This window comes from Thalassospira sp. SN3W, from assembly GCF_038070535.1.
GTDB classification, from domain to species: Bacteria; Pseudomonadota; Alphaproteobacteria; order Rhodospirillales; family Thalassospiraceae; genus Thalassospira; species Thalassospira xiamenensis.
The window spans coordinates 238,186-295,856 of record NZ_CP121124.1; the positions used below are offsets into that span (position 1 = coordinate 238,186).

Annotated in this window: 48 protein-coding genes (2 of these 48 only partly in view); 16 read left to right on the top strand and 32 right to left on the bottom strand. The window is 55.0% G+C overall.

The features are described from left to right. The 12 genes from P8T57_RS00950 to P8T57_RS01005 form a co-directional block, all read right to left on the bottom strand. Positions 1 to 1,383: the 5' portion of an ABC transporter ATP-binding protein gene (locus tag P8T57_RS00950; RefSeq protein ID WP_341364317.1), read on the bottom strand. The gene continues 399 nt to the left of window position 1, outside the view; only the first 1,383 of its 1,782 coding nucleotides appear in the window; it begins with the start codon at positions 1,381 to 1,383; its stop codon lies beyond the left edge, outside the window. An 8-nt stretch (positions 1,384 to 1,391) separates the two neighbouring features. After that, a complete protein-coding gene (locus tag P8T57_RS00955) occupies positions 1,392 to 2,408 on the bottom strand; it encodes an ATP-binding protein (protein ID WP_341364318.1) in 1,017 nt (338 codons plus the stop codon). Between the two features lie 43 nt (positions 2,409 to 2,451). Then, a complete protein-coding gene (locus P8T57_RS00960; RefSeq protein ID WP_223305178.1) occupies positions 2,452 to 3,153 on the bottom strand; it encodes a response regulator in 702 nt (233 codons plus the stop codon). A gap of 273 nt (positions 3,154 to 3,426) precedes the next feature. Further along, positions 3,427 to 4,821: a TolC family protein gene (locus tag P8T57_RS00965; protein ID WP_341364319.1), complete on the bottom strand. Its 1,395-nt coding sequence runs from the start codon at positions 4,819 to 4,821 to the stop codon at positions 3,427 to 3,429. A 2-nt stretch (positions 4,822 to 4,823) separates the two neighbouring features. Continuing rightward, a complete protein-coding gene (locus tag P8T57_RS00970; protein WP_341364320.1) occupies positions 4,824 to 6,770 on the bottom strand; it encodes a MacB family efflux pump subunit in 1,947 nt (648 codons plus the stop codon). After that, entirely contained in the window at positions 6,767 to 7,954 is a 1,188-nt protein-coding gene (locus P8T57_RS00975; protein ID WP_037992806.1) for an efflux RND transporter periplasmic adaptor subunit, read from the bottom strand. The genes P8T57_RS00970 and P8T57_RS00975 overlap by 4 nt, the downstream gene beginning before the upstream one ends. A gap of 432 nt (positions 7,955 to 8,386) precedes the next feature. Beyond that, positions 8,387 to 10,549 carry an HlyD family efflux transporter periplasmic adaptor subunit gene (locus P8T57_RS00980; protein WP_341364321.1) on the bottom strand — a complete coding sequence of 721 codons (2,163 nt, stop codon included), beginning with the start codon at positions 10,547 to 10,549 and terminating at the stop codon, positions 8,387 to 8,389. A gap of 6 nt (positions 10,550 to 10,555) precedes the next feature. After that, positions 10,556 to 11,884 (bottom strand): HlyD family efflux transporter periplasmic adaptor subunit, encoded by a 1,329-nt coding sequence (locus P8T57_RS00985; protein WP_341364322.1) that lies wholly within the window; start codon positions 11,882 to 11,884, stop codon positions 10,556 to 10,558. A gap of 50 nt (positions 11,885 to 11,934) precedes the next feature. Next, entirely contained in the window at positions 11,935 to 12,648 is a 714-nt protein-coding gene (locus P8T57_RS00990; protein WP_175484503.1) for an efflux RND transporter periplasmic adaptor subunit, read from the bottom strand. Between the two features lie 83 nt (positions 12,649 to 12,731). Continuing rightward, the gene (locus P8T57_RS00995; protein WP_341364323.1) at positions 12,732 to 14,315 is read right to left on the bottom strand and encodes a TolC family protein; all 1,584 of its coding nucleotides are present in this window, start codon (positions 14,313 to 14,315) and stop codon (positions 12,732 to 12,734) included. A gap of 228 nt (positions 14,316 to 14,543) precedes the next feature. Continuing rightward, positions 14,544 to 20,513 (bottom strand): DUF4347 domain-containing protein, encoded by a 5,970-nt coding sequence (locus P8T57_RS01000; RefSeq protein WP_341364324.1) that lies wholly within the window; start codon positions 20,511 to 20,513, stop codon positions 14,544 to 14,546. Between the two features lie 174 nt (positions 20,514 to 20,687). Further along, the gene (locus P8T57_RS01005; RefSeq protein WP_341364325.1) at positions 20,688 to 21,572 is read right to left on the bottom strand and encodes a sulfotransferase; all 885 of its coding nucleotides are present in this window, start codon (positions 21,570 to 21,572) and stop codon (positions 20,688 to 20,690) included. Between the two features lie 275 nt (positions 21,573 to 21,847). Here P8T57_RS01005 and P8T57_RS01010 point away from each other — a divergent pair, with 275 nt between their 5' ends. The 4 genes from P8T57_RS01010 (at position 21,848) to P8T57_RS01025 (ending at position 24,965) form a co-directional block, all read left to right on the top strand. After that, on the top strand, positions 21,848 to 22,528 hold the full coding sequence (locus P8T57_RS01010) for a phage tail protein (protein ID WP_341364326.1): 681 nt from the start codon (positions 21,848 to 21,850) through the stop codon (positions 22,526 to 22,528). A gap of 53 nt (positions 22,529 to 22,581) precedes the next feature. Then, on the top strand, positions 22,582 to 23,259 hold the full coding sequence (locus P8T57_RS01015) for a tail fiber protein (RefSeq protein ID WP_341364327.1): 678 nt from the start codon (positions 22,582 to 22,584) through the stop codon (positions 23,257 to 23,259). Positions 23,260 to 23,318: 59 nt separating this feature from the next. Then, positions 23,319 to 24,035 (top strand): tail fiber protein, encoded by a 717-nt coding sequence (locus P8T57_RS01020; RefSeq protein WP_341364328.1) that lies wholly within the window; start codon positions 23,319 to 23,321, stop codon positions 24,033 to 24,035. Positions 24,036 to 24,305: 270 nt separating this feature from the next. Continuing rightward, positions 24,306 to 24,965 carry a hypothetical protein gene (locus tag P8T57_RS01025; RefSeq protein ID WP_341364329.1) on the top strand — a complete coding sequence of 220 codons (660 nt, stop codon included), beginning with the start codon at positions 24,306 to 24,308 and terminating at the stop codon, positions 24,963 to 24,965. Between the two features lie 154 nt (positions 24,966 to 25,119). Here P8T57_RS01025 and P8T57_RS01030 read toward each other — a convergent pair whose 3' ends face one another. From P8T57_RS01030 to P8T57_RS01070, 9 genes are all read right to left on the bottom strand, one after another. Next, entirely contained in the window at positions 25,120 to 25,608 is a 489-nt protein-coding gene (locus tag P8T57_RS01030; protein ID WP_063093978.1) for a GAF domain-containing protein, read from the bottom strand. Then, positions 25,601 to 26,911: a TRAP transporter large permease subunit gene (locus tag P8T57_RS01035; RefSeq protein ID WP_037991768.1), complete on the bottom strand. Its 1,311-nt coding sequence runs from the start codon at positions 26,909 to 26,911 to the stop codon at positions 25,601 to 25,603. Before P8T57_RS01035 ends, P8T57_RS01030 begins: the two co-directional genes overlap by 8 nt. A 52-nt stretch (positions 26,912 to 26,963) precedes the next feature. Beyond that, positions 26,964 to 27,476 carry a TRAP transporter small permease gene (locus tag P8T57_RS01040; RefSeq protein WP_051682364.1) on the bottom strand — a complete coding sequence of 171 codons (513 nt, stop codon included), beginning with the start codon at positions 27,474 to 27,476 and terminating at the stop codon, positions 26,964 to 26,966. A 70-nt stretch (positions 27,477 to 27,546) separates the two neighbouring features. After that, positions 27,547 to 28,536, bottom strand: a complete 990-nt coding sequence (locus tag P8T57_RS01045) for a TRAP transporter substrate-binding protein (protein ID WP_341364330.1) — start codon at positions 28,534 to 28,536, stop codon at positions 27,547 to 27,549. 43 nt (positions 28,537 to 28,579) lie between these two features. Then, positions 28,580 to 29,815 (bottom strand): amidohydrolase family protein, encoded by a 1,236-nt coding sequence (locus P8T57_RS01050; protein WP_037991771.1) that lies wholly within the window; start codon positions 29,813 to 29,815, stop codon positions 28,580 to 28,582. Continuing rightward, on the bottom strand, positions 29,812 to 30,465 hold the full coding sequence (locus P8T57_RS01055) for a TetR/AcrR family transcriptional regulator (protein WP_051682365.1): 654 nt from the start codon (positions 30,463 to 30,465) through the stop codon (positions 29,812 to 29,814). Before P8T57_RS01055 ends, P8T57_RS01050 begins: the two co-directional genes overlap by 4 nt. A 142-nt stretch (positions 30,466 to 30,607) precedes the next feature. Next, positions 30,608 to 31,918, bottom strand: coding sequence for a TRAP transporter large permease subunit (locus P8T57_RS01060; RefSeq protein ID WP_341364331.1), 1,311 nt, complete (start codon positions 31,916 to 31,918; stop codon positions 30,608 to 30,610). A gap of 10 nt (positions 31,919 to 31,928) precedes the next feature. Then, complete coding sequence (locus P8T57_RS01065) at positions 31,929 to 32,471, bottom strand: TRAP transporter small permease (protein WP_082822673.1); 543 nt, start codon at positions 32,469 to 32,471, stop codon at positions 31,929 to 31,931. Between the two features lie 143 nt (positions 32,472 to 32,614). Beyond that, positions 32,615 to 33,751, bottom strand: a complete 1,137-nt coding sequence (locus P8T57_RS01070; protein ID WP_037991774.1) for a C4-dicarboxylate TRAP transporter substrate-binding protein — start codon at positions 33,749 to 33,751, stop codon at positions 32,615 to 32,617. A 208-nt stretch (positions 33,752 to 33,959) separates the two neighbouring features. Here P8T57_RS01070 and P8T57_RS01075 point away from each other — a divergent pair, with 208 nt between their 5' ends. Next, on the top strand, positions 33,960 to 34,637 hold the full coding sequence (locus tag P8T57_RS01075) for a TetR/AcrR family transcriptional regulator (RefSeq protein WP_051682366.1): 678 nt from the start codon (positions 33,960 to 33,962) through the stop codon (positions 34,635 to 34,637). A gap of 148 nt (positions 34,638 to 34,785) precedes the next feature. Here P8T57_RS01075 and P8T57_RS01080 read toward each other — a convergent pair whose 3' ends face one another. The 7 genes from P8T57_RS01080 to P8T57_RS01110 form a co-directional block, all read right to left on the bottom strand. Continuing rightward, entirely contained in the window at positions 34,786 to 36,300 is a 1,515-nt protein-coding gene (locus P8T57_RS01080; RefSeq protein ID WP_341364332.1) for an aldehyde dehydrogenase (NADP(+)), read from the bottom strand. 20 nt (positions 36,301 to 36,320) lie between these two features. After that, positions 36,321 to 37,307, bottom strand: coding sequence for an AraD1 family protein (araD1, locus tag P8T57_RS01085; protein WP_341364333.1), 987 nt, complete (start codon positions 37,305 to 37,307; stop codon positions 36,321 to 36,323). Between the two features lie 11 nt (positions 37,308 to 37,318). Beyond that, complete coding sequence (locus P8T57_RS01090) at positions 37,319 to 38,491, bottom strand: L-rhamnonate dehydratase (protein ID WP_071240696.1); 1,173 nt, start codon at positions 38,489 to 38,491, stop codon at positions 37,319 to 37,321. Positions 38,492 to 38,679: 188 nt separating this feature from the next. Further along, on the bottom strand, positions 38,680 to 39,702 hold the full coding sequence (locus tag P8T57_RS01095) for a 4-hydroxythreonine-4-phosphate dehydrogenase PdxA (protein WP_205618059.1): 1,023 nt from the start codon (positions 39,700 to 39,702) through the stop codon (positions 38,680 to 38,682). After that, positions 39,699 to 40,985 (bottom strand): TRAP transporter large permease, encoded by a 1,287-nt coding sequence (locus tag P8T57_RS01100; RefSeq protein ID WP_341364334.1) that lies wholly within the window; start codon positions 40,983 to 40,985, stop codon positions 39,699 to 39,701. Before P8T57_RS01100 ends, P8T57_RS01095 begins: the two co-directional genes overlap by 4 nt. Continuing rightward, positions 40,982 to 41,536, bottom strand: a complete 555-nt coding sequence (locus P8T57_RS01105; protein WP_341364335.1) for a TRAP transporter small permease subunit — start codon at positions 41,534 to 41,536, stop codon at positions 40,982 to 40,984. The genes P8T57_RS01100 and P8T57_RS01105 overlap by 4 nt, the downstream gene beginning before the upstream one ends. A 71-nt stretch (positions 41,537 to 41,607) precedes the next feature. After that, positions 41,608 to 42,606: a TRAP transporter substrate-binding protein gene (locus tag P8T57_RS01110; protein WP_341364336.1), complete on the bottom strand. Its 999-nt coding sequence runs from the start codon at positions 42,604 to 42,606 to the stop codon at positions 41,608 to 41,610. A gap of 315 nt (positions 42,607 to 42,921) precedes the next feature. Here P8T57_RS01110 and P8T57_RS01115 point away from each other — a divergent pair, with 315 nt between their 5' ends. Beyond that, a complete protein-coding gene (locus tag P8T57_RS01115; protein ID WP_205618060.1) occupies positions 42,922 to 43,680 on the top strand; it encodes a GntR family transcriptional regulator in 759 nt (252 codons plus the stop codon). Positions 43,681 to 44,004: 324 nt separating this feature from the next. Here the strand turns inward: P8T57_RS01115 and P8T57_RS01120 are convergent, their stop codons facing one another. The 3 genes from P8T57_RS01120 to P8T57_RS01130 form a co-directional block, all read right to left on the bottom strand. Next, positions 44,005 to 44,733 carry an SDR family oxidoreductase gene (locus P8T57_RS01120; RefSeq protein WP_341364337.1) on the bottom strand — a complete coding sequence of 243 codons (729 nt, stop codon included), beginning with the start codon at positions 44,731 to 44,733 and terminating at the stop codon, positions 44,005 to 44,007. Positions 44,734 to 44,761: 28 nt separating this feature from the next. Next, on the bottom strand, positions 44,762 to 45,493 hold the full coding sequence (locus P8T57_RS01125) for an SDR family oxidoreductase (protein ID WP_341364338.1): 732 nt from the start codon (positions 45,491 to 45,493) through the stop codon (positions 44,762 to 44,764). A 99-nt stretch (positions 45,494 to 45,592) separates the two neighbouring features. Further along, positions 45,593 to 46,549, bottom strand: a complete 957-nt coding sequence (locus P8T57_RS01130) for a sugar-binding domain-containing protein (RefSeq protein WP_341364339.1) — start codon at positions 46,547 to 46,549, stop codon at positions 45,593 to 45,595. Between the two features lie 210 nt (positions 46,550 to 46,759). Between P8T57_RS01130 and P8T57_RS01135 the strand changes: the two genes are divergently transcribed. The 8 genes from P8T57_RS01135 to xylB all read left to right on the top strand — a co-directional run bounded on the left by P8T57_RS01135 (position 46,760) and on the right by xylB (position 54,648). After that, complete coding sequence (locus P8T57_RS01135) at positions 46,760 to 48,193, top strand: extracellular solute-binding protein (protein WP_341364340.1); 1,434 nt, start codon at positions 46,760 to 46,762, stop codon at positions 48,191 to 48,193. A gap of 118 nt (positions 48,194 to 48,311) precedes the next feature. Then, entirely contained in the window at positions 48,312 to 49,190 is an 879-nt protein-coding gene (locus P8T57_RS01140) for a sugar ABC transporter permease (protein WP_037991661.1), read from the top strand. A gap of 4 nt (positions 49,191 to 49,194) precedes the next feature. Then, on the top strand, positions 49,195 to 50,031 hold the full coding sequence (locus P8T57_RS01145) for a carbohydrate ABC transporter permease (RefSeq protein WP_341364341.1): 837 nt from the start codon (positions 49,195 to 49,197) through the stop codon (positions 50,029 to 50,031). A gap of 4 nt (positions 50,032 to 50,035) precedes the next feature. Continuing rightward, on the top strand, positions 50,036 to 50,293 hold the full coding sequence (locus tag P8T57_RS01150; RefSeq protein WP_341364342.1) for a DUF2160 family membrane protein: 258 nt from the start codon (positions 50,036 to 50,038) through the stop codon (positions 50,291 to 50,293). Between the two features lie 4 nt (positions 50,294 to 50,297). Next, positions 50,298 to 51,350 (top strand): NAD(P)-dependent alcohol dehydrogenase, encoded by a 1,053-nt coding sequence (locus tag P8T57_RS01155; RefSeq protein ID WP_341364343.1) that lies wholly within the window; start codon positions 50,298 to 50,300, stop codon positions 51,348 to 51,350. Positions 51,351 to 51,361: 11 nt separating this feature from the next. Continuing rightward, the gene (ugpC, locus tag P8T57_RS01160; RefSeq protein ID WP_071240706.1) at positions 51,362 to 52,423 is read left to right on the top strand and encodes a sn-glycerol-3-phosphate ABC transporter ATP-binding protein UgpC; all 1,062 of its coding nucleotides are present in this window, start codon (positions 51,362 to 51,364) and stop codon (positions 52,421 to 52,423) included. A 9-nt stretch (positions 52,424 to 52,432) separates the two neighbouring features. Beyond that, the gene (locus P8T57_RS01165; protein ID WP_341364344.1) at positions 52,433 to 53,122 is read left to right on the top strand and encodes an HAD family phosphatase; all 690 of its coding nucleotides are present in this window, start codon (positions 52,433 to 52,435) and stop codon (positions 53,120 to 53,122) included. Positions 53,123 to 53,187: 65 nt separating this feature from the next. After that, the gene (xylB, locus tag P8T57_RS01170) at positions 53,188 to 54,648 is read left to right on the top strand and encodes a xylulokinase (protein WP_341364345.1); all 1,461 of its coding nucleotides are present in this window, start codon (positions 53,188 to 53,190) and stop codon (positions 54,646 to 54,648) included. A 107-nt stretch (positions 54,649 to 54,755) separates the two neighbouring features. On the opposite strand, the gene P8T57_RS01175 is transcribed toward xylB, so the two are convergent. Then, a complete protein-coding gene (locus P8T57_RS01175) occupies positions 54,756 to 55,523 on the bottom strand; it encodes an IclR family transcriptional regulator (RefSeq protein WP_341364346.1) in 768 nt (255 codons plus the stop codon). Between the two features lie 181 nt (positions 55,524 to 55,704). Here P8T57_RS01175 and P8T57_RS01180 point away from each other — a divergent pair, with 181 nt between their 5' ends. After that, positions 55,705 to 57,297, top strand: coding sequence for an ABC transporter substrate-binding protein (locus P8T57_RS01180; RefSeq protein WP_341364347.1), 1,593 nt, complete (start codon positions 55,705 to 55,707; stop codon positions 57,295 to 57,297). 66 nt (positions 57,298 to 57,363) lie between these two features. Beyond that, positions 57,364 to 57,671 carry the 5' portion of an alpha/beta hydrolase gene (locus P8T57_RS01185; RefSeq protein ID WP_341364348.1) on the top strand. The gene runs 544 nt beyond the window's last position, so 308 of the gene's 852 nt are visible here — the first part of the coding sequence; its start codon is at positions 57,364 to 57,366; its stop codon lies beyond the right edge, outside the window.

The window sequence follows — 57,671 nt, forward strand, 5'->3', positions numbered from 1 at the left end:
CTCGGTCGCGTCCGGTTTCGCGAAGCGCAGGTTCTCTGCCACAGAGGCATGGAACAGATAGGGCTCTTGCGGAACGACCCCCACCATTTCGGACAGCGATTGAAAACTGAGATCGCGCAGATCCACGCCATCAAACCGGATGGCACCACTATCCACATCGTAAAGCCGCGCCAGCAAGTATCCCAGTGTCGTCTTGCCCGAACCCGTCGGGCCGACTATCGCGACATTGCTGCCTGCGGGGATCATGAGGCTTATGTCATGCACAGCAGTCGGGCCATCCTCATGGTAGGCAAAACTGACATGCTCCAGCTCTACCTGACCGCGCATGTCCGAACGGCGAATTGTAACGGGTGCCGGTTTCTCGGTGATCTCAACCGGCATGTCCAGATACTCGAAAACCCGCGCAAACAAGGCACGTGTTTTTCGTGTATCGCGTCCGATTTCCAACAATTGCTCGAAAGGCCACAATAGCTGTTCCTGTAACGCGATCATCGCAACCAGCGTACCGATGGTGGCAGGATTGTCTGTCTGCATCAGCAGCCCCCCCGCCAGCAACGTCATCGCCGGCAGGACGGCCAGCGCAAAGCTGATCAGGGACCACTGCCATTCACCGGCGGTATGAGACTTCACCTCAAGTTTCGCCAGGTCTCCCGATATCCGGGTGAACCGTTGTACAAGATGTGGTCCCCTTCCCATCGTGCGGGCAAGGATGACCCCCGAGGCCGAAAGCGTTTCCTGCACCGCCACGGACATGTCGGCGGCGCGCGCCTGCTGCTGGTAGGTCAACGCTTCGCGCATACGGGCAACGCGGTTACTGATCAGGATCGTTCCCGGCACCACGAACAGAACAAAAAGTGCCAACCGCCAGTCAAGGATCACGATGGCAATGGCCGTCATGACAACCGCACTGAGCGAACGACCAAGTTCGTTGGCAGTTTCCGTTACCAACGATTGCAGTCCATCGATATCACTGGCGATGCGCGACTGAACCTCGCCCACACGCGTTCCGGTAAAAAACCGCAACGACAGGCTTTGGAGATGGGCATAAAGCCGCACCCGCAAGGCATGCAGAACCGCCTGTCCGATACGTGACATGAGGATCACCTGATAGGCACCGACCGCCGCCGAAAGCAGGGCGACGATGACCATACCTCCCACCAGCCCGACAAGCAGTCTGAGATCATTGGCGGGCAAAGCTTCGTCAATGATCGCCCGCAACAGGAACGGTCCCGCCAGACCGACCGCTGAGGACATGATCATAAGCAATATGACCGCTGCGATCCGTTTCCGGTAAGGAATGAACAGCGACAATATACGCCGCATGGAAACATGCCGCGCCGCAAGGTCGGTATAGTCGTCGGAATAAGGAAGATGTTTGGACATTGGTACAATCAGACGAAAGGTAACACTTGGCACGGCAGCCGGATTTCGACGGCAAGACCAGGATGATCAGAAGGGAATATCGACGCATCTCCTCCATGCGCCCGGGCAATCGCCCTGACAATTGGCAAGCCCAGGCCGGAACCACCACCGCTCCGCCCCCGTGAGTCGTCCGCACGCCAGAACCGCTCGAAGGCACGCGTGCGGCTTTCTTCAGGAAGGCCCGGTCCTGTATCCGTGCAACGGAAAAAGACATACTGTCCGGCTACACCGGTCTCGACATGCACCGTACTTTGCGGCGCGTAACGACAGCAATTTTCCAGAACCGCCACGAAAGCCTGCCTCAATCGCGCGCGGTCAGCACTGACGACGGCGCTGGACAACTGGCGCATTACCGTGATCCCGGCCTTGCTGAAATGATCCTCAAGCGAAAGGAGCGCCGCCTCGGCCTCCACCGCCAGATCAAGACGTGAATATTGCAGATCGAGCTGCCCTGCATTGCTCAGCGCCAGTGTCCGCAACTCCTCGACGATGGCCGACAGATCATCCACATGGTTAATCAGGCGACCATACAGTTCCGGACTGGGGGCGAAGGCACCATCCAGCAACCCCTGGAGCCGCCCACGCAGAATGGTCAAAGGCGTTCGCAATTCATGTGCAATGGCCGAGTTAGAATATTTCAACTCGGCCTCGGCACGTTGCAGTCGCCCTGCCATCTGATTGAAATCGTCAACCAGATCGCTCGCCTCGCCAAAATTGCCCCGGCTCAATGAGGCGCGCGCCGAAAAATCCCCATTCGCCACCTTGCGCGCAGCCGCGGCAACAGATTTCAAAGGATCCACAATCCGTCGTGCCAGAACCCACCCCAACAAAGAGGCGGTTAATATGCCGATCCCCAGAAGAAGGCCCAGCGTTACGATATCACCGGTGCGCAGGATGTCGTCGTCGGTGAAATCCGGATAAAGCCATTCATAAATGAAGAAGAAATACGCCGTTAACCCGAAATAAACGACGGTGAAAGCAAGCAATGTAAGCGAAATCATCGCACGAACGATGCGGGAATTCAGATTTCTAGCCATGCGTGTTGTCCAGTCGATAACCGACACCACGGACACCGACGAGCATGCCATCCGCCCCAGCCGCAGCCAGTTTACGCCGCAGATTGCTGACATGGCTGTCCACTGTCCGATCCAGCGCCTCACCCTCCGGCAGGCACGCATCGACCAGTTCCGAGCGCTCGAACACCCTGCCAATCCTCAAGGCCATATAAGCCAGAATGCGAAATTCGGTTCTGGTAAGGCCGAGCACAACCGGTCCCGCCGCGCTTTCGACCTCCACCCGATAGGCCTGTGGATCAATGGTCAATGGTCCGACGCGCAACATTTGCCCGTCATCACGGGCAATGGTTCGCCGCAAGACCGCCTTAACACGCGCCACAACCTCAAGCGGGTTGAACGGTTTAACGACATAATCGTCTGCACCAATACGTAGCGCCTGCAACTTGTCGAGATCCTCGGCAAGCGCCGTTACCATGATGACGGGCGTGTCACCACGTCGACGGATCGCCGCCAGCACTTCATAACCGTCCTGCCCCGGCAGCTTGATATCCAGCACCACAAGGTCGGGCCGCAAGCGCTGATGATGGGCAAGCCCGACCGTTCCATCACCAGCCGTAACAACCCGGAATCCTTCGCGTGACAGGTAAGTCCCGATGATTTCCGCAATCTCGGGCTCGTCCTCAATGATGAGAATCAAGGCATTGTTCATGGACATGTTTTCGATCTTTGGCTTTTCACCCAAAAGGATTCATTTGATTGAGGCGCATCTCACCCCAGGTTATTCACAACCGATTGAAAGTACCATCATGCATCTGCCAGCAATGCCGGCATCGGAGTTCCGGGATAACACTCAACGATTACTCCTCCCGCGTCGAGGGCAGGTTAAGATTTTGTCGAGGTTTTGTGGAGATGTTCGGCAACAGGAACTCCAGTGTAACGAGCTCAAGAGGCGGTCCGATAATTTATCTGTATCAAAGAGCGCACTTCATCATTGTGCTGCCGCAACCTCTTCATCAGCGATTGCAGTACTTCCGCCAAGCGCGCGGTAAAGCGTTGATTCATTGACAAACTGTGCGAGCCGCACATCGGCAAGAACCACTTCGGCAGAACGACGGCGTTCCTGCGCATCAAGCCAGATGCGCAGGGTGGTCGCACCAGCCCGATAACGTGTCTCGGTCAGTTTCTCGACTTCCAGCGCGGCCATATAGGCATTATCAAGTCGGCGTGACTGCTCGCCATAGCTGGCGCGCGCACCAAGCGCATTGGCCACATCGGCAAACGCGTTCAGCAAAGTTTTGCGAAATGCGCTGACGGCCTCTTCATAATGGGTCTCTGAAACCGCAATCGTCAAACTCATATCCTTCAGGTTAAGGAATGAGAGGACAGCACCTGCTCCCAGGGTTGCGACCGGGTTGGAGACGAAGGAAATCAGCTGATCGCTGCTGGTCCCTAACCCACCGGTAAGCGAGATCCCCGGATAGAAGCTGGTCCGCGTCGCGTCCACGCTCTTCAACGTCCCCCGCAACCGCGCTTCTGCTGCACGAAGATCAGGACGGCGGGCAAGCAGATCGGCGGGCAACCCTGCTGCAAGCTCCGGAAACTTCTTTCGCGGCAGGCTCTGCGGTTCTGGAACCGGGTTTGGCGCACCGTTCAAAAGGACCGTAAGCACATTGCGCAGAACAAGGCGGGCCTGCTGCAACTCCGCTACTCGCGCCGCCTGAGTCTCGACAGCTTGTTCGCTTTCTCTAAGTTCCAGATCGGAAACATCCCCGACTTCTGCCTGCTTCCGCACGAGATCCTGAATTTGCTCTACATAATCAAGGCTGTTTATAGCCGATGCAATCGACTCATTGGCATGGGCGATACGGAAATAGGTTTCGATCGTCATGCCGATGATTGCCAGGCGCGCCGCTTCGTAATCCTCGGCAGTTGCCTCCGCCTCGAAGCTTGTGCTGTCGCGCTGTGCCGCCAGTTTCCCCCACAAGTCGACTTCATAGGAAACACCGATTGCTGCAGACGAAGATGCTGCCGAAGTCGTACTTCCTTCAAGAGGCCGGCTCTTCGAAGTGTTAAGAGCCCCGCTCAACTTCGGGAACAGGGCATTCGTCGCAAGGTCGGCTTGCAGGCGCGCTCTGCGCGCACGAACGGTCGCAGCGAAAATGTCGTTGTTGCGACTGACCACTTCGCTGACCAGGGCGGTAAGTCCGGAATCTCCGAATGCAATCCACCACTGATCTGCACTCGCATTCGCCGTATCTGCGGTACCCGAAGCAGACCATGTCGGTCCCTCCGGCAGATCAGGGCGCAGATAGTCTGTCGACGGGCTGGTGCAACCGGCAAGGACAACAAACAGGCAAGGAACAATCAATCTGACAAAAACCATGACTACTCTCTGGAAAGCGCAACGACCGGATCAAGCCGCGAGGCATTGCGTGCAGGCAGAAAACCGAAAACGAGGCCGATGAGAAGTGCGACCAGACAGGCGGAAAGGATGGCGTCGATCGAAATGATCATCGGGAATGAACTGCCCTGCCCCCCAAACGCAGCAGCCGCGCCAAGCGCCACTCCGACGCCAAGCAGAGATCCGGCAATGCAAATCGTGACAGCTTCAATCAGGAACTGAAGCATGATGTCGATACGCCGTGCGCCGACCGCCATGCGCAGGCCGATCTCGCGGGTACGCTCGGTGACGGAAACCAGCATGATGTTCATAACGCCGATCCCACCAACGATCAGCGAAATGACCGCGACCGAAGAAATCAGCAGCGTCATCGTCCGCGACGTCTTCTCCATGATCCGGCGCAACTGGTCACTGTTGAAGACAAAAAAGTCCTGTATACCGTGACGGCGTGTCATCAGACCGACAATCGCGCGTTCGGCAACAATCGTGTCAACATTGTCAGATATGCGAACGGTCAGCCCGGCAAGGCTCGTTGCCGCCCCAAGCAACCTGCCGGCCACGGCAGTATAGGGAAGGTATATTTGCAGGGTTTTGCCCGACATGCCGGAACGCTGGGCCACCGTGCCGATGATGACCACCGGCACGCGGTCGATCATGATGATCTTGCCAAGCGGAGATTCACTACCCGGAAAAAGCGTAGTTGCGGCTCTGTCGTCTATCACGGCCTCCTGACGACGCTCGGCGATACTGTCGGCTGTGAAGCCGTTGCCCTGCACGATCTTGAGGCCGTTTACCCGAAAATAATCCTCACCGACACCGTCAACGTTGGCGGACATGGCAGTGCTGCCGAACCGAATGCGCGCACTCGTCGACACCAGTGGCGTAACGCTGTCGATATAGTTTTGCGCAGACAAAGCCTCGGCGTCAGATACAACCAGCGTCCTGATGCTGTCGGCGCGCTCGTCGTCCCAACCCTGCCCGGGATAAATGGAAAGTGTACTGGCACCAAGTTCGCTGATCTCGGCAAGGACCCGCTGGCGTGTCCCTTCGCCCAGACCGACGACGGAAACCACGGCAGCAATGCCAATGATGATCCCCAGCATGGTCAGGAATGTGCGGACCCGATGAGCCGCCATCGAGCGCAACGCCATGGGAAAAGCTTCTGCAAACCGTCGATGGAAACCTGCCAGCACGCCAACAGACCCGGAACGTGCAAAGGAAGGTAAGGGAGCACCAACCAGAGGTTCGCGGCATCGCTGGTCAGACAGAATCAGACCGTCACGGACTTCGATGATGCGATCAGCGTGGGCCGCGACCTCCATATCGTGGGTGACGATAATGACCGTATGGCCGTCCCGATGAAGCTCCTTGAGAATCTCAAGCACGGTTTCACCACTTCTGCTGTCAAGCGCTCCGGTCGGCTCGTCGGCAAGGATGATACGCCCACCATTCATAAGCGCGCGAGCAATCGACACCCGCTGCTGCTGACCGCCGGAAAGCTGACCTGGACGGTGATCGACGCGCTCGCCAAGGCCGAGACGCTCCAGAAGTGACCGGGCCCGCTCGCGCCGGGAGGCGGTATCAAGGCCTGCATAAACGGCTGGCATCGCGACATTATCAGTCGAGTTGAGCGTGCCGAGCAAGTGATAGCGTTGGAAGATGAAGCCGAAATGCTCCCTTCGCAACGCTGCCAGTTCGTCTGCGCTCAAACCGGCAACACTGCGACCGCCGACACGGTAATCGCCCGCAGTCGGCTGATCAAGGCAGCCAAGAATATTCATGAGCGTCGACTTGCCCGATCCGCTTGCGCCCACAATCGCGACAAGTTCACCGCTGTCGATATGAAGATTGATCCCCGCAAGCGCGGAAATCGTCTCTTCGCCCGTCTGAAACAGCCGTGTGACGTTCTCTATTTCCAGTAAAGCGCTCACATCATCTCCATAGCGTTAGAGTCCGATGCCTGACCATCTGCCGGAATGACAACCTCCTCACCGACCTGCAGGCCATCGATCACTTGCGCCTTGATCCGGTCAGTCAGTCCTATTGTGACAAGGCGCTCCGAAATTTCGCCAGAAGAGGAGCGGACACTAAGGCGATAGCGACCGTTCTGATCGCGCTCGGTCAACGCTGACCATGGCACGAGCGGCACGTCCTCTGCCTGCCCCACCACAATGGTCACCAGAGTAGTCATCATGGGCCGCAGTCGGCCATCAGGATTGGGCGTTGTGAATATTCCGTTGAAATAAACAGCCTGTGTTGCCTGCCCTGCGGTTGTGGAGGCCGTCGTTGATTCTGTCGCGATTGATGTCGGGGCGGGCGCAATCTGCTCCAATCTGCCGACCGTCGGAAGATGGGTTTCGCCCATGATCGTGAAACGCACGATCTGGCCGGGTTTTACGCGGGTAATATCGGCTTCTGATATTCTTACCTTAACCTGCATGACGTTGAGCTCGGCCAGCACAATGATCGTCGGCACGGCCAGATTGGAGTTCAGTGTTTGGCCAGCCTTGGTAACGACCGCAACCACAACCCCATCCATCGGCGCGGTAACCTTCGTGTAGCCAAGGTTGGCTTTCGCGTTCTCGACCTCCACTGTGGCTTGGGCAATCTGCGCGTCCAACGCCTCGATATCAGCCGTCAGGACTTTGAACGCCGCCTCCGCCGTCTCAAGCTCGGCGACCGAAGCCGCACGCTGACGGGCCATGCTCTTCTGTCTGTCATAGGCTTGCTCAGCCCGCCTGAGCTCAAAACCACGCGCCTTGCGCTGCGCCTTCACATTGGCAAGTGCCGCCTCTGCGATGCGAAGAGCATATGCCTGTGCCGTCGGGTCAATCTCGGCGATCAGATCCCCGGCCTTGATTTTCTGACCCAGTTCAACATGCAAGGTTTTCAACTGACCGGAAACCTGCGCACCGACACTGACGATCCGGGCAGGTTCGAGTTCACCATTGGCAAGAACCGTTTCCTCGATTGTGCCGAGCGAAACAAACTCGGTAAGCACGGATGCCTGCGGCTCTTCCTCAAGAACACCGCTGGCCGACGCCATTGCCACCAGCGCCACAGCAATTACGCCTGCGATGATCAGAGTTCGACCAATGCTATTTGACAGTTTCATTGTTGTTTTTACCAACCGACATTTATTGACCAGAAAAGAAGATCGTCGTTCAATCGGGTTCACTCTCGCCCCGAGACGACTGATCTCGATAACCCCGCCACATCAGCCAGATGGTTAGCCGTGGGCGGGTCGTTTGCGAGTTTTGAAAAAATCCCTGTGAACATGATTGCTTTCTTCAAGCACCATCTCACGCCGCAATGAAAGTTGGGTGCAGGTTATGTGGAGATCGCGTGGACGCGCGCGTCTCCTCGCCCAGCTGCCCCGTAATCCAGGACCCAAATGACAAAACCCCGCCAATCGGCAGGGTTTTGTCATTTGGATGCGACGGCAGGCATCCAGTCCGGCGCTCCATACCTGGAACGACAAACAAATATTTTGCAATATTAATTACTTAAATGAAATCTGCTCAAATGATCGATCCGGACAATCCCGCTAAAAACTGACTTCCCGGATAAAGCCTGCGACTATCGCTTCATAAAGGCGGCGCGCCCAGCTCATGGGCTCGGCATCAATCTGCAGCCTGCCGCGCTGCATCATCGAAAAACCCTCGCCGGCCGGGGGACTTTCCCTATCCGTCGCAACGATCCCCTCCAGCTTGAAAACCGGATCATGCGGGGTGTATCGGCCATCCCTGTCCGCAGTCGCGGCAATTGTGCCGCCATGGGTGGATACAAGTGCCGGTGTCTCGATATAGGTGCTGTTGAACCGCTCGACAGTCTCGACCTCGATGTCAAGAACGGGTTGGGTAAACTGTTCCGGATAGAACCTGGCCGATGGCCGGTTGCCGATACGTGCAATATCGCGCTGGGAGACATAGGCGACAACTTCCCATGACGCCCGTTCGTTGGCACCGACAATCCGCGCAAGCTGGGTGCGCGGTGCAATCCAGTCGCCAACCCGGATATCATCGGCCAGTTCGCGCACCATTCCGTCAATCGGCGCACGCAGGGTCAGAAGATCCTGCCGCGCTTCAAGGGCAACGATCCGCGCCGCCAGACGCCGCATTTCCTGAAGACGCGCGGCATAGTCGCCAAGATTATCCCGGCTCGCCTCGGTCTGCGCCAGCAATATCCGCGCCTCGGCAAGCTCCAGCTCCCGAATGCGGTGTTCGGCATCAAGTTCCGGCGCGCTCAGAATGGCAATCGTATCACCGGCCCGGACCCGGTCCCCTTTTTTCACCGCAAGTTCAGCAACCTGGCCTGCAACCGTGCTGATGATCTCCGCATCATTGCTGGCCTGAAGCACCGCATCTGCCGAAACACGCGATTGCCACGGCACGAAGGTCAGGACGGTCAGAACAGCCAACAGAAATCCCGTCGCGACAAGCGACGGTGTTACTTTTGCGCTATGGCGGTCTTTCCACCAGTGTTTCATTTCATTTAAAACCGGAATGACGATGAACCATGCGATTTCGACCACAAAAAGGATAATGCCAAGAACCTTGAAGAACAGGTGGTAAACCACCAGCGCAATGCCAAGAAACAGAAAGAAGCGATAAATCCAGACCGCAATCGCAAACGCCGTCAGCATCCGCCGCTTTTTGCGTGGCATCGGTTCGGGGGCGGGATGTCCGAACCGGAAAAGCGTCTCGCGGATCGTCCATTTCGCCATGGCAAAGGACCGGTTTTGCAGATTGGCAATACCCAGAGAATCCGACAGCAGATAATAGCCGTCAAACCGCATGAAAGGGCTTAGATTGATCAGAAGTGTTGTGATCCAGGTTGTCGTCGCCAGAAGGAACACCGCACTTTGCAACGGCCCGGGCGGCACAAGATGCCAGAAAAAAGTCGCCAGCAACGCAAGTGCGAGCTCAACCCGGATACCGGCCGCCGCAATACGCAGCCTTTTTTCCTTGCTGATGATCCGCCAGGCATCGGACGTATCGGTATAAAGCACCGGATACATCACCAGAAACGCAACCCCCATCGACGGCACCCGGCAGCCATAGCGCGCCGCACTATAGGCATGCCCGAATTCATGAAGGATTTTGGCAAGCGTAAGTGTCACCGCCATCCACACCACGCCCTGCCAGTTGGCAAAGCCCATGAATGTCGACACAAACAGGTCCCATTGACGCAAGGTCAGGAAAATGCCGGTCAACCCCAGGATCAGCACGCCCAACTGAACCGCGCGCGATGCGATAATATCGGCAATCGGCTGGGTCTTGCGCAGAAAACTGTCCGGATGGACCAGCGGTACACGCACAAAAAGATAATTGTGGATCGCCCATTTCCAGAATGGCGGTTTGCCCGCATTGGCAATGCGCGAAAACTCGGCCACGGTCTCGTTGCTGTCACGCTGCAAAAGTCCATTGCCATGCAGGAACTTTATCAGCCCCGTCAACGCGGCCTCGTCAACGCTCAGAACCGTATCGCGGCAAATGCGCTCGATGATTGCCTGCCCCTGGCGCAAAGGCCACCGGCGCAGCATTTCAAACGCGGCATACCCGATCCGGAAATACCGGTTGCGCACCGGATCATGGATCGTCCAGCACGGCGCGCCATATTCATCGGTCCCGGCGGGCAGAAGCCTAAGATCCTCGCGCAGCGGCGGCACAACCAGCTCTTTTGCATTCCCCTGCGGTGCGATTGCCATGGCAGATCAGAACCCGATCATCTGACGCAGGGCTGAAAGCGGACGGCGGAAAAGGAACAGCGCCAGCGGAACATGATCGCCCATGATTTTCGCCGATCCCTTCAACCCGATACGGGGAATGTCATCCGGGCTGTCAAACCGCGCCACCGCCTGATAGGCCAATATGCCTTCGAGCGTTTCCTTTGGCTGATAGGCGGCATATTCAAGCGTTGCGTCAATCGAACCAAGCGGATCAACATCCAGAAACAGCCGGACCTCCGCCCCCGATTGCAGGGCGATGGCATCGGAAACCGGAATGGAAATACCAAGCTCGGCGGCATCGGGTGCGGCAATGGCCATGACCTGCTCACCCGTCGAAACAGGCCGCCCGCGCCAGTCATTGGAATCACTGAAAATCGCAATACCCGATTGCGGTGCCCTGACCTCGATCTGCGAAAGCTGATAGCGGCTGAATTCGGCCTGTTCCTGACGCAATGCCAGACGCGTCTGCGAAAGCGCAACCTCGGCGCGGCCCTTGGCATCCCCGAATGCCTGCTGCGATGCACGGCGCAGTTCCGCCTCGGCGGTATCAACCGCGCGCAACGCTATCTCGTAATTTGCCTTGAATTCCGCACCTTCAAACGAAAACAGAAGATCGCCCTTTGTCACCGGTGCATTCGGACGAACACTGATTTCGCGAATAACCCCGGTGATCGGGGCGGCAATCATGACCGGATCGCGCGGCATGACCGTTGCCGGGGCAATAATGCTTTGCCGAACCGGGATGGCCAACACAAGAACAAGGCCGACGAAAACCCCAGCCAGAACGGCGCGGCGTTTTTTTCCGGCTTCAAACAATCCGCCGCGCCTTTTGCGCGGACGAAGCGCATTCCACGCATGGCCAAGCGCATCGGTCAGTTGTTCAACAAGAAGCAGCTCCCCGTCCTGCCATTCCGGGGCCCGGATCAGTAACAGAAGGCCAAGCGATGTGCCATCCGGGGCAAGAACAGGCTGAGACAGGATATTGTCCTGAAGAAACTCCCGCCAGTCCGCTTCGACATCAGCACCATCCGATGCACGCGAAAATATCTTCTTCTGATCGGGGGCAATCTGCCGGTTGGCAAGCTTTTCGACGAACCGGATATAGGGGGCATTGCGGTCCACCGTCGGAACGTTTGAAACAGCCACCACCCGCAATTTCCCGTCCAGCCCGTGCGAAAGCAACACCGCCTGCTGATAGGAAATCAGTCGGCGCGTTTCCGTAACGGCCACGAACTGAAGTGCGGTCATATCCCGGGCCTGGCGGATGGACTTTTCGATGCCCAGCAAAATTGCGGATGCTGTAATGGTGCTCATTTTACCCGTCGGTTCTGGTCGCGTGCCGCTTCGCCCTGTGCCGGAAACGCTCAGGTTTCCGGTTCAAAAACAGCAACACCGCTCATGCCCGGCAACAGCTTCCCGGCATCGCCATTTATGGCTGCAAAGACTTTAACCGTCTGGCTGACCGGGTCAATATCAGCACCGATCCTTTCGGTGGTTGCCGCAATGACCGATCCCGTTTCCTCGATCCGCGCCTGAAAGCTCTGCCCCGTCGAAAGCCACGACAGCCAGCTTGACGGCACGATCAGTTCAAGCTCAAGATTGCCCGAACCGATGATTTCCATCAGTTCATCGGCAGGATTGGCAATCTGATAGGGCTGGCTTAGCCACTGGACGACAGCCCCGTCATAGGGTGCCGTGATCTTGCAGCGATCAAGATACACATCATGAAGCTGCAACTGCGCCAGTGTCCGCTCCTTTGCTGCTTGCGCCATGACAACATCAAGCTCGCCAACACTGCGCAATTCAAAAAGCCGCTGCTGGGATTTCAGTTGCGCATCGGCCTGGCGATAGTCGGCCGCCGCGGTTGCGCGTTGTGCCTTATAGGCCGCACAATCAAAAGAAATCAGCAAATCACCCTGCTTGAACTTCTGGCCCGGACGAACCGTCATTTTATCAATTCTCGCGGCCAGTTCACCGGCAAGAACGGCCCGATCCTGTGTGGTTACCAGAACACGCGCTTGCAGTGGTTCCTGCGCATCTGCCAGAACCGGAAACAACAAAGCCGAAACCGCAAGCATGCAAAACATGCTTGCGGCAGACTTGAATGTGCGGCCCGGGGATTGAACCCGAAATCCGCGCAACGACGTCAGGCTAAAAAGCATCACTGAACAGCAGCCTGCTTCATTTCATTTTCTGATGCCGGACCGCCATCGTCTTCGGCAACGGTGACCGGTGCATCGTAATCCCCCTGATTCCAGCGCGACAGAACGTCGCCGACCGTCTGCGCAAGCGTATCGACCGAATCATCAGGAATATCGTTCGGGAACGGATCGGCCCCGATCGAGGCAAACAGGCGGCCATAGGATGCCTGCATGTCGGCATAGGCCATATCGCGTTGCAGATTGCTCAGCAACGCCCGGACATCGGCCCGGATCGCCTGCCCCTCGCCGACCGCATTGGCCGACTGGCTGGCATTGACGGTTTCCGATATCTGGTCCTGCACCGACGCGATCCGGTCGGTCAGTTCATAATCGCGCTTGGCAAAGGCAAACCGCAGCTGCGCGATATTGACCTGACTGATCACCGCCATGCTCAGCGCAAGACGCCGCACTTCCGAAAGTTCGATCTGGCTATCGGCAAGGCGCATGTTTGCCGGTGCCTTGAACAACTGCATCAGGTTCCACGAAAGATCAAGCGACCCTTCATACCAGTCGGAATTGACCTTGTAGCTGTCCGTGGTGTGATTGATCCCGGCACTGAAATTAAGCCCCGGCACCATCTGCAGGATGGCGATCTTTGCGTCCTGCTGATTGATCCGCAACTGATAGGCTTCCGAACGCAGTTCCGAACGGTTTTTCAACGCCTCCAGCTCAAGTTCCTCGGCACTCATCGAAAGAACCGGCATTGAACCGGTTTCCGGTTCAACCGCGGCCGCAACCGTGAAGTCGCTATCAGGATGAATGTTCATCAGAACGGCAAGTTCGGTGCGGGCTTCCACCAGTTGACGCTGACGGGTTTCAAGTTCACGCAGGGTCAACAGAAGATCTTCCTGATAGGTCAGCGCATCAAGCGGCGCACCAACCCGTTCACGCACCTGCGTTTCGGAACGCGAAAGTGCCGTACGAACCTTTTCCAGGACCGGTTTGAACTGCACCAGCGCCCGTTCGGCTGCGGCTGCGCGCCAATAGGCACTGCGCGTATCATTGATCACGTTATGGATCACCTGACGACGGCGTTCCTTGACGATAAGCGCCATGTCCGCCTGCTGATGAGCGCGCATATAGCCAATGGCAAAATCCAGAACATTCCAGCTTACCGTCAGGTCGCTATCGCGGACTTTCTTGTCCGAACTGGTGGATGTCGAGGTTTTGCTCTCGTTATAGGTCGAGTCTGACCGGCTGCGCTGTGTCCAGCCGGAACTGGCAACCACGTCGGGCAGAAGATTGACATTGGCAACGTCAAGCTGCCCCATCGCGACGGCTTCTTCCATCAGCTTGAGCCGATGATCAAGGTTGTATTTAAGCGCACGCGCTATCGCTTCCTCAAGCGTCAGCGGCCCGGTGATCTTTTCCTGCTTTTCAAACAGGCGCTTGAGATCATTTTCAACCCGCGCATTATTTTCCGAAACCGTCAACGGCTCCGGCGAAACCGCACAGGCCGATAATACTGCCGCCGCAGTCAGCGCGACCGCCACATTCCGCCATTTTCGGAAAGTTCCGGGAAACTTCAAAGCACGATAAACCAAGACGGTATTCCCCCAAGTAAATTCAAACTCCCGCATCTTTGCCCGACAGATACGCGGCTATCCGATGCGTCATCCGGGTCTGTTGCGATTCTGTCCAAAACCGCAACATCCCTCTATCCATCTCCATCCCGCCCGGGCTCTTCGAAACCGGTCGGGACATTCCCTCATTCCGGCAGTCAGACAGGGTCGACCGCCGGAAAATCATTACTCAAGTCATCAAGCAAATCATCACGCCGGAATACGATACGTGCCCAGAACCTGGTCAAGCAGCATCGTTTCCATTTCGGCAGCATCGCCAAAGGCTGCCAGTTGCGCGCTGAAATCGTCAAGTGCAGCGGCAAGCTCTGCCTCACCGTTACCATCGATCATGGCCTGATCACCGCCACCCTCGCCAGTCGGGGTTTCACCGTCGCCACCTTCGCCACCTTCGCCCCCCGGAGCCTCGCCCCCGGTTGAGGGCGCGCCCAGAATACCGTCATTGCCAACAGGTGTTCCGGTTCCCGCTTCGCCACCGACACCGCCGCCAAATCCGCCGCCGAAGCCGCCGCTGCCCAAACCACCACCAAGGCCACCACCTAGTCCGCCGCCACCAAGGCCACCGCCAGAGCCACCGCCCAAGCCGCCGCTGCCAAATCCGCCACCGGTCAAAGCAGCACCACCGCCGTTACCTCCCAGTCCGGTGGTAACACCCAGCCCGCTTCCGGCCTGATTGACGCTAAGCCCTGCCGAAACCGGCGTGCCGGTATTGTCGATCGGGCTGGTACTGCCCAACTGGCCCGTCACGGTTGTCCGGATCGGGCCGCCGGAGTTGAACTGCCCGCCAGAACCACTGGCATTCGATCCGCCGCTAAGCGCATTGCTGACCGGCGTTCCCGCATCTCCGCCCGATCCCGGCGTTTGCAGGATCGGCGGGATCGTTACAACCGGTGCCGGTGGCGGCGCAGGCGGCGGCGCAGGCGGTGGTGGCGTTTCGGCCACCGGCTCGGTCACCCGTACCGTCACGGTGCTCACCGTGCTGGTGTTTCCGCTGATATCAGTCAACGTCACGCTGATCGTCCGGTTCCCAGCAGTCGGATTGCCCGAACTGTTCTCATAGGAAAGGGCGCGCACCAGTTCCTGAATATTTGTCAGATTTGCGTCGATATTAAAATTGATCTGCAGGGTATTGCCCGCGGCAATAGCATTTTCCAGGGTGCCAATGACAGTCCCGTTAACCCGAACATCCGTCCCGTCAATGCTCACAAGCCCGGTGGTATCAAGCGTCAGAATATCCTGGGCTGCGTTACCACCGCCGGTGATGCTAACCGTAAGGTTGCCGGCATTGTCCGCCTGGAAATCCGCATCCGATACGGTCGCATTCTGGCCGACATCAAGCTTGACCGTCTGGCCGGTTGTATAGGCAATGCTGTCGCCTGAAAGGCCGCCGATGGCCGGGCGGGCGGAAACATTGACCGTGACCGTATCGGTGTCGGTATCCGTGCCGTCCGATGTCAGGACGGTAATCGTTTGCGAACCGGTCGTGGCAGCTGTGTATCGCAGATTGGCCAGCGTCGCATTGACATCGGCAACACTGCCCGAAATCTCGATGGAATTGGTACCACCCCCGGTGATGCTCGCATTGCCCGTCGTGGTAAATGTCCCGTCACCATTCGGCACCGAGACTGTGGTGGTCACCGTCGCGCTATCGGTATCCGCAACCGAAATGCCGGTGATCGCCTTTGCCTCGCCACTCACGGCGGATTGCGCCCCCGGTACGGTATTGACCGGCGCATCATTGACGGCACCGACCGCAACCGTCGCCGCGATGGACGCACTTGCGGTGTCCGAACCACTGTTGGCCGTACCGCCGCTGTCGCTAATGCCGGTAAGGGTCACAACACGGTTCGATGTGCCGGGATTGTCACTGCTTGACGCATAGGTCATGCCATCGACCACGGTTTGCGCATCCGCCGCACTCAGGGTGCCGCCGGTAATCGTGATGGTCGCAACACCCCCGGTGACCGAAACGTTATAGGTCAGTCCGTTGGTGGCAGTGGACCCGGTTCCATTGACAAGCGAGATCGCCGTACCGTCAAATGTGATGCTGTCGCTGGCTTCGGCATTGGTCACCGTAAAGGTCATGCCCGAAATCGTCTGACCGCTTTCACCCGTGCTGATCGTGACACCAGAGAACAGATCAACCGCCGTCCCACCTTCGGTAAAGGTCGGAGTGCCACCGGTGGCCGAAACCGTCGGCGCATCATTCACACCCACCACATTGACCGTCACATCGGCCGGGGCGGAGGTAAAACCACCCGACGCATCGGTAACCGTCACCCGGACCGTCCGGGCCCCTGTCGTCGGATCATCCGTGCTGTTGTTGCTGTATTGAATGGCAGCCAGAAGGCTCGCAACCGCGGTCGGGGTGGCGGCGCTATTGAAACTGATCACCAGATTGTTGCCTGCGGCAATATTGTTGGCCAGCGTACCGATCACGGTGCCACCGACACTGACAGTCGAGCCCGCAGTTGAGCCGGAAAGCGTAATCGTGCCCCCGGTCGAAAGCCCCAGGATATCCTGCGCAGCATTGCCGCCGCCTGTGATACTGACGGTCAGATTGCCGCCATTGAAATCGGTATTGTCGCTATCGGCAACGGTCGCCGCCGTTCCGGCATCAATGGCAACCGCGCCGCCGCCTTCGGTATAGGTGACACTATCCCCATTCAGATTGCCGATCACCGGGGCAGAGACGATATCGACATTGCCGCCGCCAACCTGCGGATTGACCGTACCGTCATCGGCATTGATCGTAAAGGTTGCCGCATTATCGCCCGCCGCGTTCGATGCGCCGGTATACTGAATATTGGATGTGGTATCGAGCCATGTGTTGATATTGGCTGCCGTGCCCGTCAGCGTCAGCGTGCCGGTGCCCGAACCGCCCACCGTCACACTGCCCGACGAGGTCGCGGCAAATGTCCCGGCGGATGCCGCAATCGTCACTGTAAGACTGTCGCCGTCAATATCGGCAAAACTGACAGCAGACAGATCGAAATTGCTGGCCGTGTTCTCGGTCACCGTCACATCGGTCGGAATACCCGTTACCGTCGGCGCGTCATTGGTTCCGGTAATATCGATATTGCCACCGCCAACCTGCGGATTGACCGAACCATCATTGGCATTGATCGTGAAGGTTGCCGCATTATCACCCGCCGCGTTCGATGCGCCGGTATACTGAATATTGCTGGTGGTATCGAGCCATGTGTTGATATTGGCTGCCGTCCCCGTCAGTGTCAGCGTGCCGGTGCCAGAACCGCCCACCGTAACACTGCCCGACGAAGTCGCGGCAAACGTCCCGGCGGATGCCGCAATCGTCACCGTCAGACTGTCACCGTCAATGTCGGCAAAGGTAACGGCAGACAGATCGAAATTGCTGGCCGTATCCTCGGTCACCGTCACATCACTCGGAACACCGGTAACGGTCGGCGCATCGTTAGTGGCGGTAATGTCAATATTGCCATTGCTGACGGTGGAATCGGTCGTACCATCATTGGCAGTGACGGTAAACGTCGCGGCATTATCGCCCGATACGTTCAATGCACCGGTATATTGAATATTGCTGGTGGTATCGAGCCAGGTATTGATATTGGCTGCCGTGCCCGTCAGTGTCAGCGTGCCGGTACCCGAACCGCCCACCGTCACACTGCCCGACGAGGTTGCGGCAAATGTCCCGGCAGTAGCCGCAATTGTCACCGTCAGGTTTTCACCATCGACCTCGGCGAAGGTAACGGCAGACAGATCGAAATTGCTGGCTGTGTCTTCGGCAACCGTCACATCGGTTGGAACACCCGTTACCGTCGGCGCATCATCGACACCGGCAATATCGATATTGCCACCGCCAACCTGCGGATTGACCGTACCGTCATTGGCATTGATCGTGAAGGTTGCCGCATTATCACCCGCCGCGTTCGATGCGCCGGTATACTGAATATTGCTGGTGGTATCGAGCCACGTATTGATATTGGCTGCCGTGCCCGTCAGTGTCAGCGCGCCGGTACCAGAACCGCCCACCGTAACACTACCCGACGAAGTCGCGGCAAACGTCCCGGCGGATGCGGCAATCGTCACCGTCAGGCTGTCGCCGTCAATGTCGGCAAAACTGACAGCAGACAGATCGAAATCGCTGGCCGTATCCTCGGTCACCGTCACATCGGTCGGAACACCGGTAACGGTCGGCGCATCGTTGGTGGCGGTAATGTCAATATTGCCACTGCCGATCTGCGGGTTTGTCGTGCCGTCATTGGCATTGATCGTAAAGGTCGCGGCATTATCGCCCGATACGTTCGACGCGCCAGTATATCGGATATTGCTGGTGGTATCGAGATAGGTATTGATATCCGCTGCACTGCCTGCAAGCGTAATGGTCGTGCCGTTAACAAGGGTTGCTGTCACACCACTGCCAACACCCGAACCATCGACAGGGGTCGCAAACGTCCCCGCTGATACTGCAATCGTCACCGTCAGGTTATCGCCATCAACATCGGTAATCGTAACCGCCGACAGGTCAAAATCACTGGCGGTATCTTCTGTCACCGTCACATCGGTCGGAACACCAGATGCCGTCGGTGCATCATTGACAGGGGTTATGTTGATCGTAACCGTATCGGCAGTACCATCTGTCGTGCCGTCATTGGGGGTCACGGTCAGGGTTGCTGCGGTCGTATCGTTGCTGGCTGGTGTATAGGTGATATTGGAAGTAACATTCAGATAATTATTGAGGTTCAACGCCGATCCCTGAAGGGTCATGGAACCGCTACCTGAATTGGTAATCGTGATCCCCGTGCCAGCCGCACCGGCAATTGTCCCCCGGTCAACCGCAAGCGTCAGGGTGATGGTATCCCCCTCACCATCCGACACATTATATGCCGACAGGTCAATCGCGGTCGGGGTATCCTCGGTAACGGTAACATCTGCCGGTGTACCGCCCAGTTCCGGTGCGGTGTTGCTTGATGGTGCGGTAACATCGTTAAAGACGATATTGTCCAAATTTATGGCAAATTCACCACTGTGATCAGATGAAGTGATCGTGAGTGTGCTTATACCTGTAAAGTCGCTAAAATTAATCGTTGAAAACGTTGAGTCACTGGTCACATCTGTTGTTAGGACATCACCCTTGTCAGATGTAAACGTAAAGGACTGCGGCAGGTTATCTCTCATATTGAAGATATCAAGCGACGCAATATTAAATGTCTGATTGCCTGAAAGGCTGATTGTTATGCTCTTTTCCCATGCGGATGGTTGGCTGGAACCATCAACAGGTGTGGATGTATAACTGTAATAGCCTAAGTGTATATCCGTATCCTGACCATCGACGACAATGGTATATCCACCAGATGTTTGATGTACATTGCCCCCCACAACCGAAGCACCATCAAAATTAAATGTCACATTCGCCAGCACCCCGGCAAAATTGTTCATCGCCACCGATGAAAGCGGTGTGGTGGCTTCGATATCACCAGTAATGATTTCAAGGTCCCAGTCACCGCCAAGGTCCGCCGCCCCGGTCAGATCGTCGGATGCCGCAATATCCGCCCCCGTAAGGGTGGCAAGCGCATCAACAAAAGCCTGCCCCTCGCCACCTTCGCCAACAAGGCAGCCATAAAGCAGGATATCCCCCTGCTCGCCCAGGGCGGCGGATATGACCGACAGCGCATCGGCATAATCGGCAAGCGTATCTGTCGTCAGCGTATCCGTGCCGAGCTTGATCATCCCCGTATCGCCATGCGACAGGATATGGATGGCGTCAATGCCGGTTTGCCCCTCAAGCGCCTGTGCAAGCTGCGCAATACCGCCTTTCGTGCCGTCAAGAAGGATGGTTTCCGTGCCCGGTGCCAAATCGCTGATCAAATCCTGCCAACCGGCAACAGACGTATCGACCACCATGATGTCGCGGCGCGCGCCGGAATCGCCCCCGGTGGCTGCGGGGCTATCGGTGCCGCCATGTTCGCCCGCATCGTTGCCGCTCTCGGACGCGCCATCGTGGGCCTGCTCTGCCTCCGCATCTGCCTGCGCGTCACTGGCCGCATCCGCCGCCGTGGCCGCACCGGCCGCATCGAACATGAACCGGGGTTCAAGCGCCATCGGCGAAACAGAAGAAAAAGTCTCGGTTGACGGATTTTGTTTTGCCCGCCCTGTCGCGACGTTCCCTGTGGTGACATTCATGGCAGAGCCCCCTTGATACGCAGTCATGCCCAAATTCGAGCAGTATTTAAGCCCGCAACATAGTATACCAAGATATAGTATCAGTACTCGACCAATTGCAAGTCATAGTTGCGCTACTTTATTTGCAACCTCTATCGAAAGACGCCGGTTGCATAAAGTTCTAATTACCGGATGTCAGAAATTGCCAGAATTGGATAATTTCCGTGCCAGATCCGCCGGGTTCACCCCGGCCTTTGTCGGGACAATCACGCTGGCGGCACTACCGCTGGTATCTTTCCAGAAATCCATATTTTCGAACTTGTGAAAAAGGTCCGGCGGCAGGATGGTTTTGCGCGCTTTGAACTCAACCTTGGGCCGGACACGATGCAGGCCCTCAACGCCCAGCGCCTCGTCAAACTTCGGCGCATCGTAATCGACATTGTCGAAATCGTGGCCATCATACCAGGGCTCGTCGATGAATTTGTATATCAGACGCAGGGTCTTTTCCGGCGACTTGGCCAGAATTTCATAATCAACCACCAGAAGATCCCCGGCCTGTTCGCCATAGAACGCCTCTTTAAGCGCTGTCCACGGATAACCGACCAGCCGGTTGTGCCGTGCCAAGCTTTCCATGCGCGAATAGACCGTGGCACGCTCGCTGTCATTGCCAAAAAGACGGGTGTTTTCATAAGGGTTGCGACGAAACAGTCGTTCCAGACTATCAAGTATCCAGGGAACATCCCGCACGCAGGCAATGACTTTGCCCCCCGGAAACAGATCGGAAATCAGCGGCATTTTCGCAGACCATGACCGGTTGGTATCGAAAAAAACCTCTCGGTCACTGGTGATCCGGCAAAAGGTTTCGGCAACACTGCGCAGGATTTCGGGTCTCTGCTCCGGTGCCATCAAAAGCGAAACCTCATGGCCCGAGCTCATGATATCAAGATTGGCATTGATCAATGGTGCCAGCGCACTCGACATCGCTGCATGAAACCGCGGATTCTGACGCAACAGGGCCGCCAGCAAGGTGGAACCGGATCGCGGAAGACCGGAAATAAAATGAAACTTTTCTGGTGTCATGAAGTCTCCCCCCAACAGGATCATTGATGATCATTGTGGATCAGTAAATGGCTGAAATCATATACTTGCCCATAGCATGGCTTTACATGACCGGCACAGTCGTTTTCACAAAAAAAGCCTGCACCCGTCATCATTTAAAGTAAAAGGTCGGCTGCAATAAATAGTTGATGTGCAGCATGAAATCTGATCCTGTAATAGTGGATATCCTATACGAGTGCATAGATTTCGCAATGCCGGTGTGGGACCGGTATTTCGCTACATTTGGGGAGACGATCATGAAAACGAAAATCTCGGCCTGCCTTGCGGCCGGGCTGGCGGTCATTGCCACAATGACGATACAACCCGACGAAGCCAAAGCCTGCAACGCAGAAGGCTATATCGGGAGCATATGCTGGACGGCCAACAATTTCTGTCCATACGGTTATGTCCGCGCAAACGGGGCAACCTATTCGGTCCATGAGTATCAGGCGCTTGCCGTCGTTTACCAGAACACCTATGGCGGGTCGTGGCAGCAAGGTACTTTTGCAGTCCCGAATCTGATGGGGCGCGAACCGGTGGGCACCGGCACGGGACCGGGGCTGACAACAAAAGAGGCCGGTTATCCTGTGAATGGGACTGAAGCCAGCCTCATTCCACCTCTGGCGCACAATCACGGCGTTGCCCTTTCCGCCGATTCCGGTATCAGCGTTGCGGTACAGACCCAGGGCGGAACCGAAAGAACGCCGGGCGGGAATGTACCTGCGGCACCGCTGGCACCAACGGCGCAAATGTATGCCAGCAGCACCAATGTCGCGATGGCCGATGGCAGTGTTTCGGCCAATATCGCCGGACAGGCCGTTGTCAGCGGAACAACGCCCTCATCACATCAGCCCCAGCCCATACCGGTACTTGGGCCGCAGCTTGTGATGACCGCCTGCGTGAATTATTACGGGAATTTCCCGGTCAATCCGAACTGAACCGGTTACGGTTTTGCAATCTCATATCAATGATCCTGCCCCGGGAGGGATAGATGTTCCGCTTGAACAAACGCGTCACAATTGCGGCCACGATGGCCACCATAGCGGCATTTTCGATGCCGGAAACCGCAAAGGCATCCTGCAGCAGCGAGCCCATGATAGGCGGCATATGCTGGATGGCGACGAATTTTTGCCCGGAGCAGTACTTGCCTGCCGACGGGCGTGTCTTGCCGATCCGCAGCTATCAGGCACTTTATTCACTGATCCAGACCACCTATGGCGGCAACCAGACGACCGAGTTCCAGCTTCCTGATTTGCGGGGGCGCTCGGTAATAGCCGAAGGCTATTATTACAACGGTTCTGTTCAACGTGGTCAGAAACGCGGTGCATCAACCAGCACCATGAACGCCACCAATCTGATGTCGCATGATCACGTAATTGACCCGTCCACCTTTGTCCTTTCGGGGACGGTAAAAGCAAACAATACCGCACCGGATGCCAACAGCCCGGCAGGGCGCTATCCGGCGCTGGTGACACCGCCCATACTCGACGTCTATGGCAATGCCGGGCCTGCCGTCGATATGAAAAGCGGCATTGTTTCAGGCAGCCTGCAAGGCCAATCAGGCAATACGACTGAGGCAGGAAATGGTTCCCCGATAAATGTTACGGCTCCGCGACTTGGCCTCACGGCCTGTATCGCGGTTACGGGATACTATCCGCCACGGGACTAGGACCGTCTTTGCCCTGTATCGACAATCGGCATGACCGGTTGTCCGGAAAGGAAACAGAAATGAAAAATTTTGCAAGACTGGCATGCCGGACAGGCATTTTTGCGGCATTGGCCACAATGACGACCTTGGGCTCGATACAATCATCTCGTGCGTCAGAATGCACACCGGACGGATATATCGGATCGGTATGCTGGACGGCTGTACGCTATTGCCCGGAAAATCATTTGCCCGCCGATGGACGGATATTACCGGTAAACGGAAACGAGCAACTGTATGCCCTGATCGGAACGACATTTGGTGGATCGGCGGTTCAATTCAATTTACCCGATCTGCGCGGCCGGACCATCGCAGGCACCGGCAACAGCCCGGATGCCAACGTCAATCCGGTGGCACTTGGTCAGATGCATGGCGCAGAAGCCGCAACCGTCACCGCTGCCAACCTGCCCCCTCATACCCATAGCTGGCAGTTTGGCACCGCACAGGTCACCGGAACCCTGCACGCCAAGGGGGCATTGGGAAGTACCGAAAACCCGGCTGGGGCAATGTTTGCGGAAAGAATAAATGGTGGTCCTCAGCCGTCAAGGACGCCGGTATATGCAACCTCGGCCAACGATACGTTGCATCCGGATTCAGTAACCCTGACCAGCAATCCGGCGACCAGCAGGACGAAGAATAATACCGGATATGATAACGTGAAAATCGCCTTGAGCCCGGCGCAACAACCCTTGCTGGCATGCATTGTGGTGCAGGGGATTTTTCCCGTAAATCCAAACTGAATGACGCGGATCTCCCGGATGACAAAGCTTATCCGGGAGCTTCCTAGGCCTCAGGTGAACAGGCCGATAACCAGCACAACCGGGTTATCGGCCCCTATCTGCCGGTACGCCAGCAGGTGGTTTTTACCTGACCTACTCACCGGACCGATAGTCTGGTCGGTCAACGCCCCCGGCACCCGGCACTCGACCTTCGGGCTCAGGCCTCTCCCCGCCAGAACCATGTCAGCGCAATCCGTGCCAACGACAGCCCACGACAGCCGATGACAGCCGATGACCGATGCGACGGCGGCGCTCTCCCCCCAAACCGGATTTCCGGCAACCGGTGAAGCCCAGACGCACCTCGGGCGTCTGCCGTCCTCCCCAGATGACGGCCTTCGGGTCCACGACCCGCTCCGGTCACTCCCGGCCACGGCGGCACTTCCGGTAACCGATGAAGCCCGGACGCACCTCGGCCGTCTGCCGACCTCGCCAGATGACGACCTTCGGGCCCACGCCCCGCTCCGGTCACTCCCTGCCACGACGGCACTTCCGGCAACCGATGAAGCCCGGACGCACCTCGGGCGTCTGCCATCCTCGCCAACTGACGGCCTTCGGGTCCACGCCCCGCTCCGGTCACTCCCGGCCATCGCAGCATTTCCGGCAACCGATGAAGCCCGGACGCACCTCGGGCGCAAGGCCCCCACCTGTCCACCAACGACGGGTCTTGGCCCGCTGCTGCCATTGCTGCCACTCCCGGCAGTTTCACCTTATCCCTTCCCCAAAAGACGCACCTCTCCCGTCATGACAAATGATCGGGTTAGCCCTCTTAGTTCTCTCACTCCTCCGGCAGAATGCCGCCGTGATGGCTCCGCCATCCGCCAGTCAATATCCTGCGGAATGCCCCGCCGCCCTGCCCGTGCCTATGTCCGCGTCTTTGCCGCTGCATCCTGATATCCTCTTTCATCCGGCCCCAAACGCAAAAACCCGCAAGGCACAAGGCCTCGCGGGTTTCGGTCCGGGTGCTTTTCTCCCGTTGACTTGTCTCTTATGCCACAAACAAAAGAACAAATCAAGAACTTTTTTTTGAAAAAAGCACATAGATATGTTAAATCGGGTTTCGCAGCAGCAAAAGCGGCACGACAAGCAACGCTGAACAGGCAGCAAGATCACCTAAATCGGATGTACTATATTTGCCTTCCTCATGCAGGACACTGATCGCCCCGATTGACTTGCCCATCGCAACCACCGGGACACTGAGGCAGGCAGAACAGCCCAGACTTTTAATCAGTTCATGATCTGGGAACGCCTCGCGCATGGCCGTTTCGTTTTTTCCGAACCATGGTGTCTGATCGCGCAGAACGGTTTGCCCCCACTGTGTCGGTCCCATCTTCTTTTTTGCCGATGTCGGATATTTTTCCGGATTATTTGACCAGACGCGACGGCACATATCGTCGCCATTATCCCAGGCAAAGAACGTCATCAGACGGGGTTTAAACCGGCAATCATAAAGATCGGCTATCGCATCAAGTGATGCTTCGGGCTGGGCTTTCGCCGCATATGCCCCCGCCAGTCGAACAAGATCAATATCAGTCATAAAGAGTACTCGGCAACCAAAGGGCAATTTCAGGAAACCAGACAAGCAGGGCAATCGCGCCAAGCATCAGCAGGAAGAACGGGAACGCATATCTTGCCACCCGGCCAACAGACTGCCCTGTCAGGCTTTGCAGAATAAACAGATTGAAGCCAACGGGCGGTGTGATCTGGCCCAGCTCAACCGTCACAATCAGAAAAATGCCGAACCATACCGGATCAATCCCGGCCTGCATCGCCAGCGGCAATGTGATCGGCAAACTCATGACGATGATCGAAACACCATCAAGAAAAAGCCCGAGCACAAGATAGAACAGCGTCAGAACCACAATCAGCATCGAAGGGGACAACTGCCATTCACCGATAGTGCGCGCAATTTCACTTGGAATATGCAGATAGCCCATCGCGGTCGACAGAAAGGCTGCTGCAATCAGGATCGAACAGATCATTGCACTGCTGACCACGGCCCCAAGCAGGGTCCGCACCAACATCGCAACCGAAAACTGGCGCAGGCAGATGGTAATCACAATCGCACCGAACACGCCAACAGCTGCGGCTTCCGATGGGGTCGCAATCCCGGAATAGATTGCCCCCAGTACAATCACCATCAGGGTGATAATCGGCAGCAGATCGATAATCGCCCCAATCAATTCCAAAGGCTTGAACCGTGCCTCTGCCTTTGGGGCAATGCCAGGTTTCAGCACGGCACGAAAGGCAATATAGCCAGAAAAGAGCGCAGCAATCATGATGCCTGGCAGAACACCGGCAGCAAACAGACGGCTGATCGAAACCTCGGCCAGGATGCCATAGACGATCATCACGATTGACGGAGGGATCAGCAATCCGAAGCTGCCAGCCCCGGCAAGCGAGCCCAGCGATAAAGATTGATCATAGCCGCGACGCGAAAGTTCCGTTGTGGTGATTTTACCCACCGTGGCCGCCGTGGCAGCACTTGAGCCGCTAACTGCGGCAAACATGGTACAGCCCAGTACATTTGTATGAAGCAATCTTCCCGGCAACCAGTTCACAAATGGTGTCAGACCCCGAAATATCCGATCGGAAATATCGGTCCGGAAAATGATCTCCCCCATCCAGATGAACATCGGAATGGCGGCCAATTCCCAGGTCGTGGAGTATCGATAGACGATATTGGCAGCAATGGTACCGATGCGCGATATATCCATACCGGCAAGTAGGGCAAGTGACAAACCACTCACCGCCAGAAGCCCGACAAATATCCAGACCCCGAGCCCAAGGAACAAGAAAATCAGTGCAAGAACCAATCCCGCAGCAAGAAGTGCATCCATGATAAAACCCGTTTTTTTTAATTACAGTTTCAGCGCGCGAAACGACATGATTTCAAAGCGTTTCGGCATCTGATGCACGATCGGGGATTGCGATGAATTGTCTGATCAGAAGCGCGATCAACTGAAGAAACAGCAAACAGAGCCCGGCAAGAATGATCCCCTGAGGTATCCACATGGGCATTTCGGCAATACTGCTGCTGACGGTATTTCGGGCCCAGTCGCGCTCAACCCGGACCCACATGAAAGAAATCAGAAGCCAGGTCACACCAAGACCGACGACGCAGCTCAAAGCTTCAAGAAACTTGCGATGCCTGCCTGACACATGCCCAAGGAGCAATTCGACGCGAATGATGCTTCCCTCGCCCAACGCATAGGGCAACGCCAGAAAGGTTGCCGTTGCAACGCCATAACCAACCATTTCATCCATGATAAAGGTCGAACTGTCGAAAACCGTTCGCAGAACAATCTCAAAAAGAATGAACAATACCATTGCCACCAAGGTTATGGCGGCCAGGGCAGCTCCCAGCTTGGACAGGCTTTCGATGAATTTGACGACAGATTTCATGATACTATTCGCGTTGAGCGTACCGGGCACAGCATCACCATGCCCGATACCGGTTCAAAGATATCGAGCCCTACTGTGCAAGCAGCTCGTGATAGGTGTCCAACAGGGTCTGGGCATCGTCGCCCACGCGTTCTTTCCACTGCTCAACTTCCGGGGCGGCAGAAGATTTCAGCAGCGACAAAAGATCGGCCGAAACGTTGGTTGTAACGGTTACACCATTTTCGGCAAGCTTGGCGTAGTTGGCTTTAACCCGGGAATCCAGAGCCTCCCAACCGAATGTTTCCGCCTTTTTTGCGGCATCAAGAACAGCTTTCTGACCTTCTTCACCAAGATCATCAAAGGCATCGCGGTTCATGTGCGTGACCTGAAGCGGAAGCGCATAGTTTACTTCGGTAAAATCGGACAAATATTCCCAGAACTGCGACCCGGCACCGCCGTCAGCCGAGGTCAGAACAGCATCGATGCCATTGGTCGTCAGCTGCGGAACGATGTCGCCCCAGCTTAGCTGAACCGGTGACGCACCAGCATTCTGGAGGGTCTTGGTACCGGGGGTGTCATAGGTCCGAATTTTCAGACCTTTAAGTGCGTCGGGTTTATCAATTGGCTTGTTGGCCCAAAAACCAGAAGCCGGCCAAGGTGCGGCATAGAGGAAAACCTGATTGTCCTCTTCGAGCGCCTTTTCATAGAAGGGCCGGGTTGCTTCATAAAGTTTGCGGGTATCTTCAATCGAGGTCGCAATGAATGGCAGCGACGAAACCAGGAAGATTGGGTTGATCCCTGACCATGCGCCCGAGAAGGATGAAGCAAGCTGTACCGCACCATCCCCGACAGCGTCATAGTGATCGACCGATTTATAGCCCAATGCACCACCATGATGGACTGTGACACTTATGTCGCCATTGGTTTCTTCGCCAAGCGTTTTGGCAAAAAAATCTGCCGTCTGGGCGTGAATGGAGCTTACCGGATATTCGCTCGACATATCCAGGCTGGTTTCGGCATGAGCGCCGGTAACGCCGATCCCGAGTACGACCGCAAGGACCGGAAGGGTAACGTTCTTCATTGCACTTTCCTTTTTTTGAAATTCGGTGATCTTCGAACCGGACTTACAGGGAACCTGTATTTTTAAAAATGCGGCCACCCTTCATGATCAGCGGCATATGCACGCCCTGACGGGTCAGCAAGGACAGGTCGTCGAGCGGATTTCCGTCAACGACAATAATGTCGGCAAATGCGCCCGGCGCGATCACACCGATTTCACCCTCCTTGCGCAACACCTTTGCGGCATCAATGGTAGCAGACCGGATGACATCCTTTGCAGGCAGGTAACGACCGCGCAGCAGGAATTCCTCGGACTGGTGGTCATGCATCTCGCCCAGAAGGTCTGAACCATACCCCATGACGACACCCGCCTTATGCAGATGGGTCAGGCATTCAAGACCAGCACCACGAACGTCTTCGATTTTGGCAACCGATTCCTCTGGCAAGCCAAACCGGGCACCTTCACGCGCCAGCAAGTCATAGGTGATATTTGTCGGGATCACGACGGCCCCCGCTTCGCGGATCAGCTTGGCCGTTTCGGGCTTCATCAGATTGGCATGTTCAATGGATTCAACACCGCACTCAAGCGCACGGCGAATGGCCTCGTCGGTATAGAGATGCCCCGAAACATAAAGCTGTGCATTCTTGGCTTCTTCAACCGCGGCCTTAAGTTCCTCGGTTGAGAAGGCCAAAATTGCAATCGGGTCGGTCGGAGAAGAAACACCACCATTTGCCATCACTTTAATGAAATCGGCCCCTCCCTTGATCTGTTCGCGCGCCGCACGGCGGACTTCATCAACGCCGTTCACGACCACGCCAAGCGAACCGATCTGATCTCTGTAATAGTCAACAGACCGCAGACTGTGGCGTCCGCGATAGTCGGTATGACCACCGGTCTGCGACAGGGCCTTGCCACAAATCACGAGACGCGGCGCAGGCAGACCATCCTGCTCAACCGCTTCGACCAAACCGTAATCAGCCCCCCCCAGATCGCGCACGGTCGTAAAACCGCGCATCAACATGCGTTCCATGATCTTTGCCGAACGCAGCGCAACCAAAGAGTTCGGAAGGTCCGCGTTTTTGCCAAGATTTGTAGTGGTTGCGATGACATGCACATGGCAGTCGATCAAGCCTGGCATCACAGTCTTGCCACGCACATCCATAACTTCTGCATCCGGCGATGTGGCGTCGGCCGATACTTCACAAATGCGATCATTTTCAATCAGGATGTTGAGCGGCTCAGTCGGTTCGGCAATCGAGCCATCAACAATACGGGCATTTTTAATCAGTTTTAAAGTCATGATCTTTCTTCTCTGGTGGAGCAAGCGGAGATATCGATACCCAATCCGTTGGCAAACATCTGACGAAGCAGTTGGCGCCAAAAGGACAGGAGTTCATCGAAATATTCGGTATCTTTGCGGACAATGGTCTGTGCCACCATGCCGCGAAACAGGCACATTGTTGCGTTCAGGACGACTTCTGCCTGTCTTGGATCAGCATGGTATCGGCGCGAAATAATGGCCCAAATTTCGTTGAGAGAGCTGTGAAAGCCTTGAACAACCGGTATGAGGCGCGTTTTGAAAAGCGCGTTGTGGCGCATTTCCGGTAGCCATTCCAAAGTTACATAAAACAGGCCATCCGCCATCAAACGCCACAGATAATCAATAATCTCATCAACAGAAATATCCTTGTCTGCGTTCTGTTCAACATATCGGCGCGTGGTTTCGATGGCTTCCTTGAGCTGATATTCGACCGCCGCAACAACAACGTCTTCCTTCGTGGCGTAGTGATGGGTCAAAGCGCCACGCGAGACATCGGCCTCTTTTGCAATTGCCGGGGTCGTCAATCGCGAATAGCCCTGCCACTGCAAAAGCCGAACCGTCGCCTCCATAATGCGTCGACGGGTTTCTGCACTTTTTTCAACTTGTGTGCGGGCTGTCCGACCAGTCATCTCGCCATCCTGTTTCAGTATTGATCCTCAGGCCGTTGATGTAACAGATACATATAAAAACAGTATAGACTGTTTGTTTTATATTATGTGCACATTCCTGATGGAAGCCGTCCCAATCTCTAAAATATTTCCATCTCCCAGTTCATCGATACGCCAAAGTCGGCAACCAGAGAGACAAAATCGGGAACAACATCAGGATCAAAAGGGTAAGGAAATCCATGGCGATAAACCATCCGACACCCCGGAATACCTCGGGCAACGTTACAAGGTTCCCCAAAGCACCTTTGATCATATAGACGTTCAAGCCAACTGGCGGAGTTACCAACCCGATCTCCAGAAGCTTGATCAGGATGATCCCAAACCAAATCGGGTCCAGTCCGGCACTGCTTACCAGCGGTAAAATCAACGGCAGGGTCAGCAGCAGAAGCCCAATAGAGTCAATCAGCATCCCAAGCACGACATAGATGACTGTCACGGCAAGGAATATCCACCACGGTTCAGAACTGACACTGAGGATCGAGTCCGAGAAAGCGGCCGGAAGTCCACTTAATGCAAGAAAGCGCGTAAAGAACACAGACCCGATAAGAATGACAAAAATGCCCGTTGCGGCAACAATGGTATCGCGTAGGGAATTCTTGATCGCGTGCCACGTCAATGTTCCGCGAACGGCCGCAATGACAGCCGCGACCGACGCCCCGATTGCACCTGCCTCGGTCGGCGAAAATACGCCGGAAAATATTCCCCCAAGCACCGAGAAAATAAGAACAGGCAGCGGCCAAATCGTTTTCAGGGCAGCGCGTTTTTCTTCTTTCGTCGGGTTTATAACAACATTACCGGCAAGAGATGGCTTGAGCTTCACCCGCGCCATGATCATGCCCATGTAGACAAGGGCCGAAAGCACCCCCGGAATGAACCCGGCCATGAAAAGCTGACCGACGGAAACCTTTGCATAAACGCCATAAAGGATCAAAAGGACACTTGGCGGGATAAGAGACCCCAGCGTTCCGGATGCTGCAATCGTACCGGTTGCAAGCCCCTTGTCATAATTGTTCCGCAGCATTTCCGGTACTGCGATGCGTGACATTGCAGATGCCGTCGCAACACTTGATCCCGCGGCCGCCGCAAAGAAGGCACATGCCCCGACACTTGCAATCGCAAGCCCACCGGGCAACTTTGCCAGATACAGCCGCAGCGCTTCAAACAACCCTTTGGTCATGTTGGTTGAGGAGCAAATAAACCCCATAAGCAGAAACATCGGCGCCGCCGTCAGTTCCCACTGACCGACATATTCGAACGGCGTTGCAGAAATCATACCCAAGGCGACGTTCACATTAAACATCGCCGCGATACCGCCGATCGAGACAAGACCAAGACTGATCCCGATTGGCACACGCAAAGCAATCATCGCGAGCGCAATAAGGGTCCCAATGATACCGATATCAAGATTACTCATTACTTCCCTCTTACAACGCGCGCCAGCGGGTTAAGGACTTCATCAGATTGCACAGCACCGCCAAAACACATCCGACAAAACCGATTGGCAGCGCCCATCGGCTCGGCCAGACGTAAAAGAGAAAGTTGGACATGATGGTTTCCGAGGACTTGGTCGCGCGAATGGCATCAAGCGTGCTCTGCCAGGCAAGAAGTCCAAAAAATGCAAGCCCCGCCAAACAAGCCAGAACATAAAGAAAGACCTGCGCAGACCTTGGCATTTGCTGAACAAACAAGTCGACACGGATGTGCTGGTTTTGAAGCTCGACATATCCGAACGCAAGAAAGATCGCGCAGACCATGTAATAGTAGGAAACGACTTCGAGTGTTCCGGTTATGCCGTAATCCGAAATTGTCCGAAGCAAAACGTCGGCGGTCACATGAATCATCATGAGAACGACAAACACTGCAGACACCACAAGAAATGCGGTGTTAAGCCAAGATACAGCCCGGTAAAGAAAGTTGGACTGAACTGCGCCAGAACCTGAAATATCTTGATCAGGATTAAAGGACATGAATACCGCTCCGCTTCGTGCCGGAATTACATTTCAGGCTTGGCCGACGCTCCGGGAGACAAGGGACACACTGTCGTAGTGCCAGGTGCAAAGAGCGTCGGCCAAAGGCAAATGCCGCATCCTGATGGATCGGGCAAATAGGCCTATTTTATGCCGTAGGAAGCTGGATCGAGATCGCCATAGATTTCCTTGGCCGCAATCGCCGCGAGGGCATCGACATTACTGCGATCTGCATGTTCCAGCAGTCCCTCCCATTTTGCATAGGTGAACCGGAAATCGTCGATCAGATCCGCACCGTTAGCGACACCATATTTTTGTTCGGCAATCGTATAAATCTCGCCCAACACCTTCTCGCGGAATTCTTCGACCGACGCCATCAGCTCGGGGGATGGCTGACTGACTTCATTACCCTTCGCTTTTGCCTCTTCAAGTGCCGCTTCCGAGCGCGCAATGTAATTCACGGCCATGTTTGCCATGCTATAAGCAGTTGCATCCATAAGCTGCTTGCGTTGTGCTGAGGTCAGATCTGCCCAGAAACCGGCGTTAAAGCCCCATTCTGGACCAGTCCAATACATCCCGGTCGGCAGTTCGGTGGTATAAGGTGCAACTTCCCACAGAGAGCGGTCAATCAGGTCATTGGCGGCATTACTTGCGCAATCAAGTGTACCCCGTTCAAGGCCGGTATACATTTCACTTGATGGAACGTTTACGGGAATACCCCCAACTTCCTCGACCCATTTTGAGACACTCGATCCGGCAGTGCGGATACGCTTGCCCTTTATGTCTTCAAGGGTGCGAACCGGCTTGCTGCAAAAAAGGATATAAGGGGGCGTTGCATAGGCACCAAGATAAACAATGCCATTATCAGCCCATTCCTTAAGCTGAACTGCGTTGTGCATGCTGAAATCTGCAGCGGCAAAGATCGCTGTCAATGGATCAGAATAGTTAAAACCAAGTTCCTGAATGGCATTTGCCACAGGCAGCTCTGAAGGCGTATAAACCGCCGCGATGTTCGCGACATTGGCAATATTATCGCGCGCCCCCTGAAGGCTTGCGCGCGGCGCCAAAAGAACAGATCCGGTATAAACTTCAGGTGACAGATCGCCGCCCGAAATCTCGCGAACCTTTTCCGCCCATTCGACATAGCCGAATTTGCTGAGTGGATGTTCTGCATCATAAAACGAGTTGGCAATGAAGCTGGTTTCCGCATGTGCGGTGAAAGCGCCACCTGCTGCAAAAACAGCGGCAATTGCCGGAAGGATCAATTTTTTACCAAGCATCTAGGTCTCCATGTTCAGATCGTGACGGCCACTCTGGTCTGACGTGTCTTGCTACCGATTGCCGGATTAAGTCCGTTCGGCTTTGTTCTTGATAAAAACATACAGACTAGTCTGCTTGTAAATGTCAATATTTATAAATGGACTTGTGGGATCAAACCCGGTTGAAATAAGTTATGACGCAACAACGAAAGCAGGAGCGTTACGCCTTATGGCATTGAAAAATCAGGCATCAGAGCTCTCTGACGCGACAGAAAAAAAAAGTTCACCCCGGAAACGTCGCACACAGGCAGAACGATCAAGTGATACGCGAAAACGCGTATGCCAAGCGACCCTCCAGGCTCTCATCGAGATCGGGTACGAGCGAATCTCGACTCAGGAAATTGCCACTCGGGCAAAGGTATCTCGCGGGGCGCTAACCCATCAGTTCCCCACCCGCAACGAGCTGATTGTTGCGGCCTTTGATTATCTGATGCGTTCATGGGAAAACGACTGGCCTTTTGATGACGCCCAAAACCGCCCGAGCATGAAAACCGACGAACTTATCGACGTTCTGTGGGAAAAACTGTTCGAACCCGACAAATACATGGCGGCACTCGAACTGATGCTGGCAGCTCGCCTTGACGATGATTTAGGCCGCGACCTGCGCAACACCATGGCGCGATGGACCACCAAGCGCGACAATATCATTGCTGAAATACTCGGCGTTTCTCAGGATTGCGAACGCACGCGCACCTTCATCCAGATCAATCTCTGCATGCTACGCGGGCTTGCGGTCCATAAAAGCTTCGACAATGAGCCGGATGTTGCCAAAAGAATGCTAAATCAATGGAAGGAAATCCTGCGTCATCTCGCAGAATCCGGAAAATTCCCAAATGATGCTTCCTGATGCCCCCCCCCTGATGCAAAGTCACAACACTGACAATCCCAAGAAAAATCAAGAGTAAGACCAAGCGCGGAAAAAAGGTCACCCGAACCGTGAAAACCGATTTCTGCGAAAACAAAAACCATTTCACGGCCCGGGATGAAAGCTCAGATCAGGCGATATCCACCGGCAGGACATCCGCCGGGATGTTCTGATAGCAGACCGGACGCAGGAAGCGACGGATCGACAAGGTACCGACCGACGTCGCCCCGAAATTGGTCGATGCCGGGTATGGCCCGCCATGCACCATGGTGTCGCAAACCTCAACCCCGGTCGGGAAACCATTGGCCAGAATACGACCCGCCTTGCGTTCCAGGATCGGCAACAGCGAACGCGCATCTGCCGCATCCCCGCCATCCATATGGATCGTACAGGTCAGCTGACCTTCAAGCGCCCTGGCAATCGCCTGCATTTCGGCAATGTCCTTCACCCGGACAACAAGCCCAAGCGGCCCAAACACTTCCTCGCCCAGCACATGATTGGCCAGCCAGTTTTCACCGGTGGTCTCAAACAGATACGGCGTCGCATTGCGAAGATCACATGACGTGGTCAGGACTTCCTTGACGCCCGACGTCGCAGCAATACGTTTCGCCCCACTGCGATACGCATCAGCCATGCCATCGGTCAGCATGGTCTGTGCCGCCACATCGCCAAGGCCCGCCTTGGCGGTTGCGACAAACGCATCGGCATCCGGACCATCAAGGACAACCGCAATCCCCGGATTGGTACAGAACTGCCCTGCCCCCATGGTCAGCGACCCGACCCAGCCCCTGGCGAGTTCTTCGGTGCGCGCGCTCATGGCCTTCGGCAGCAGGAACATCGGGTTGACCGAGCCCAACTCGCCAAAGAACGGGATTGGCTCCGGACGCTGCGCGCACAGATCGAACAACGCACGACCACCGCCCAACGACCCGGTAAAGCCGACCGCCTTGATCAGCGGATGCTGCACAAGGCTCTGGCCAACATCACGTTTGCCACCCTGGATCAGGCTGAACACGCCCGGATGAATGCCGCATGCCTTGACCGCAACATCAATCGCCTGGGCCACAATCTCCCCCGTGCCCGGATGGGCCGAATGGCCCTTGACCACGACCGGGCAACCGGCTGCAAGGGCGGCCGCGGTATCACCACCGGCGACCGAGAAGGCCAGCGGGAAGTTCGACGCACCAAACACCGCCACCGGGCCAATCGGGCGCTGCATCAGACGCAGGTCCGGACGCGGCAGGGGTGCACGATCCGGAAGCGCTTCGTCATGACGGCGATCAAGATAATCACCGGCAAGGATATGGCTGGCAAACAGGCGAAGCTGGCCAACGGTACGGCCACGTTCCCCATTCAGGCGCGCTTCCGGCAGGCCGGTTTCCTGGGTACCGATTTCGGTGATTTCCGCACCACGGACGTCGATTTCATCGGCGATCCTATTCAGGAACTTCGCCCGTTCTTCGCGGGTGGAATAGCCATAGGACCAGAATGCGTCTTCGGCGGCCCTGGCAGCCTGATCGACCATGGCCGGGGTGCCGACCGGGAAAGTATTGGCCGGGCCATGGGCTGGTTCGGACTGGAAGGTCTGCTCGCCTGCGACCCACTGGCCGGCAATCAGATGTTTTCCTGTCAGTATATAGGACATCAAATTCTCCGTTTGCTTGATCAGATCACGCGGACGTTAACCGGCTCTTCTGGCTGGACCGCAAGGCGGTTGCGCAACGGGCGCCCGAAAGGCTTTGCCTCGATTTCGAATTCATCCCCGTCGCGGGTTTGAATGCCATCGGCAAAACTGAGCGTCGCCGTTCCAAAGAAATGCAGATGGATGTCCCCGGGGCGCCGGAAAAGATCATATTTGAAATGGTGATATTCCAGATTGTCGATGGAATGAGACATGTTCTCTTCCCCACTGACAAACGGCTTCTCCCACAGAATGCCACCGTCACGATATACACGTGAAACCCCTTCGACATGCCCCGGCAGGTCACCAAGCAATAATTCAGGCCCAATGGCACAGGCACGAAGCTTGGAATGAGCAAGATACAGATAGTTCTGCCGCTCCATCACATGATCGGAAAATTCATTCCCGATCACAAAACCGATGCGCACCGGAAAGCCATCAGGATCATTGATATAGACCCCGGCAATTTCCGGCTCCTCGCTGCCATCAAGGGCAAAAGACGGACTTGGGATATCATCGCCAGGTGCCGCAATGATCGAACCATCGCCTTTGTAAAACCATTCGGGCTGAATTCCCTTTTCACCCGAAGGCGGCTTTCCACCCTCAAGCCCCATTCGGAACATCTTCATTGAGTCTGTTTCATCTGCGGCCTTACTGGCGGCCTGATGCATATTTGCCCGTGCCGATGCCGATCCCAAATGGGTCAAACCGGTTCCCGTCACCAGAAGATGCGCAGGATCGGGATGATCAATCGGCGACAGCAACCGCCCTGCAGATGTAATCACATCATAGCTTTCGCGGGCCTCATCGAAGCGGCATTCCACCGCTTCGATCATGGTCATGCCCCGGTCGATGGCAATTGCTGCCAGATCGCGAACCGTGTCTACCCCGGCCAACGGGGCGACTTTGTCACCATCAACAACGCCAACCCGGCGCTTGCCGTTTTCGGCAATGAATTGAACCAAACGCATGATCATGGCCCCTATTCGATGATCTCGAATTCACCAAGCGCATCCTCGGCGATTTCAAGCCCCAGACCGGGCAGATCATCATCAAGATCAATGAAACCGTTCTTTGGCACCGGGTCGCCTTTGAAGACGTAGTAGAACAGTTCGTTTCCGACCTCGACATCAAAGACCGGGAAGAATTCCGATATCGGGCAGTTCAGGTTCGCCATCGTCAGGTGATAGTTATGCATCTGACCGGCATGCGGAATGACCGGCACCTGATAGGCTTCCGCCAGTGCATTGATTTTTTGGGCGGCGGTAATACCGCCAACACGGTTGGTGTCATATTGAATGACGCTAAGTGCATTCATATCCAACAGCGTCTTGAATCCGAAATTCGTGAATTCATGCTCACCGCCGGAAATCGGCACGATGTTCATGTTGTTCAGTTCGGCATAGCCCGCAAGATCATCGGCAATCACCGGTTCTTCAAGCCAACGCGGCTCGAATTCTGCCAGTTTGGGCAACATGCGCTTGGTATATTCAAGGTTCCAGCCCATGTAACACTCCAGCATCAGATCACGATCCGGACCGATGACTTCGCGTACGGTTTTGACCAGATCAAGGTTCTTGCGCATCCCTGCGGGACCATCTTTCGGTCCCCAGCCAAAGCGCATCTTGACCATATCAAAACCCTGATCGACATAACTCTGGGCCTCTTTGGCAAGCGCATCAATCGACTGACCATAAAGCTTGGACGCATAGACAGGAATCTGCTCCTTGGTTCTACCACCAAGCAACTTGAATACCGGTTTGCCGGTTGCCTTGCCCATGATGTCCCAGATCGCGATATCAATCGCCGAAATTGCCACCATACCAACGCCTTTACGGCCCCACGCATGGGTACGGCGATACATTTTCTGCCACAGATATTCATTATCGAACGGGTCTTCGCCAATCACCAGCGGCGCAAGATAGGTATCAATGATTTGCTTGGTGATCGTCGGTGCGAGTGCCGCATTACCAATACCGACAATACCGTTATCGGTTTCAACTTCACAGATCAGCCATTCATGGAACCGGAAGGATCCCATGCTGTCGCCGCGCTCAAAAAGTGCATCGGATGCATTGGTACAGAAATTGGCCTGCGGGGCGACGGTTTTACCGTTCCAGCGCAACACACGTGTGCGGATACTTTTGATTTTCATCGCAATCATCCTTTCAGATGGAGTGCCCACAAATCGGGCTTTCGAACAAAGCGGTGACATTCACACAAGACACATGTCCTGGGCGGTCTCCGGATCGAACCAGAATTTATGATAAGAACCTTGCCACGGGCCGGGTGCGCAGGGAGAACGCAACCCGTCCGACGGCAAAAACAATCAGGTACTGATCGTCAGGCGGCCAATCGGGCCTGACGTCGGCTTCCCGCCATTCTTGCGACAATTTCAAATGCTGCCAAGGTCGCCCCGACATTGGCTTTGCCAAGGCCGGAGATGTCGTAAGCCGTACCATGCGCAGGGGTTGCAACCGGGATCGGAAGCCCCCCCTGCACGGTCACACCACGATCAAAGCCCAGAAGCTTTATCGCGATCTGCCCCTGGTCGTGATACATGGTGACAATCGCATCAAGTTCCCCGGCTTGCGCCTTTAGGAAAATGGTGTCGGCCGGCCATGGCCCATCCGCCGGAAGTCCAAGGCTTTTGGCCTTCTCTACCGCTGGCGCGATAATGTCGATTTCCTCGCGACCAAAATTCCCGCCATCGCCCGCATGCGGGTTAAGAGCAGCAACACCAACCCGTGGCTTATCGATCCCGTTGGCGACAAGAGCATCGGTAATCAGTCGAACCGCATCAACAATCCGGTCGACCGAAATGTTTTCCACGACACGTGCCAGTGCAATATGGCTGGTCACGCGGCTGGTCCACATGCCTTCCATGGTGTTGAACTCACAGATCGGACCATCATGACCAATATGCTCGGCCATATAATGCAGCTCGTCCTCATGGCCCATGCCACCACGGATCATGGCTTCCTTGTTGAACGGCATGAACAAAATGCCATCAACTTTTTCGTCACGTGCAAGGTCAAGGGCGACGTCAAGCGTGCGCAGACTTGCTGCACCGGATTTGGCATCGACCACACCGGGTTTGATCTGATCCGGATCGAAAAATGATGTTTCGATATAGGGATAGGCATCTTTTGGCCAGCTTGCCGGGAGATCCTTGACTGCTGCCAGATTGATATCCAGACCGGAATCCTTGCGGCCGCGTTCAATCAGGCATTTGTCGCCAATCACCACCACATCCGCCTTTTCGCGAATATCACTGCGCGACAGAAGACGCAGAAGCAATTCCGGACCAATACCGTTGGCGTCGCCGGGGATTACCGCCAAACGCGGTTTCACATTAACAGTCATCTATAAAATAACTCCACAAGCGTCATGGGAATGAAGGGCAGGTAGGTGACCGCCATCAGCACAGCGAACAGCACGCCGATGAAAGGCACATTAACCTTGGTCGTTTCCCAGATATCGGTTTTGGCAATCGAACAGGATGTCACCAGCACACTGGCGACAGGCGGGGTCTGCTGACCAATGGCAAGATTAAGGGTAAGAATGATGCCAAAATGCACGGGATCAATCCCGACCTGCTGGATCAGCGGCAAGACAATCGGCACCACCAGAATGATCGCAGCAGCACCGTGCAATATGCAGCCAAGAACAAGCAAAAGCACATTAAGCAGCATCAGCACGACGAACGGATCATTGGTAAATCCGGTGATCGCCGCAGCCAGCATCTGCGGCAGACCTTCCTCGGTCAGATAAAGACCCAGCACAGCCGAGGTCGCGACCAGCAGCATCACGGTTGCTGTCTGGTTGATCCCTTCGCGCAGGGCATCAAGGAACATCGAAAAATCAAGTTCCCGATAGATGAAGGCCCCGATAACAACCGCGGCAACCACCGCCAGACCAGCTCCTTCGGTCGCTGTTACCAACCCGCCGAAAATACCGCCCAGAATGATGAATGGCAGGGTCAATGCCCAGGCCGCCTCACGGAAGGTTTTGCGAACGCGCGCCAGATCAAAACGTTCATCACGCGGAATGTCATATTTTACTGCAAAGTAATAGCTGACACACATCAACCCGAATGCCCCCAGAAGGCCCGGCACGACACCGGCAACAAACAGCTGCACAATCGAGGTATCCGAAAGCGCCCCATAAAGGATCATGGGAATTGACGGCGGGATAATGATCGCAAGGGATGCCGAAGACGACGTTACCGCAGCCGCAAAGGTGCCTTTATATCCCTTGCGCTTCATGCCAGGGATCAGGACCGAACCGGTCGCGGCAACATCCGCCACCGCAGAACCCGAAATTTCGGCAAAGAATAACGACACCCCGATATTGACCATCGCCAGACCACCGCGCATGAACCCGATCAGGGCCGAAACGAAGTCGATCAGCCGACGCGAGATCGACGAGGTGTTCATCAATGCGCCCGCCAGAATAAAGAGCGGGATCGCAATCAGGGGAAAGCTGGTCGCACCATCAAACAGGGCAAGTGCGGCATTGTAGAAACCCGGAACTCCATGCAGGGAATAAACCCCCACCAGTGCAGCCGCACCGATGGATACCGCAATCGGAACCCCCATAAAGACCAGGAAAAACATCAAAGGAAGAATGACTGAAACGGCCATCATGCTGCCCTTTCATTGAACGGCGCATCGCTTTTCTGCGCCTTGGCAATTTCGTGGTTCATTTCTTCGGTTTCGACATCAAGTGCCGTCACCATGCGCTGCCATGCTTCCGGCAAACTCAGTAATTGACCAATCACGAACAGCGCACAGCCGACCGGAATGACAGATTGAGTGAATTGCAAGCCAACCCAGGGCAACGAAATCAGGGTTTCGCTCCCCATGATCTGAAGAACAAACCAGCCGGCCCACGCCATTGCAGCAAACATCGCAATGACGATGGCCTCGCCCATCAGAAAGACGATCTTGCGCAGGGTCAGAGGCAGGGCAAGAAGAACACCCGAGAAACTGAGGTGGGATCGGCGCACAGCGGCAAGAGCGGCACCGTAATAGGTAATCCAGGCCAGCATCACCGAAGCCACTTCGTCATACCAGACCAGGGAATAACCGCTATAGCGGAAGATCACGGCCAGGATCACGATCAACGCCAGAAACGTGATCAATGTCATGGTAAAGACTTCCAGTGTACGCCGGAACAGAACTGCTGCGAACTGCATCGCGTTCTCTCCTAAGGAAAACGAAGGAAGAAAATGCGGGGCAACCGGACGGATGGTTGCCCCCGCCCGATTTAGTCTGCAGTCGCAAGGGCGGCATCAACCAGTGCCTTGCCGCCATCAATTTCGGATGCGAACTTGTCATAGATCGGCTTGGAAGCTTCAACAAAGGCGGCACGATCAGCCGTATTGACTTCCATACCGCCTGCCGTCAGCTCATCAAGCAGCGCCTTGTCAGCCTTCGCACCGGCATCACGCGACCAAAGGGCCACTTCGCGCGCGGTATTGACCAGAATGTCGCGAACTTCCGGATCAAGGTCATTATAGACCGTAACCGACATGGTCGGATAAGACGGCGAATAGATATGCCCCGAAAACGTCAGGTATTTCTGCACTTCGTTAAGCTTGGCAGCCTCGATGTTGGTCAGCGGATTTTCCTGACCATCAATGACACCGGTCTGAAGACCGACAAAGACTTCGGAAAAGGCCATCGGCGTCGGGTTCGCACCATAATTCGAGAACATGGCAACCCGCCATTCAGATTGCGGCGTGCGTAACTTGATACCATCAAGATCGGCCGGAACATTGATCGGACGCGCATTGTTGGTGATCTGACGGAAACCGTTCTCCCAAAGAGCAAGGATTTTGTAACCGGCCTCTTCAGCCTGCGGGGCGACGGTCGGCCAGAAAACAGACTCTTCGATTTTTGCCAATTGATCACGATCCTTCACAAGGAACGGCAAATCAAAAAGGGCAAATTTGTCTGCAATGGTCGGCATGGTCGATGACGGCAAAGTAATCTGCACCGTCCCAAGCTTCAGGCGCTGCATCAGCTCTTTGTCCTTGCCCAGCTGGGCAGAGTCAAAAAGCTTCACCGTTGCCCTGTCACCAAGTCGCTCATTGGCAAGACGGGTAAACTCAGCCGCAGTATTCGCCTGAAGCGAACCATGCTCGGCACTGATGGCAAATACGATCTCGTCTGCAGCATTTGCAGTTGCGAGGGCGGACATGGACGTGATGCTGCCAAATGTTACGGCAGCGACAAATTTACGGATACGACCTGTGTGGGTCATGTATTCCTCCCGATTTATATCTATTTCGCTGTTCACCGGTAGCTGGGAACGCACGATCTTTGCCGCGCTTAATTTTGGTATACCATATTGAAGATGCCGAGAGTCAACAAAAAATCACCTTAGGCATGACTTCATTGACAGATAACCATAAAATTTAATATAAAACAAAAACTTAGGAACGACCATCATCGACAATATCCATCCTCCACCACCCCCAAATGGTATACCATATTTTTTGGTATACCATTTTTACCTTGCTCTTATTCATTACGCATCCTATAGTTTGCGCAATGACGATACGCAGGGAAGAATGGTTTGAGTAACATCACGCTAAACGCCGGATCAGAATCCGACCTCGACACCTACGAGCCGATTGTCGATGCACCACTCGCAACCATCTCGGAGAACAGCGACCTGCCACTGGCCCAACAGGCAGCAAATGTCCTGCGCGACATGATCGTGCAAGACATCATTCCGCCGGGCAAACCGATCCGCGAACGCACATTGGCTCAACAGCTTAATATATCACGCACTCCCCTGCGCGAAGCCTTGCGGATTCTGGCCGTTGACGGCCTTGTCGAACTTCTGCCTTCACGCGGTGCGATTGCGGCAAATCCAAGCCCCGAAGACGTCAAGCACATGCTTGAATTTCTTGGCGGGATCGAAGGTCTTGCCGGGGAACTGGCCTGCAAACGCGCGACCGACGAAGAAATCGACGAAATCCGTGCCCTGCATTACGAAATGCTTGCCGCCTTTGCCCGCAAGGACCGCCTCGCCTATTTCAAACTCAACCAGCGGATTCACCGCGCCCTTGTAATGGCATCGGGAAATCCATTGCTGATTGAAACCCATGAACGCATGAATGCGCGACTTTATCGCATCCGTTATCGATCCAACATGCGCAATACAAAATGGCCAACCGCGATTAGCGAGCATGAGGAAATTCTGAAAGCCATTGAAAGTCGTGATGCCGTCAAACTGAATGACCTGATGCGCAACCACCTCGGCAGCACCTGGATCAAAGTCAGCGAAGACGGTCAAGTCGGCACCGTGGATCATCACGATAACGATTAATCCAGAAACACGCGAACCGGCACTGCTGGAACTGGCTCCCGCGAAAGCGGGGGCCTTCTTTTTTGACTGCAATCAATAAAAAGCTTGGTAACCGCTGGCTGGCTATGGCTCCCCGGCGAAATTCTGCCAACTCGTGCAACAATCGGCGTCAATGAACTTGGCGCAAATACCCTGATCGAAGTCGTGGTATCTGCTGCCAAATAGCAACCTGCTATAGCATCTTTCAATTCGCGGTAAGTTTAACAACCTAGCCGCAACGCAAATGTTGATCTTTGGCACAGGCACATCAAGAAATTTCAAGATGCCTGTGCCAAAACCGTAAAGTTAGATATCAAAGTTGGTGGGCAAAACGATCATATCCCGGATCGTCACCGTACGTGGGCGCGACAGCATGTAAATCACCGCATCGGATACTTCCTCGGGATCAAGCAGCGCGCCATTTTCCTTGGCTTTACGCAGGTTCTCTTCAGGCCAGTCTGCCAAAAGGGCCGAAACGACCGGCCCCGGCGAAACTTGTGCAACACGAATACCGTGTTTGTTTAGCTGGCGACGCATGGTTTGCACAAAGCAAGTGATTGCCCATTTTGATCCGGAGTAAACCGGCTCCCACTGGATCGGCATATGACCTGCAACGGAAGCCGTCACAATAATGTCACCGGTTTTGCGTTCCTGCATGTGCGGGATCACATCACGAACATTCTTCATCACGGCATTGACGTTCAGGTTCAGCATCCGGTCAATCGTTGCGGTGTCTGTTTCGGTCAAGTCACCACCGATATAGGAACCTGCATTGCAATGCAGAATGTCGATATGGTCGACCTTTTGCAGGATTTCTGGAACCATCGCTGCACAGCTATCTGCATCAAGCAGATTGGTATGTTGCGCAATAGCATTCGCCCCCAATTCAGTCGTCAACTGAGAAAGGGCATCCTGATTGTAGTCAACCATCACAACCTGTACGCCAGCTTCAAGAAGCGCGCGCGTAGTAGCAAGACCGATGCCCGAGGCAGCGCCAGTGACAACAGCAACTTTGCCCTGAAGAGATTGAGCCATAATTCGTCTCCGATAAAAATGATTGAGATCATACAGCCAGAAAACCGCCATCCACAGGCAAGACAGCCCCACTGACGAAGGACGCATCGCCGCTCAACAACATGATGATCGAACGGGCAACGTCATCTACCTCGGCAAAGCGCCCTTGGGGGTGACGAACCATCATCGGATCGGCTTTGGCCGGATCCGACCAGGTCGTCGCGGCAAGTTCGGTCATGGTAATAGTGGGGGCAATGGCATTGACCCGAATACCGCACGGTCCAAGCTCCTTGGCCATGACGCGGGTCGCGCCTTCCAGTCCGGCCTTGGAGGCGGCATAGCACATATGCTCCTCAAACCCGCGATGCCCGGCGATGGATGTCACATTAACAATCGCCCCACCACCACCTGCTCTCACCCGGGCACGTGCAAATTCCTGCGCACAAATCAAGGCCGCCCGCAGGTTGATGCCCATCACGGTTTCATACCCCGCATCGGTCATCTCAAGCACACTTTCAAGGACATTGGTCCCGGCACAATTGATCAGAAAATCTGCCGTTCCTGCGGTCTGCATGGCATTGCGTGCCGCCCTACTGTCGGACAAATCCACCTGAATCGTGCGCGCCCCGATCTGGGCGCTCAGCGCATCAAGATCACCTTGTGTTCTGGCCATGGCGATGACGGAGGCACCGCGTTCAACCAGAAGATGGGCGCAGGCACGACCGATGCCTTTGCCAGCCCCTGTGATCACGACTGTTTTTCCATTGAATGTATCGGTCATGAAGCGACGTTTTCCCTGATAATGATTACGCAATTTGCACCATGGCCGGCTTATTGTTTGCCGCTGCTTTTCTCGTTTTGCGATGCACTGAGTTACTGATTAAGTCATGCGTTCCAGCAGAATATCTGCGGTCAGATCATCTGTAACAAGTGTGTCCACCAACCCGCGCTTGATCGCTGCATGAATGATTGGGACCTTGTGTTTGCCGGCCGCCGTCAGGATCTTGTTGGGAATATCTGCTAGCGCGTTCAGGTCGACCCCGACCGTTCGCTCGTTTAGCGGATGGTCAATCTCGTTCCCATCAGCATCTAGAAAACGGCCCAGAACATCCCCGACCGCACCCGCGTCGCGCAATTCCTGCATGGTCAGATCCCCTGGCAAACCATATTTCACCATAAATGAAAGATCGGACACATCCCCCACGACCAGAAGGGCTGCATCAGCAGAAAGGCACCGCTCGATATGAGAGGCATAGATTTCCTGGCTTAAGAAGACGTCTTTATCGACATCATCGGGCAAATAGATCGGCGCGACCAAATGTGAATAGTTGGCGTCAAACCGCTCGGCAAAGCCCGAAGCAATGCTAAAGGCATTAAAGGATGATCCGGCCGCCGTCCCGCCCATCAGGGCAAGAATTTCCAGATCCGGCAGGGAATGAAACGGCAAACGCTCCATCGCGCGCTGCAATGTTACCCCCCAGGAAACCCCGATCCTTTTCCACGGCTCAGTCTTGAGCGTGGTTGTCAGATAGTGGGCAAGTGCCGCGCCAACAGGGGCGTGATAGTCATAATTGTTATGATCTACCGGCACGACCAGCGCTTTGCCAACTCCTGCCTGTTCCAAACGTTTTTGCGCTTCAAGCCGGGTTACAAAAGGCGACTCGATCTGGATTTTCACCAACCCCAGCGACTTTGCTTTCTGAATGGCCTGATTAACACGCAGGCGGGTTACCCCCATATCACGCGCGACTTCCGCCTGTGTCTGGCCGTTCACGTAATAGCACCAACAGACCTCGGTCACGAAACCTTCGCTATCCTCAAGTGGTTCTCTTGGCATGAATTATTTCCTCTTGTCGCCCTGCACATTGGCCCTGTGCAATTGTCATGTCACGCAAACTAACAAATGTAATTCAAAAATTACAAATGAAAATTTTCACTTGCATCAAATATATTACATATGCATTCTTCCGGCGACCGGAATCGCAAATCCAATGCAGCGCAAGACTGCCAAATGCGATACCCCATCAACCAACGGGAGGAATATCCAATGAATTTTGCACTCAAAGTGGGCGTCTCAGCCTTCGCCATGGCTGTCGCCTCAAGCACTGCTTATGCTGATGATGCATTCTGGAAAGAAGCAGCCGCCCCCTATCAGGATGTCACACTGCATGGCGTGACGGAATCCACACCGCCATCCAATTACATTCGCGAAGTCCTCGCCCCACAATTCGAAGAACTGACCGGTATCCGCGTTGATATCGAGACCACGTCCTGGGATCAGATGTATGACAAGGCCATCAAGGACATGGAAGCTGGAACCGGCATCTATGACATGGTCTTTATCGAACAGGACATTGTCTATTCCTATCTGGCGCGCGACTTCCTGACAGACACGACCAAACTTCTGGCCGACAATCCGTCCCTTAAGGCACCGACTTACAGCGAGAACAACTTCACCACCTTTGCCGATTACTTCCGTGGTGAAAACGGTCACCTGTATGGCGTCCCTATGGAAGCTTTCATCAAGATCTATCTCTATCGTACCGACCTGTTCAACGATCCGGAAATCAAGGAAGCCTTCAAGGCAGAAACCGGCCACGAACTGAAACCGGCCACCACGCATGAAGAATATGGCGAGATCGCCCGCTTCTTCACCAAGTGGGGCGAAGATCACGATCTGGATCTGTGGGGCACCACCGCACAGGCCCATACCGGCCATCCGGCATCCTGGTACGAGTTCTTTGAAACCATTGCCCCGACTTATGGCGTCTATAACTGGGGCATTGATGCGGACAACAACTATGCCGCATCCGTTGCCAATGGGGGTTCGATGAACAGCCCCGAAGCCAAGGAAGCCATGAAGTGGTGGCTGAGCATGCGCGACATTGCCCCGCCTGAAAGCAATGCTTCGACCTGGACGGAAGTCGGCACCACATTTGGTGCGGGTCGTGTTGCCCAAGGTCTGGTCTATGGTGAAAACGCCGGCTGGATCGCAGCCGATGAATCCAAATCGCTTGTGGTTGGAAAAGTGGGTGTTGCCCTGCCCCCGATGGAAGACGGCATCCTTGAGGAAGTCGAAGGCGGCACAGGTTATATCGGTTATTACGATGGGGGTGCCTTTGGCATTCCAGCAACGTCAAAAAACCAGAAAGCCGCGATGCTGTTCCTGCAATATATCGGTCAGGACGAAGTTCAGCCGGACTGGGCTGTTGCCGCACCACGTGTGACCAACAAATCGACCTATGATGATCCCAAAGTCCAGGCCATGAACAAAGAACTTGGCGGATATTATGACCTGCTGCGCGACAAGGGATATCTGTTTGCCGGCGCCCCGGCATATCCGTTCCATGCACAGGTTCGCGAAGCTACTGCACCGATCCTGTATCAAATCCTGACGGGCGACCTTGGCCCGGACGAGGGACTTGATCAGATGGCAGCAAAGGCCGAGGCCGAGCTGACCGATCTTGGCTATCGCAAGTAAGGCCTTTTCCCAACTTACCTTTCATGGTCGCTGCCCCATGGGCAGCGACCAGATCCCGGCATGATCCCCGCTTTGGCGGCGTGACCGCCACACTGCATCTTTTTCCAGGGAGTTGACGATGCAATCCAACAAGCTTGGTTGGATCCTCCTGGCCCCTACGCTGGTGATCCTGTTTTTCTTTGGCGTTTTGCCGTTCCTGTATGTCGTTTTCGTCTCGTTCCATCAATGGAATCCATTTGCGGCATCCCCCGAAATGATTTTCAACGGCGCGGAGAATTTCCGGCGCATCGTCTTTGACAGCGCATTCCTGAATTCGCTGGGCGTGACAGTTGCCTTTGTCATCTTTGCCGTTCTCTCCGAACTGGTGATCGGTTATTTGCTGGCCCAGGCCTTTATGCGGGAATTTCCCGGGAAATCGATCTTTCGCACGATCCATACACTGCCACTGATTATGGCACCGATCATTGTCGGGTCGGTCTGGAAGCTGATGACCACACCATCCATCGGGATCATCCCCCATTATCTGGATGAATGGTTCGGGATCACGATGAATATCGGGACATCCGCCCCCGCGGCTTTCCTGACCATCGTCATCATGGATATCTGGCACTGGACGCCGCTTGTCACCCTGACCCTGATCGCGGCACTGGTGTCGCTGCCACGCGATCCGTTTGAACAGGCCCAGATCGACGGGGCGAACAAAGCTCAGACATTCTGGCACATCACCCTTCCGATGATCACACCGGCTCTGGTCGCAACCGTTTTCATTCGCCTGATGGATGCCCTGCGCACGGTCGATGAAGTCTGGATGCTAACCGGGGGTGGCCCGGGATCGTCCACCCGTTTCCTTGGCGTGCATATCTTCAAGGAAGTCTTCCCCAAGACCAATTACGGCTATGGCTCTACCATTTCGGTGATCGTGCTGTATCTGACCATCGTGGTTTGCTGGCTGCTCTATGTCAGCATGCTCGCACCGCGCAAGAACCGGAAGGGATAAGACGATGAAAAAGCGCAATCCGCTGCTGACAACGCTTTTCTGGATATTGATCAGCCTTCTGACCCTGTTTCCGATCTATTGGCTGTTTGTCATTTCGGTCAAACCCGCGGTTCAGCTTTTCAGCACACCGGACATTCTGGTTAGCAATCCCTATTGGGGGAACTATGTCGAGGTTCTCGGCAATCGGTTGATCCGAAGCTACATGGTCAATTCACTGGTGATTTCGACCGGGAATGCCGTGCTGTGCACAGTGCTTGGTTTCTTTACCTGCTATGCGCTATCGCGTTTCAATCTCCGCGGCAAGGAATCCATCTTTTTCTGGACGATCACCAACCGTATGGCACCGCCCGCAGTGTTCCTGTTGCCGCTTTTCCTGTTGATGACGCAGGTTTACCGGGTTGGCGATTTCACGCTGCTCGATACCCGGATTGGCATGATTCTGGTCTATTGCACCTTTAACCTGCCGTTTGCGATCTGGACCCTGCGCCCGACGATTGACGCCATCCCGCGTGAACTGGATGAAGCCGCCTATGTCGATGGTGCAAGCCCATGGAAAGTTATTACCGAAATCGTTTTTCCGCTTTGTCGGCCCGGGCTTGCCGTGACCCTGATCCTGACCTGGGTGTTTGCCTGGAACGAGTATCTGCTGGCAGCAACACTTACCAATTTCGATGCCCGTACCCTGACCACCGGCCTCTCGGAATATGTCACGACGACCGGGACCGAGTGGGGAATCATGGCCACGATTTCAGTCTTCACCCTGATCCCTGCCCTGATCGTGTTCGGTCTGGTTCAAAAACACATTGTCGCCGGTCTGACCTTTGGCGCGGTGAAAGGATAACACCATGACCAGACACAATACGACACAGCTTGATACAGCCTCGCTGACTGAAGACGACACCGAAAAAACCAAGGCCCCGGAAGAACGGCAGGGCTTTCTGCCAATCGAAACCAATGCCTTTGACCGATGCTTTATCTCGGTCGTGATCTGGGTGGCATTGTCCCTGTTCTGGTTCCGCTTTCTGGAGCCAATGGGGCTGTCCATCTGGATTTCGAATGCCATTGCCCTTGCTCTTGCTGTCTTTATCGTCAGGAAAGGATAACGCCATGAAATCGTTGGTTCTGGAAAAAAAAGACGACATCACCCTGCGCGATTTTCCTGCCATTGACCGCGAGGAAGAAGTCCTTGGCCCACGCGACGTGCGCATCAAGATGCATACCGTCGGCATTTGCGGATCGGATGTACATTACTACACCCATGGCCGGATTGGTCCATTTGTGGTCACTGCGCCAATGATCCTGGGGCACGAAGCATCCGGCACCGTGATCGAAACCGGATGCGATGTCACAACGCTGTCCGTTGGTGACCGGGTCTGTATGGAGCCGGGCATCCCCGACCCCAACAGCAAGGCAACCCGCCTTGGCATGTATAATGTTGATCCGGCCGTACGCTTTTGGGCAACCCCGCCGGTACACGGGATTTTGCGCCCGACCTGTGTGCACCCCGAAGCCTTTACCTTCAAGCTTCCCGACAATGTATCCTTTGCCGAGGCCGCCATGGTCGAACCGCTTGCAGTGGGTGTCCACGCCGCCACCAAAGCCCGGATCAAACCGGGCGATATCGCAGTGGTCATAGGGGCTGGCCCCATCGGACTGGTCACCGCATTGTCGGCATTGGCCGGTGGCTGTGCCCGGGTGTATGTCGCCGACCTTGCCGAAAAAAAGCTTGAAATAGCAGCATCCCTAAGTGCCGCGATCATCCCAATTGATGTCAAATCCCAAAACATCCCCGAGGTGATCAAACGCGACACCGATGGCTGGGGGGCCGATATCGTGTTTGAAGCCACCGGCTCGCCCAAGGCTGCCGCCGGGGTTTTTGAACCCCTTTGCCCAGGTGGGTGTGTCGTCATGATTGGCGGTCAGCCTGATCCGATCAGCTATGACGCAGGGGCAGCGATGATCCGGGAAGCCCGGATCGAGAATATTTTCCGTTATGCCCATGTCTTTCCGCGTTGTGTTGCCATGCTGAGTTCCAGCGCAATCGACGTAAAACCCCTAATCACCAGAACATTCGCATTCGAAGACAGCGTGCGCGCATTCGAGATCGCAGCATCCGCCCCACCGGCGGATGTCAAATTACAGATCGAATTGCCGCAATAGGGAGAAGCCTTATGGCCGACGTAAAAATAGAAAACGTAATCAAGCGCTACGCCAATGTTCAGGTCATGCACGGGGTGAATGTCGACATCAAGGATGGCGAGTTTGTCGTCCTGGTGGGGCCGTCTGGTTGTGGCAAATCAACACTGTTGCGCATGCTTGCCGGGCTAGAGGAAATCAGCGAAGGCACCATCTCGATTGGCGGACGGATCGTGAATGATGTTCTGCCGAAAGAACGCGATATTGCAATGGTGTTCCAAAGCTATGCACTTTATCCCCACAAAACGGTGTATGAAAATATCGGCTTCCCGCTCAAGATGGCAAAACGACCGGAAAGCGAGATAAAGCAAAAGGTTACCGACGCCGCCGAAATTCTCGATCTTGCCCATCTTCTTGACCGCTATCCCAAGCAGCTTTCCGGCGGCCAGCGCCAGCGTGTCGCCATGGGCCGCGCCATCGTACGAGATCCGCAAGTCTTCTTGTTTGACGAGCCGCTTTCAAACCTGGATGCCAAACTGCGCGTGACCATGCGCGTTGAGATCAAGGAACTGCATCAGCGTCTTGGCACAACGATTGTCTACGTCACCCATGATCAGATCGAAGCAATGACCATGGCGGACAAAATCGTCGTCATGCGTGATGGCCGGGTTGAGCAGATTGGTTCCCCGCTGGATCTGTATGACAATCCGATAAACGTTTTTGTTGCTGGCTTCATCGGCTCACCTTCGATGAATTTCGTTCATGGCAAGATAGGAGAACGCGATGGCACGAAGCACTTTGAATCCGATAACGGCCTGATCCTGCCGATACCACCGACCACAACACCAACGGGCAAATCAGTGACCTACGGCATTCGCCCTGAACATATCGACATTGGCGATGAGGGGATTGCAATGAATGTCGTGGTCGTTGAACCAACAGGTTCTGAAACCCAGATCGTTGCGAAATCAAACGGTGACCTCATTGACGCCCTGGTCAAACAGCGTATCTCTGCACGCCCCGGTTCTGAACTTCATTATGTGATTGATCCGGTCAACGTGCATCTGTTCGACCGCGATACCGAACTGCGGATATAGGGGAGCCCGATGAATTCACCTGCCGCAGTAATTTTCGACCTTGACGGTTGTCTGGTCGACAGCGAACCCTTGTCACTTGAGGTCTTGGCAACCGAAATGCACCGCCTCGGAATTGATGGCATTACGGTTAATGATATCCGTGACCGGTTTCTCGGGGTTTCGATCCAAGACATTTGCAGACATGTCTCCGAACGTCTCGGCCAGGCCTGCCCGGACGATTTTATCGACCGGGTCGAAACGCGCCTTCTCAAGGAATATCAAACGCGCCTCCAACAGATCAAGAATGCGGAAAGGTTGTTGGATCGGCTTTCCAATGCGGGGATGAAAACGGCACTTGCAACCGGCAGCTCCCTGCGACGAATGGCGGCAACTCTTGAAATATCGGGTCTTGCCGCGCATTTCCCGGGCACCGCATACAGTGCCGAGCAGGTCGTCAATGGCAAACCCGCGCCTGACTTATTCCTGCTTGCCGCAGAGGGCATTGCAACCGATCCCAAAGATTGTGTTGTTATTGAAGACTCTCCGCATGGCGTAAAAGGAGCTATCTCAGCCGGGATGAGAGCTATAGGTTTTGTAGGTGGAACGCATTTACATGATATTCGCTCACATCAAACCCAACTGCTTAAATCCGCTGGTGCGTCAGAAATCTTTGAATGCCTTCTGGACGTTGGAGATGCAATTCTGCACAAGCCTGCGTAACATCAACACATTCGCATGCCATCGCTCAAGATATGGCAGCTTGAATTTCCACAGAAGGCTTTGGGATGACTTTTCTTGGAATTGATCTGGGAACCTCGGGTATCCGCCTACTGCTGATTGACGACGGTGGTGTGCCGATAGGCTCAGCGGAACGCAGCTATGACGCCAGCCATCCGCACCCGGGCTGGTCTGAGCAAAATCCTTCGGACTGGATTGCGGCACTGGAAGATTCCATTGCCGAGCTGCGTGATAATTATCCGCAGTTTGCCGCGCTGCGGGGTATTGGCGTAGCCGGCCATATGCATGGAGCGACACTTCTGGATAACAGCGGACGGATCTTGCGCCCCTGTATTCTGTGGAATGACACGCGCTCTCATACGCAGGCCGCGCGCCTTGATGCCAAAGAACCGTTTCGTGCCATTTCGGGCAATATCGTCTTTCCGGGGTTTACCGCGCCGAAACTTGAATGGGTACGGGAAAACGAACCCGATATTTTTACAAAAACCGCAAAGGTTCTTCTGCCCGCCGCTTATCTTAACTATTACCTGACCGGGGAATATGTTGCGGACATGTCGGATAGCGCGGGCACCTCATGGCTTGATGTGGGTAATCGGACATGGTCGAACACGTTGCTGTCTGCCGCAAACATGCGCCAAGATCAGATGCCCCGCCTTGTCGAAGGCACGGACGAAGCCGGTCGCCTGCGTCCCGCTCTTTTGGACAAATGGGGTCTTGGTGGGCCGGTTTCAGTTGCCGGTGGTGCGGGTGATAATGCAGCAGCGGCCTGTGGTATTGGCGCGCAGAATGAAGGACAGGGATTTGTCTCGCTTGGCACATCTGGTGTGTTGCTATCAGCACGCGACGGCTATCATCCGGCACCAGAAACCGCGTTGCATACATTCTGTCATGCCATCCCGGGACGATGGTACCAGATGGGCGTTATGCTCTCGGCAACAGACAGTCTGAACTGGCTTGCACGCATCACCGGTCAAAACCCGACAGAGCTAACTTCAAAGCTTGATGGCAACCTGAAAAAACCCGGCACTGTCCGCTATCTCCCTTATCTGGCGGGGGAAAGAACGCCGCACAACGATGCAGAGATCCGTGGCAGCTTCACAGGACTGGCGACCGAAACGAGCCGCGAAGATCTTACGCGTGCCGTGCTTGAAGGAGTTGCGTTTGGTTTGCGAGACAGCTTTGAGGCATTGGCCGCAACCAACGCTAAACTGGATCGTTTGATCGCTATTGGCGGTGGGTCGGCCTCCCGATACTGGATAGAGCTGATAGCCACCGTCCTCGGCGTTCCCCTGGCTCTTCCGAAAAGTGGCGAATTTGGTGCGGCTCTGGGTGCCGCAAGGCTTGGCATCGCTGCCGCAACCGGTGCCGCTGCTGACAGGATTATATCCATCCCGGAAGTGCATGAAACCATTGATCCGAATGAAAGTTCGCGATCTGCATTCGACGCTGCCTATCAAAACTTCCGCAAGGCCTATCCGCTCATAAAAGCCTGCCAGCAACAATCATAACGCGGTTTGAACGCGACAGAGGATTTTTCGAAAACAGGGTTCATTTTGGGAAGACTACTTTCGTAAAGTTATCATCTACCTCTTAACACCCCGCCAAGAACCTCACCTTAAATCCGCCCCTTCTGCCACCCCAAGCCGACCGACAGTCGCTCTGCCGAAGACGTTACCAGACGGATTATATGTTCAAGTTCGGAATCATGCGTTCGGAACGCAGGTGCCGCAACGTTCAGGGCTGCAATCGCCGATCCGTCCATAGCGAATACAGGCGCTGCGATCGAGACCAGTTGATCGCTGACCTCGCCTCTGCTGAGGCAATAACGCTGCTGTTGAATTTTCGATAATTCGGCAAGGATAGCACCACGAGTTCCCAAAGAGTTGGTTGTGAATTTCTCCGGTTTTGCCGGCACACATCTTTCAATCGTTTCTCGGGATTGAAAGGCCAAGAGAGCCTTTGGCGACCCGGCATAAAGTGGACGGCGACGGCCAACCACCGCATGTACACGCAGATCGCGGGACGGTTCGCACTTCGCAATACAAAGGGCTTCGTTGCCATCAAGTATTCTTAGCTGCACGGTCTCGTTCACCCGCTGGCATAATTCCTCCAGAATGGGGTTCGCCAGTTTAACCAGATCGATTTGCGAACTTGCCGTGATTCCGAGTACCAACATCGAATTTCCAAGCCGATAACCGTTCTCCTTATCCCGAATTACCACTTGTCGCTGTTCCATTGTATGCAACAAACGGAATGCTCTCGACTTTGTTAAGTTAGTTTTTTTAGCTAGGTCGGTCACACCAGAATGTGGATATCGAGCAACGGCCATCAAAAGATCGAACGCCTTACTAACTGATTCTACATGATAATTATCATCCCCCATCGCTCAGCTCCCTTCGAAATTCAACGTTATATTTTATGTATCATAGAGTGAAACACTAAGAAAATAAATTTGACACAATACAAATCCGTTTCTCATCATGCCTCCACGAGATCCGCTCTCGAACGTATCGCAAATAAAAATAAAATACCCATCGAACTCCAGCCAATCAGGGAGCCACCTAGTGCTTTATTCACTGACACGACGTGCCTTAACGGGCTCGGCAATTTTACTTTTTGCAACTTCGGCTGTTCCAGCCATTGCACAAGAAGATACCACCCTGTCTATCGGGATGGCCGCCGTCATCACCTCGCTTGATCCACACGAAGATTCAAACTCCCCCAACAACGCCACAAGCCGCAATATCTTTGACAGCCTTATCAATCGCGGCGGATCGGCCGAAAACAAACCGCAGCTTGCAACCTCATGGGAGGTGCTTGACAGTACCCACTGGCGTTTCAAGCTTCGTGAAGACGTCAAATTCCATGACGGTTCAACATTTGACTCCGAAGACGTTGTGGCTTCATTGGTCCGTGCCCGAGACAAGGAAAGCAAGGCCTTTGCCTCCTACACCCGCAATATTGCAGAAGTGACAGCAGATGGCCCAAATGCTGTCATCGTCGAGACCACTGTTGCAGATCCGATGATCCTGAACTCGCTAAGCCGTATCCGCATCATCAGCTCTGACTATGCAGATGCCAGTGTCGCCGATTTCGAAAACGGAAAAGCGGCAACAGGCACCGGCCCCTTCAAGTTTGTTTCTTATACCCCTGGGGATCGGATCGAGCTGGACCGCAATGACGACTATTTTGCGGGCCCTTCAGAATGGTCGCATGTCACCATCCGGATGGTTCCCGACAATGGCGGTCGTCTGGCATCTTTGCTTGCCGGTGACCTGGACCTGATTGAAGCTTTGCCCGCGGAAGGCGTTGATCGTGTAGAAAGCAGTGATGGCATGCACATCATTCGCGGACAATCAACCCGTCTTGTATATCTTGGCATGGACGTCGCTCGCGATCAGACACCGTTCGTGACAGCGAAAGATGGCTCGGCACTGGGCACCAATCCGTTCAAGGACGAGCGCGTTCGCAAAGCGCTTCTTATGGCGATCAATCGTGATGCGATTGTTGATCGCGTAATGCGCAAAAACGGAACGGTTGCAGATCAGTTTGTTGCCAAAGGCTTTTTCGGTCATTCTGAAGAAGTTGAAAAAGTTGCCTATGACCCGGAAGGCGCACGCAAATTGCTGGCCGATGCGGGCTATCCGGACGGCTTTGCCATGACCATCCACGGCCCGTCTGGCCGCTATGTCAATGACAGCGAAGTCCTGCAGGCAGCCGGCCAGATGTTCTCGCGCATCGGCATTGACACCAAGGTCGAAGTCCTGCCGTGGTCGGTTTATTCCAACAAATACTCGGACGGTGAATATTCGCTGTTCCTGGGTTCATGGGGTGTAAATACGGGCGAAGTATCTAATCCGGCTCTCGCCATCGTTGCCGGTCGCGATGCCGAAAAAGGTACCGGGCGTTATAACGGCAGCGGTATCAATATCCCGGAAGTTAATGCTTTGCTTGATGAAGCCACATCAACTTTGGAAGAAGCAGCACGCGAGCCGCTTTTGAAGGAAGTGTCAAAACTGGTTTTCAACGATAACTGGTTGCTTCCGATGCACTACGAAAACGTGGTCATGGGCGCTAAATCCAATATCAGCTACAAGCCGCGTGGCGATAAATACACGCTGGCCTATGAAGTCCACAATTCCGCAAAAACGGAATAAAGCGAGACCCCGGGGGTGCCCTTGCACCCCCGATGTCCCGAAGACGATTTCCCCACGGAGACAAAAATGCAAGAACTTGGAACGAGCGGTGCCGCTGCACGCGCGCGCGCTGTATATGACTATGGTGAAACGGCTATTTTTGCCTCTAAAGCCGATCCCCGTTTTCATATGCTGCTTTATGTTCCGCCTGCTGCTGCCGATGGTCGTAAAGTTGACCTTCTGGTAGCCGTTCATGGCACAGGTCGCACGTCAGCCATTGAATTCCGGGACGGATTTGCCGAATTCGGCCTGTATCATGATTGCGCCATTCTGTGCCCGATCTTTCCGATGAATGTTCGTGGCGATGGTGCACGATCAGGTTACAAATACATGAT

Excerpts from the sequence above, each read along its gene's own strand:
- P8T57_RS00960 (WP_223305178.1), bottom strand. The coding sequence starts at position 3,153 with ATGTCCATGAACAATGCCTTGATTCTCATCATTGAGGACGAGCCCGAG.
- P8T57_RS00965 (WP_341364319.1), bottom strand. The coding sequence starts at position 4,821 with ATGGTTTTTGTCAGATTGATTGTTCCTTGCCTGTTTGTTGTCCTTGCC.
- P8T57_RS00975 (WP_037992806.1), bottom strand. The coding sequence starts at position 7,954 with ATGAAACTGTCAAATAGCATTGGTCGAACTCTGATCATCGCAGGCGTA.
- P8T57_RS00980 (WP_341364321.1), bottom strand. The coding sequence starts at position 10,549 with ATGGCAATCGCACCGCAGGGGAATGCAAAAGAGCTGGTTGTGCCGCCG.
- P8T57_RS00985 (WP_341364322.1), bottom strand. The coding sequence starts at position 11,884 with ATGAGCACCATTACAGCATCCGCAATTTTGCTGGGCATCGAAAAGTCC.
- P8T57_RS00990 (WP_175484503.1), bottom strand. The coding sequence starts at position 12,648 with ATGCTTGCGGTTTCGGCTTTGTTGTTTCCGGTTCTGGCAGATGCGCAG.
- P8T57_RS01000 (WP_341364324.1), bottom strand. The coding sequence starts at position 20,513 with ATGAATGTCACCACAGGGAACGTCGCGACAGGGCGGGCAAAACAAAAT.
- P8T57_RS01005 (WP_341364325.1), bottom strand. The coding sequence starts at position 21,572 with ATGACACCAGAAAAGTTTCATTTTATTTCCGGTCTTCCGCGATCCGGT.
- P8T57_RS01010 (WP_341364326.1), top strand. The coding sequence starts at position 21,848 with ATGAAAACGAAAATCTCGGCCTGCCTTGCGGCCGGGCTGGCGGTCATT.
- P8T57_RS01015 (WP_341364327.1), top strand. The coding sequence starts at position 22,582 with ATGTTCCGCTTGAACAAACGCGTCACAATTGCGGCCACGATGGCCACC.
- P8T57_RS01020 (WP_341364328.1), top strand. The coding sequence starts at position 23,319 with ATGAAAAATTTTGCAAGACTGGCATGCCGGACAGGCATTTTTGCGGCA.
- P8T57_RS01025 (WP_341364329.1), top strand. The coding sequence starts at position 24,306 with ATGACCGATGCGACGGCGGCGCTCTCCCCCCAAACCGGATTTCCGGCA.
- P8T57_RS01030 (WP_063093978.1), bottom strand. The coding sequence starts at position 25,608 with ATGACTGATATTGATCTTGTTCGACTGGCGGGGGCATATGCGGCGAAA.
- P8T57_RS01035 (WP_037991768.1), bottom strand. The coding sequence starts at position 26,911 with ATGGATGCACTTCTTGCTGCGGGATTGGTTCTTGCACTGATTTTCTTG.
- P8T57_RS01040 (WP_051682364.1), bottom strand. The coding sequence starts at position 27,476 with ATGAAATCTGTCGTCAAATTCATCGAAAGCCTGTCCAAGCTGGGAGCT.
- P8T57_RS01045 (WP_341364330.1), bottom strand. The coding sequence starts at position 28,536 with ATGAAGAACGTTACCCTTCCGGTCCTTGCGGTCGTACTCGGGATCGGC.
- P8T57_RS01050 (WP_037991771.1), bottom strand. The coding sequence starts at position 29,815 with ATGACTTTAAAACTGATTAAAAATGCCCGTATTGTTGATGGCTCGATT.
- P8T57_RS01055 (WP_051682365.1), bottom strand. The coding sequence starts at position 30,465 with ATGACTGGTCGGACAGCCCGCACACAAGTTGAAAAAAGTGCAGAAACC.
- P8T57_RS01060 (WP_341364331.1), bottom strand. The coding sequence starts at position 31,918 with ATGAGTAATCTTGATATCGGTATCATTGGGACCCTTATTGCGCTCGCG.
- P8T57_RS01065 (WP_082822673.1), bottom strand. The coding sequence starts at position 32,471 with ATGTCCTTTAATCCTGATCAAGATATTTCAGGTTCTGGCGCAGTTCAG.
- P8T57_RS01070 (WP_037991774.1), bottom strand. The coding sequence starts at position 33,751 with ATGCTTGGTAAAAAATTGATCCTTCCGGCAATTGCCGCTGTTTTTGCA.
- P8T57_RS01075 (WP_051682366.1), top strand. The coding sequence starts at position 33,960 with ATGGCATTGAAAAATCAGGCATCAGAGCTCTCTGACGCGACAGAAAAA.
- P8T57_RS01080 (WP_341364332.1), bottom strand. The coding sequence starts at position 36,300 with ATGTCCTATATACTGACAGGAAAACATCTGATTGCCGGCCAGTGGGTC.
- araD1 (WP_341364333.1), bottom strand. The coding sequence starts at position 37,307 with ATGCGTTTGGTTCAATTCATTGCCGAAAACGGCAAGCGCCGGGTTGGC.
- P8T57_RS01090 (WP_071240696.1), bottom strand. The coding sequence starts at position 38,491 with ATGAAAATCAAAAGTATCCGCACACGTGTGTTGCGCTGGAACGGTAAA.
- P8T57_RS01095 (WP_205618059.1), bottom strand. The coding sequence starts at position 39,702 with ATGACTGTTAATGTGAAACCGCGTTTGGCGGTAATCCCCGGCGACGCC.
- P8T57_RS01100 (WP_341364334.1), bottom strand. The coding sequence starts at position 40,985 with ATGATGGCCGTTTCAGTCATTCTTCCTTTGATGTTTTTCCTGGTCTTT.
- P8T57_RS01105 (WP_341364335.1), bottom strand. The coding sequence starts at position 41,536 with ATGCAGTTCGCAGCAGTTCTGTTCCGGCGTACACTGGAAGTCTTTACC.
- P8T57_RS01110 (WP_341364336.1), bottom strand. The coding sequence starts at position 42,606 with ATGACCCACACAGGTCGTATCCGTAAATTTGTCGCTGCCGTAACATTT.
- P8T57_RS01120 (WP_341364337.1), bottom strand. The coding sequence starts at position 44,733 with ATGGCTCAATCTCTTCAGGGCAAAGTTGCTGTTGTCACTGGCGCTGCC.
- P8T57_RS01125 (WP_341364338.1), bottom strand. The coding sequence starts at position 45,493 with ATGACCGATACATTCAATGGAAAAACAGTCGTGATCACAGGGGCTGGC.
- P8T57_RS01130 (WP_341364339.1), bottom strand. The coding sequence starts at position 46,549 with ATGCCAAGAGAACCACTTGAGGATAGCGAAGGTTTCGTGACCGAGGTC.
- P8T57_RS01135 (WP_341364340.1), top strand. The coding sequence starts at position 46,760 with ATGAATTTTGCACTCAAAGTGGGCGTCTCAGCCTTCGCCATGGCTGTC.
- P8T57_RS01140 (WP_037991661.1), top strand. The coding sequence starts at position 48,312 with ATGCAATCCAACAAGCTTGGTTGGATCCTCCTGGCCCCTACGCTGGTG.
- P8T57_RS01145 (WP_341364341.1), top strand. The coding sequence starts at position 49,195 with ATGAAAAAGCGCAATCCGCTGCTGACAACGCTTTTCTGGATATTGATC.
- P8T57_RS01150 (WP_341364342.1), top strand. The coding sequence starts at position 50,036 with ATGACCAGACACAATACGACACAGCTTGATACAGCCTCGCTGACTGAA.
- P8T57_RS01155 (WP_341364343.1), top strand. The coding sequence starts at position 50,298 with ATGAAATCGTTGGTTCTGGAAAAAAAAGACGACATCACCCTGCGCGAT.
- ugpC (WP_071240706.1), top strand. The coding sequence starts at position 51,362 with ATGGCCGACGTAAAAATAGAAAACGTAATCAAGCGCTACGCCAATGTT.
- P8T57_RS01165 (WP_341364344.1), top strand. The coding sequence starts at position 52,433 with ATGAATTCACCTGCCGCAGTAATTTTCGACCTTGACGGTTGTCTGGTC.
- xylB (WP_341364345.1), top strand. The coding sequence starts at position 53,188 with ATGACTTTTCTTGGAATTGATCTGGGAACCTCGGGTATCCGCCTACTG.
- P8T57_RS01175 (WP_341364346.1), bottom strand. The coding sequence starts at position 55,523 with ATGGGGGATGATAATTATCATGTAGAATCAGTTAGTAAGGCGTTCGAT.